General features: G+C 47.6%; 45 protein-coding genes (2 of these 45 cut by a window edge). 32 read left to right on the top strand and 13 right to left on the bottom strand.

Translation table 11 applies throughout. The annotated features are described in order from the left end of the window. The 3 genes in view from L3C95_RS26750 to L3C95_RS26740 are tightly spaced (at most 19 nt apart) and all read left to right on the top strand, a layout consistent with a single transcriptional unit that may run on beyond the window. On the top strand, positions 1–1,295 hold the 3' end of the coding sequence (locus L3C95_RS26750) for a SusC/RagA family TonB-linked outer membrane protein (RefSeq protein WP_236392583.1). It extends 2,062 nt beyond the left edge of the window; 1,295 of the gene's 3,357 nt are visible here — the last part of the coding sequence; its start codon lies off the left edge, out of view; its stop codon occupies positions 1,293–1,295. 19 nt (positions 1,296–1,314) lie between these two features. After that, on the top strand, positions 1,315–2,931 hold the full coding sequence (locus L3C95_RS26745; RefSeq protein WP_236392581.1) for a RagB/SusD family nutrient uptake outer membrane protein: 1,617 nt from the start codon (positions 1,315–1,317) through the stop codon (positions 2,929–2,931). A 14-nt stretch (positions 2,932–2,945) separates the two neighbouring features. Next, positions 2,946–4,946, top strand: a complete 2,001-nt coding sequence (locus tag L3C95_RS26740; RefSeq protein ID WP_236392579.1) for a glycoside hydrolase family 127 protein — start codon at positions 2,946–2,948, stop codon at positions 4,944–4,946. 114 nt (positions 4,947–5,060) lie between these two features. Here L3C95_RS26740 and L3C95_RS26735 read toward each other — a convergent pair whose 3' ends face one another. After that, positions 5,061–6,083 carry a quinone-dependent dihydroorotate dehydrogenase gene (locus L3C95_RS26735; RefSeq protein ID WP_236392577.1) on the bottom strand — a complete coding sequence of 341 codons (1,023 nt, stop codon included), beginning with the start codon at positions 6,081–6,083 and terminating at the stop codon, positions 5,061–5,063. Between the two features lie 181 nt (positions 6,084–6,264). Here L3C95_RS26735 and L3C95_RS26730 point away from each other — a divergent pair, with 181 nt between their 5' ends. From L3C95_RS26730 to L3C95_RS26715, 4 genes are all read left to right on the top strand, one after another. After that, positions 6,265–6,774: an RNA polymerase sigma-70 factor gene (locus tag L3C95_RS26730; RefSeq protein WP_236392574.1), complete on the top strand. Its 510-nt coding sequence runs from the start codon at positions 6,265–6,267 to the stop codon at positions 6,772–6,774. A 177-nt stretch (positions 6,775–6,951) separates the two neighbouring features. Beyond that, positions 6,952–7,902 carry a FecR domain-containing protein gene (locus L3C95_RS26725; protein WP_236392572.1) on the top strand — a complete coding sequence of 317 codons (951 nt, stop codon included), beginning with the start codon at positions 6,952–6,954 and terminating at the stop codon, positions 7,900–7,902. A gap of 20 nt (positions 7,903–7,922) precedes the next feature. Further along, complete coding sequence (locus tag L3C95_RS26720) at positions 7,923–10,574, top strand: TonB-dependent receptor (RefSeq protein WP_236392570.1); 2,652 nt, start codon at positions 7,923–7,925, stop codon at positions 10,572–10,574. 9 nt (positions 10,575–10,583) lie between these two features. Continuing rightward, positions 10,584–11,453: a DUF4249 domain-containing protein gene (locus tag L3C95_RS26715; protein ID WP_236392569.1), complete on the top strand. Its 870-nt coding sequence runs from the start codon at positions 10,584–10,586 to the stop codon at positions 11,451–11,453. A gap of 8 nt (positions 11,454–11,461) precedes the next feature. On the opposite strand, the gene L3C95_RS26710 is transcribed toward L3C95_RS26715, so the two are convergent. After that, positions 11,462–11,713 carry a hypothetical protein gene (locus L3C95_RS26710; protein WP_089828543.1) on the bottom strand — a complete coding sequence of 84 codons (252 nt, stop codon included), beginning with the start codon at positions 11,711–11,713 and terminating at the stop codon, positions 11,462–11,464. A gap of 501 nt (positions 11,714–12,214) precedes the next feature. Between L3C95_RS26710 and L3C95_RS26705 the strand changes: the two genes are divergently transcribed. From L3C95_RS26705 to L3C95_RS26645, 13 genes are all read left to right on the top strand, one after another. After that, positions 12,215–13,060 (top strand): hemin ABC transporter substrate-binding protein, encoded by an 846-nt coding sequence (locus L3C95_RS26705; RefSeq protein WP_236392566.1) that lies wholly within the window; start codon positions 12,215–12,217, stop codon positions 13,058–13,060. A gap of 65 nt (positions 13,061–13,125) precedes the next feature. Next, a complete protein-coding gene (locus L3C95_RS26700; RefSeq protein WP_236392564.1) occupies positions 13,126–14,184 on the top strand; it encodes a FecCD family ABC transporter permease in 1,059 nt (352 codons plus the stop codon). After that, positions 14,181–15,029, top strand: coding sequence for a heme ABC transporter ATP-binding protein (locus L3C95_RS26695; RefSeq protein ID WP_236392562.1), 849 nt, complete (start codon positions 14,181–14,183; stop codon positions 15,027–15,029). The genes L3C95_RS26700 and L3C95_RS26695 overlap by 4 nt, the downstream gene beginning before the upstream one ends. Before the next feature lie 2 nt (positions 15,030–15,031). Then, positions 15,032–16,063, top strand: a complete 1,032-nt coding sequence (locus tag L3C95_RS26690; protein WP_236392560.1) for a hemin-degrading factor — start codon at positions 15,032–15,034, stop codon at positions 16,061–16,063. A gap of 529 nt (positions 16,064–16,592) precedes the next feature. Beyond that, positions 16,593–16,910, top strand: coding sequence for a DUF6686 family protein (locus L3C95_RS26685; protein ID WP_236392558.1), 318 nt, complete (start codon positions 16,593–16,595; stop codon positions 16,908–16,910). A 255-nt stretch (positions 16,911–17,165) separates the two neighbouring features. After that, entirely contained in the window at positions 17,166–19,241 is a 2,076-nt protein-coding gene (locus L3C95_RS26680) for a TonB-dependent receptor plug domain-containing protein (RefSeq protein ID WP_236392556.1), read from the top strand. Positions 19,242–19,282: 41 nt separating this feature from the next. Continuing rightward, positions 19,283–20,305 (top strand): HmuY family protein, encoded by a 1,023-nt coding sequence (locus L3C95_RS26675; RefSeq protein WP_236392555.1) that lies wholly within the window; start codon positions 19,283–19,285, stop codon positions 20,303–20,305. 33 nt (positions 20,306–20,338) lie between these two features. Then, positions 20,339–22,465: a TonB-dependent receptor plug domain-containing protein gene (locus tag L3C95_RS26670; protein ID WP_236392554.1), complete on the top strand. Its 2,127-nt coding sequence runs from the start codon at positions 20,339–20,341 to the stop codon at positions 22,463–22,465. 11 nt (positions 22,466–22,476) lie between these two features. Further along, on the top strand, positions 22,477–23,175 hold the full coding sequence (locus L3C95_RS26665) for an HmuY family protein (protein WP_236392553.1): 699 nt from the start codon (positions 22,477–22,479) through the stop codon (positions 23,173–23,175). Positions 23,176–23,208: 33 nt separating this feature from the next. Next, positions 23,209–23,994: an HmuY family protein gene (locus L3C95_RS26660; protein WP_236392551.1), complete on the top strand. Its 786-nt coding sequence runs from the start codon at positions 23,209–23,211 to the stop codon at positions 23,992–23,994. A gap of 22 nt (positions 23,995–24,016) precedes the next feature. Beyond that, on the top strand, positions 24,017–24,736 hold the full coding sequence (locus L3C95_RS26655) for a DUF5018 domain-containing protein (RefSeq protein WP_236392548.1): 720 nt from the start codon (positions 24,017–24,019) through the stop codon (positions 24,734–24,736). Positions 24,737–24,769: 33 nt separating this feature from the next. Further along, positions 24,770–25,729, top strand: a complete 960-nt coding sequence (locus L3C95_RS26650) for a hypothetical protein (protein ID WP_236392546.1) — start codon at positions 24,770–24,772, stop codon at positions 25,727–25,729. A gap of 120 nt (positions 25,730–25,849) precedes the next feature. Beyond that, complete coding sequence (locus L3C95_RS26645; RefSeq protein ID WP_236392544.1) at positions 25,850–26,611, top strand: hypothetical protein; 762 nt, start codon at positions 25,850–25,852, stop codon at positions 26,609–26,611. Between the two features lie 92 nt (positions 26,612–26,703). Here L3C95_RS26645 and L3C95_RS26640 read toward each other — a convergent pair whose 3' ends face one another. Continuing rightward, complete coding sequence (locus tag L3C95_RS26640; RefSeq protein ID WP_236392542.1) at positions 26,704–27,711, bottom strand: glutamine synthetase beta-grasp domain-containing protein; 1,008 nt, start codon at positions 27,709–27,711, stop codon at positions 26,704–26,706. A gap of 411 nt (positions 27,712–28,122) precedes the next feature. On the opposite strand from L3C95_RS26640, the gene L3C95_RS26635 reads away from it, so the two are divergent. From L3C95_RS26635 to L3C95_RS26615, 5 genes are all read left to right on the top strand, one after another. Beyond that, the gene (locus L3C95_RS26635) at positions 28,123–29,577 is read left to right on the top strand and encodes a S41 family peptidase (protein WP_236392540.1); all 1,455 of its coding nucleotides are present in this window, start codon (positions 28,123–28,125) and stop codon (positions 29,575–29,577) included. A gap of 263 nt (positions 29,578–29,840) precedes the next feature. Next, positions 29,841–30,290 carry a response regulator gene (locus L3C95_RS26630; protein ID WP_236392538.1) on the top strand — a complete coding sequence of 150 codons (450 nt, stop codon included), beginning with the start codon at positions 29,841–29,843 and terminating at the stop codon, positions 30,288–30,290. A 76-nt stretch (positions 30,291–30,366) separates the two neighbouring features. After that, on the top strand, positions 30,367–30,945 hold the full coding sequence (locus L3C95_RS26625) for a biliverdin-producing heme oxygenase (RefSeq protein WP_236392535.1): 579 nt from the start codon (positions 30,367–30,369) through the stop codon (positions 30,943–30,945). Positions 30,946–31,177: 232 nt separating this feature from the next. Beyond that, positions 31,178–35,320 carry a chemotaxis protein CheB gene (locus tag L3C95_RS26620; RefSeq protein WP_236392534.1) on the top strand — a complete coding sequence of 1,381 codons (4,143 nt, stop codon included), beginning with the start codon at positions 31,178–31,180 and terminating at the stop codon, positions 35,318–35,320. Between the two features lie 78 nt (positions 35,321–35,398). Then, on the top strand, positions 35,399–36,214 hold the full coding sequence (locus tag L3C95_RS26615) for a CsgG/HfaB family protein (RefSeq protein WP_236392532.1): 816 nt from the start codon (positions 35,399–35,401) through the stop codon (positions 36,212–36,214). Positions 36,215–36,313: 99 nt separating this feature from the next. Here the strand turns inward: L3C95_RS26615 and L3C95_RS26610 are convergent, their stop codons facing one another. The 8 genes from L3C95_RS26610 to L3C95_RS26575 all read right to left on the bottom strand — a co-directional run bounded on the left by L3C95_RS26610 (position 36,314) and on the right by L3C95_RS26575 (position 47,257). Further along, the gene (locus tag L3C95_RS26610; protein WP_236392530.1) at positions 36,314–39,460 is read right to left on the bottom strand and encodes an efflux RND transporter permease subunit; all 3,147 of its coding nucleotides are present in this window, start codon (positions 39,458–39,460) and stop codon (positions 36,314–36,316) included. Positions 39,461–39,491: 31 nt separating this feature from the next. Further along, a complete protein-coding gene (locus L3C95_RS26605) occupies positions 39,492–39,797 on the bottom strand; it encodes a DUF190 domain-containing protein (RefSeq protein WP_236392528.1) in 306 nt (101 codons plus the stop codon). Positions 39,798–39,835: 38 nt separating this feature from the next. Next, the gene (locus tag L3C95_RS26600) at positions 39,836–40,846 is read right to left on the bottom strand and encodes an efflux RND transporter periplasmic adaptor subunit (protein ID WP_236392526.1); all 1,011 of its coding nucleotides are present in this window, start codon (positions 40,844–40,846) and stop codon (positions 39,836–39,838) included. A gap of 2 nt (positions 40,847–40,848) precedes the next feature. After that, positions 40,849–42,105: a TolC family protein gene (locus L3C95_RS26595; RefSeq protein WP_236392524.1), complete on the bottom strand. Its 1,257-nt coding sequence runs from the start codon at positions 42,103–42,105 to the stop codon at positions 40,849–40,851. Between the two features lie 213 nt (positions 42,106–42,318). Further along, a complete protein-coding gene (gene xseB, locus L3C95_RS26590) occupies positions 42,319–42,525 on the bottom strand; it encodes an exodeoxyribonuclease VII small subunit (protein WP_199653500.1) in 207 nt (68 codons plus the stop codon). Next, entirely contained in the window at positions 42,503–43,942 is a 1,440-nt protein-coding gene (gene xseA, locus L3C95_RS26585) for an exodeoxyribonuclease VII large subunit (RefSeq protein WP_236392522.1), read from the bottom strand. Before xseA ends, xseB begins: the two co-directional genes overlap by 23 nt. 65 nt (positions 43,943–44,007) lie before the next feature. Further along, positions 44,008–45,351, bottom strand: coding sequence for an NAD(P)/FAD-dependent oxidoreductase (locus tag L3C95_RS26580; RefSeq protein WP_236392520.1), 1,344 nt, complete (start codon positions 45,349–45,351; stop codon positions 44,008–44,010). Between the two features lie 64 nt (positions 45,352–45,415). Next, positions 45,416–47,257 carry an ABC transporter ATP-binding protein gene (locus L3C95_RS26575; RefSeq protein WP_236392518.1) on the bottom strand — a complete coding sequence of 614 codons (1,842 nt, stop codon included), beginning with the start codon at positions 47,255–47,257 and terminating at the stop codon, positions 45,416–45,418. A 109-nt stretch (positions 47,258–47,366) separates the two neighbouring features. Here L3C95_RS26575 and L3C95_RS26570 point away from each other — a divergent pair, with 109 nt between their 5' ends. Beyond that, complete coding sequence (locus L3C95_RS26570) at positions 47,367–47,561, top strand: hypothetical protein (RefSeq protein ID WP_236392516.1); 195 nt, start codon at positions 47,367–47,369, stop codon at positions 47,559–47,561. Positions 47,562–48,386: 825 nt separating this feature from the next. On the opposite strand, the gene L3C95_RS26565 is transcribed toward L3C95_RS26570, so the two are convergent. Then, positions 48,387–49,322: a helix-turn-helix transcriptional regulator gene (locus tag L3C95_RS26565; RefSeq protein ID WP_236392514.1), complete on the bottom strand. Its 936-nt coding sequence runs from the start codon at positions 49,320–49,322 to the stop codon at positions 48,387–48,389. A gap of 100 nt (positions 49,323–49,422) precedes the next feature. Here L3C95_RS26565 and L3C95_RS26560 point away from each other — a divergent pair, with 100 nt between their 5' ends. The 5 genes from L3C95_RS26560 (at position 49,423) to L3C95_RS26540 (ending at position 56,504) form a co-directional block, all read left to right on the top strand. Next, on the top strand, positions 49,423–49,704 hold the full coding sequence (locus L3C95_RS26560) for a hypothetical protein (protein ID WP_236392512.1): 282 nt from the start codon (positions 49,423–49,425) through the stop codon (positions 49,702–49,704). Positions 49,705–49,972: 268 nt separating this feature from the next. After that, positions 49,973–51,622: a GH39 family glycosyl hydrolase gene (locus L3C95_RS26555; RefSeq protein ID WP_236392510.1), complete on the top strand. Its 1,650-nt coding sequence runs from the start codon at positions 49,973–49,975 to the stop codon at positions 51,620–51,622. 205 nt (positions 51,623–51,827) lie between these two features. Next, entirely contained in the window at positions 51,828–54,266 is a 2,439-nt protein-coding gene (locus L3C95_RS26550) for a glycosyl hydrolase family 95 catalytic domain-containing protein (RefSeq protein ID WP_236392508.1), read from the top strand. 358 nt (positions 54,267–54,624) lie between these two features. Next, on the top strand, positions 54,625–55,470 hold the full coding sequence (locus L3C95_RS26545) for an aldo/keto reductase (protein WP_236392507.1): 846 nt from the start codon (positions 54,625–54,627) through the stop codon (positions 55,468–55,470). A gap of 176 nt (positions 55,471–55,646) precedes the next feature. Continuing rightward, positions 55,647–56,504: an AraC family transcriptional regulator gene (locus tag L3C95_RS26540; protein WP_236392505.1), complete on the top strand. Its 858-nt coding sequence runs from the start codon at positions 55,647–55,649 to the stop codon at positions 56,502–56,504. A 51-nt stretch (positions 56,505–56,555) separates the two neighbouring features. Here the strand turns inward: L3C95_RS26540 and L3C95_RS26535 are convergent, their stop codons facing one another. Next, a complete protein-coding gene (locus L3C95_RS26535) occupies positions 56,556–57,329 on the bottom strand; it encodes an alpha/beta hydrolase (RefSeq protein ID WP_236392503.1) in 774 nt (257 codons plus the stop codon). A gap of 201 nt (positions 57,330–57,530) precedes the next feature. On the opposite strand from L3C95_RS26535, the gene L3C95_RS26530 reads away from it, so the two are divergent. After that, positions 57,531–57,671, top strand: the beginning of a protein-coding gene (locus tag L3C95_RS26530) for a sugar porter family MFS transporter (RefSeq protein ID WP_236392501.1). Its footprint extends 1,176 nt past the window's final position; the window shows 141 of its 1,317 coding nt (coding positions 1–141); its start codon is at positions 57,531–57,533; its stop codon lies off the right edge, out of view.

Below are 57,671 nucleotides of genomic sequence, written 5' to 3'. Positions count from 1 at the left end.
ATGATGACCGTTACCTGCTGTTGGCCAGCTTACGTCACGAAGCGGCCAGTCAGCTGTATGGCACCAGGAAGCCCTGGGGTACCTTCCCCGCTATCTCTGCCGGATGGCGTATCAGCAATGAGGCGTTTATGAAAGGCCAGACATTGTTTGATGACCTGAAATTACGTGCAGGATATGGCGTTACAGGTACGCAACCTACTGACCTTTTCCTGGGTGTGGCCATCCTGAGCTACAGCAACTATGTATATGTAAATGGCGTGTGGATACAGACACTGGGACCCTCACAGAACCCTAATGCTGACCTGCGCTGGGAAGAAAAACATGAGACGAATGCTGGTTTAGATTTCTCCATGTTCAGCGGCAGGATCAGCGGTAGCGTGGATTATTACATCCGCCGCATTAACGGATTGCTGTATGACTATCCGGTGCCCAGTCCTCCAAACCTGTATACGTCCACACGTGCGAACGTAGGCAAGATGGAAAATAAAGGACTGGAAGTGTTGGTGAACTTCATCCCGGTAAAGACAAGGAACTTCGAATGGAACAGTAGCGTGAATTTCTCTACCAACACCAATAAACTTGTAAGCCTGTCTAACAACCTTTACAAGACTACCAACAACTACTTTACCACAGGTGGTACAGGCGAACCGATCCAGACGTTTACACACATTGTCAACATCGGAGATAATATCGGCGATTTCTATGGCTTCAAAGTAGTAGACATTTCTGAAGATGGTAAATGGATCTATGAAGGCCGCGATGGAAAGCCTGTTCCTTACGACAGCTATCAGCATGCTTTTGAAGATAAACGTGTACTCGGCAACGGTCTTCCGAAGTATTACGCCGGATGGAATAACAGCTTCCGTTATAAACAGTTTGATCTGAATATTACGATGCGTGGTGCTTTTGACTATCAGATCCTGAACTATCAGCGCATGTATTATGAGAACACTGGTCTGCAGCAGTACAACCGCTTGAAATCTGCTTACGACAAGGTATTCGGCAAGGCCGTACTGAGTAAGGATATGCCGCTGGAGTTTAACAGTTATTATGTAGAGAACGGTGATTTCTGGAAGGTGGATAATATCACACTGGGGTACAATTTCCGGAACCTGAAACTAAAATACATGCACTCGGCGCGTGTATATGTCTCTACGCTGAACACTTTGATCATTACTGGTTATAAGGGAATTGATCCGGAAGTGAACAGGCTGGGACTCGCGCCAGGCAATGATGACAGGGATAAGTATCCTTCTGCCAGGACATTTACTGTTGGTGTTAATATGAATTTCTGATCCGTTAAATTCTGCTGTTATGAAACAATCTATCAAGACAATATTACTGGCAACGCTGTTACTGGTGTCTGCCTGCACCAAATTAAAAGATACAAGTTATAACGAGATCATCGCCGGTCAGTTTGATCCTTCCACAGAGGATCTGGCCTCGCTGGTAGGCGCTGCTTATGTGAACTGGCGCTTTGTGCTGAACGACTGGAATGGTCTTGCCCGTATACAGGAAGCCACTTCCGATGAGGTGGTGATCCCTGCACGCCCGAATGGCTGGGTGGACGGTGGTATTTATCGCCGTTTGCATGAGCATAAATGGACGGCTGATGATGATGTTACTATCAACACCTGGAACCGTACTTACGCCGGTATTACGAATTGTAACCGTATCATCTATCAGTTGGAATCCGGTAGTATTCCTGTCAGCAACGGTAAGGAAGAAACACTGGCAGAGCTGAAAGTGTTGCGAGCTTCCTACTATTATGTGCTGTGTGATGTATATGGTAATGTACCTGTTGTAACACAGTTTGACGTGCCGGCTGGATTCCTGCCAGAACAGAGTACCCGTAAAGAGGTATATGATTTCATCGTTAAGGAAATCAAAGATAACCTGCCATTATTGAGCGATAAAAACGACAAGACCACCTATGGCAAGTTCAATCAGTGGGCCGCTTATGCCCTGCTGGCAAAGATGTACCTGAATGCCGAGGTGTACACAGGTACTCCTGCATGGGATGAATGTATTACTGCATGTGATGCTATCATCAATTCGGGTAAAGGCTTCATATTGGAACCTGTACAACGCAGCGTATTTGTAACGGACAATGAGAATTCAAAAGAGATCATTTTCGCCCTGCCATTTGATGAAACATATGTAACGAACTGGAATGCCTTCGATATTCACATGCAGACATTACAACCTGCATGCCAGGCTACCTACAATCTGAAATCTACTCCATGGGGCGGTATCTGCGCTATTCCTCAGTTCATCAATACATTTGATACGGACGACGCCCGTTATCGCGACAACTGGATAAAGGGACAGCAGTACAGCGCTGCCGGTGCTGAACTGAATTGTACTATGGGCGCTTACACCGGTAAGCCACTGGCCTTTATCAACGAAGTACCGGGCATTGATCAGTCAGAAGAGATACATGGTTTCCGTCTTGGCAAGTTTGAGTTCAAGCAGAAGGCCAATGTACAGCTGAGTAATGACTGGCCTTTATTCCGCTATGCAGACATCCTTATGATGAAAGCGGAAAGCCTGTTAAGAAAGGGCGACGCTGCAGGAGCAGCTACACTCGTAACACAGGTAAGGCAGCGGAATTTCACAGAGCATCCGGAGAAAGCACTCGTTACGGGCGCCGACCTGTTGAAGGGAAGTGTTTATAATTACGGTTTGCGTAATCATCTGAACCAGACAGTAGAAGGAGGTGACGATGTGCAGTATGGCCGCTTCCTGGATGAACTGGGCTGGGAGTTTGCACAGGAAGACCGGCGCAGGCAGGACCTGATCCGCTTTAAAGTGTTTACAAAGAAATCATGGTTTTCGCATACACCTAATGGCGACTACCGCATACTCTTTCCTATACCCCGTGTTGAGATCAATAAGAACGGCAATCTTAAACAAAATGATGGTTATTAATTTATAAAGGGTTTATGAAAAAACAATTGTTATCACTCGCATTGTTGTATGCTATTCCTCTCTGCGCGCAGCAGGCGGACTATCCTTTGAGAGCGGTGAATTTTACTGCCGTACAGCTGACTGACAGTTTCTGGCTGCCGCGTGTACGTACGAATCATAACGTGACGATCCCGGCGTCCTTTGCGCGGTGTGAGAGTACTGGCCGCGTGAAGAACTTTGAGATGGCGGCAGCGAAAGAAGGTAAGTTCTGTACGAAGTTCCCCTTCGATGATACGGATATTTACAAGACCATCGAAGGCGCTTCTTATTCTATGGCGGTTACGCCCGATAAGAAGATGGACGCTTATGTGGATTCGCTGATCACTGTTGTTGGCAAAGCGCAGGAACCTGATGGATACCTGTATACAGCCAGGACCATCGATCCATTGCATCCGCATGACTGGTCGGGGTCAGAGCGATGGGTGAAGGAGCACGACGGAAGCCATGAACTTTATAACTCCGGACATATGTTTGAAGCAGCCAGTGCACATTACCTGGCTACCGGCAAGCGTAATTTCCTGGACATAGCGTTGAAAAATGCCGATCTGCTGGTACAGACCTTTGGGCCAGGCAAACGTGGTGTAGCACCGGGACATGAAATAGTGGAGATGGGACTGGTACGTTTGTACCGCGTTACCGGGAAGAAAGAATACCTGCAGCTGGCAAAATTCTTCATCGATGAAAGAGGCAAGCGGCAGTATAATACCAAAAGCCGGAATCCGTGGGAGAACGGTAAATACTGGCAGGACCAGGAGCCGGTAATAAAGCAATCCGAAGCAGTGGGACATGCCGTAAGAGCCATGTACCTGTATGCGGCAATGGCTGATGTAGCGGCACTGGAAAATGATACCGCTTATCTGCATGCCATTGACAGGATCTGGAATAATATGGCTACCAAAAAGATCTATGTACAGGGTGGTATTGGCGCCGTACCTGACGGAGAGCGCTTCGGAGAGAATTATGATCTGCCCAATGCTACCGCTTACAACGAAACCTGCGCAGCTATTGGTAATGTCTACTGGAACCAGCGTATGTTCCAGTTGCATGGCGATGCGAAGTATGTGGATATGCTGGAAAAGGTGCTGTACAATGGGCTGATATCGGGCGTAGGCCTGGATGGCAAGTCTTTCTTCTACACCAACGCTATGCAGGTACGCAGAGGAATGCATCATCACAGCCTGGAGGCAACGCGTTCCGGATGGTTTGAATGTTCCTGCTGTCCCACAAATATGGCGCGCTTCCTGCCTTCCCTGCCCGGCTACATTTATGCACAGAAAGGACGTGAGGTATATGTGAACCTGTTTGTCAACAGTACTGCTTCATTGGAAGTGGAGAAACAGAAGGTAAAGATTGTACAGTCTAACAACTATCCATGGCAGGGAGACCTGCGTTTCAATATCGAACCGGCGGCTGCAACAGAATTCACTTTAAAGGTCCGCATACCCGGCTGGGCAAGGCAGGAAGCTATTCCCGGAGGGATCTATTATTTCAAGGCAGGCAAAGCAGACAGTGTGTTGATCAAAGTAAATGGTCAGCCGGTAAGCTATCAGCTGGAGCAGGGCTATGCCGTGATCAAAAAGAAGTGGAACAAAAAAGATGTGGTGGAAGTGCAGTTACCGATGGAAACGCATGAGGTACTGGCCATCCAGCAGGTAAAAGACGATAACGGGAAGGTAGCCATTCAGCGCGGACCATTGATGTATTGTGCAGAATGGAAGGATAACGATGGCCGCACCAGCAATCTCCTGCTGCCTGAAACATTCCAGCCTGAAGTCAGGAAAGATATGCTGAATGGTATCGTGGTACTGAAAGGCGAAGGTAAAAGTATCAATGTAAATGAACAGCAACAGCAGGTAAATACAGCACCAAAGCAGGTAACGCTGATTCCATATTATGCATGGGCAAACAGGGGCGAAGGGGAAATGAATGTATGGTTCCCCGAAAAAATAGTGGACGTGGAAATACTGGCTAAGTAATCCATCGGGAAAGCTCCATGGAGCTATGCGCGTTGTGTAGCTCCAGTTTTTAATACTACAGGCGTCACGTGTAAGAGTTGTTACATATGACGCCTGTAGTGTTATGAGATTTAATTATTTTAATCCTTCGCAGATCTTCTTCACGATTGTCGGCCCTTCATACACGAATCCCGTATACACCTGCACCAGTGATGCGCCTGCATCCAGTTTCTCCTGTGCATCTGCAGCTGTGAAGATACCTCCTACAGCAATAATAGGCACAGCGCCATTGGTGTGTTTATGGATATAGCGGATCACTTCTGTCGCTTTCTGTTTCACCGGCAGGCCGCTCAGTCCACCAGAGCCGATAGCGGCTACTTCTTCTGCAGGCGTCTGTAAGTTATCCCTGTCGATGGTTGTGTTGGTGGCGACAATACCGGCCAGTTTGGTTTCCTGTACGATCTCGATAATATCGTCCAGCTGACTGAGGGTCAGGTCTGGCGCTATTTTCAGCAGGATAGGTTTTTGTTTCGGCTTCTGTGCATTGAGCATCTGTAAGTGATGCAGCAATTGTTTCAACGGCTCTTTCTCCTGTAATGCACGCAGGTTCGGAGTATTGGGAGAGCTGACGTTCACAACGAAATAATCCACCACATCAAACAGGGCATGGAAACATTTCTCATAATCGTTGATGGCCTGTTCATTCGGTGTTATCTTGTTCTTACCGATATTACCACCGATAATGATGTCTGATTTCCTTTTCTGCAGGCGTTTGGCAGCGGCGATAGCGCCTCCGTTGTTGAAGCCCATACGGTTGATAAGGGCCTGATCGGCGGGAAGGCGGAACAGGCGTGGCTGATCATTGCCGGGTTGCGCTACAGGTGTTACGGTGCCGATCTCCACAAATCCGAATCCAAGGCTGGCCAGTTCGTCTGTATAGCGGGCATCTTTATCGAAGCCGGCTGCCAGTCCTACGGGATTCTTAAAGGTCAGTCCCCATAATTGTCTTTCCAGACCTTTGCGTTTCGGCAAACAGAAAGAACGTACAACATTTTTCCCCAGCGGGATACCATGCATTACCTGCAGGCCTTTCATCACCTGGTAGTGAATGCTTTCCGGCGGGAAGCGGAAGAGTATTTTTTTGATAAGATTATACATGCGGGCACAAAGTTAATCAATGTACCTTCCCAAATAACAGTGTAGCTTCACAAAATTAATGACCGGGACCTTTCTGCTTAACGGTCATTCTTTCCTGTTTGCATACACGGAAGGAGTGATAGTCAGCAGTTAACACAACAAAACCGGGTATATATTATATCTTTACAGGGTTTAAATACCAATGCTGGACCGTCGTACATTTGAAAATACCTTTAGAGAACATCATGCCGCATGTCTGGCATTTGCGGTGCATTACACCGGCAACCTCCATGAGGCGGAGGAAGTGGTGCAACAGGTGTTCCTGCGGTTGTGGGAGAAACGGGAAACCATTGATGTTGCCGGCGCTATGAGGTCTTACCTGTTTGCCGCCATCCGGAATACGGCTATCAGTAACTGGCGGAAGGAAACGGTAAGGCAGGAAAAAGAGCAGGTAGCAGGCGATCTGCATGCTGCGGGTGGCCAGGTACAGTCGCCCGCCTGGGAGCTGGAGCGGATGTATCAGCAGGCCCTGGAAGTGCTACCCGAGCGTTGCCGTGAAGTATTTGTACTCAGCCGGCAGCAACAATTAAAGTACGCCGAGATTGCCGAGGTAATGAACATTTCTGTGAAAACAGTGGAGAATCAAATGGGGAAGGCATTGAAAATCATGCATAAAGAGCTGAAGGAATACCTGCACGTGCTGTTGTTGTGATTTACCCGGTATGATTTTGCCCCTTCGGGGAAGATCTGAGCCGTGGTACCCCTGTTGGCGCATGAATATTTGCATCCCCGATAGGGGAAACCTGCCACAACCTGCGTCTGTTACCATGAGAAAGCCTCATTGTGCTTTTGCCTGCTTTCATCTGTTATAAATACTACAAACTGTTCGATGACTAAACTGTATGCTGATGAGGCGTTATATGCCTTGCTATGTAAATATTTGCTGGGGGAGGCCGATGTGGCTGAGCGCCAGTGGGTGGACGACTGGCTGAATAGTGATCCTGATCACCCGGGGTTGCTGTCGGCACTTGAAAAGTTGCTGCAGGAACAGCCTCATATAATTGTGACGCCTGCCGATACCGAACGTGCCTGGCAGTCGCTTAACGCCAGGATGGGAGGAAGGACGGTCAAATGGCGTAAGTGGTGGATGGCTGCCGCTGTCATACTGTTTGCTGCCGGAACGGGTTTGTTGTGGCTAACTACCCGCAGTGGCCGTACACAGCGCTTTACAGGGCCTGTGGTGGCACAACTGAAAGATGGTACTACTGTTCAGCTGGAAGATAAGGCGCAACTGCTGGTACTGGCAGGGTTTGGCCGCAGGCAGCGGGAAGTGTCGCTGGAAGGAAAAGCCATATTCAATGTAACGCCGGATGCCGCTCGCCCGTTTATAATAAAGCTGGGGGAGAGGACGATAAAAGTATTAGGCACCCGTTTTATGGTAGATGTGGCTGCGGGGAAAAAAGGTGCGCTGCGCATACATGTGGATACGGGACAGATCATGGTGACAGACAGGCGCAGCAACGATAGCGTGGTACTGTCGGCCGGTATGCTGCTGGAACAGCAGGGAGAACAGGTCCCCTTCAGGATCGCAGCACACGTGGCGGATGCCTCGGGGCAGCAACTGGTATTCTCCGATACACCGCTATCGGAAGTACTGCAGACCATTGAAGTTGTTTATCATGTACATGTTACTGCCGACGCAGCCTTGCTGCAATTGCCGGTAACAGCTACTTTTACCGGAGAAACCGCAGAGAATGTACTCGCGTCTATTGCGTTCATGACCAATGCAGATATAGAGAAAAAAGACACCGTCATAATATTGAAGAAGCATGAAGAATAAATTTTACAACCTTAAAAAGAATGATGTCGCTGTTTGGTAGGATGTTATTAGGAACATTGCTGATCTGTATTCCTGTACATGCATCCTCCCAGTGGGATTGGCGTACCAGGGTCAGTGTGGCAGTGAAGGACCAGCCGCTTGAAACAATATGTATTATACTGGAGAAACAATATGGCATCCATTTCTCTTACAGCAAAAACGTTGTTGACTTGTCCCCACGGGTAACAGTGAACATACATAACAAGCCCCTGAAAAAAGCGCTGGAAGATATTTTCAGACCCTTCGATATTCAGTTCGCCCGTATCGGTGATCAGATCGTGCTGACATTCAAAAAACATCCCACGCAGACTATCAGTGGATATGTGCAGGATTACACCACCGGCGAAAAGCTGATCGGAGCCACCGTTTATTCCCCTGTACAACATGTTGGAACCACCACTAACCAGTTTGGCTTTTTTAGTCTCACGCTACCCCGCGACACGGTTAGTTTACAGGTCTCCTACATTGGTTATAAACCCGGAATGTTACCAGTCAGAAAATCACAGTCTGAACCCGTCATCGTGCCCCTGCAATCACAAAACAGCCTGCCTGAAGTGGTCATCGTGACAGATACATTCCGTCAGCAGCAGGAACAGGGGCCACTGAGTAAATTAAATTTATCGCCCGCCGATATGAAAGCCATGCCACGCCTGCTGGGCGAGGCGGATATGATGCGTGCTATCGGCGCATTGCCAGGTGTATCGGGCGGTATAGAAGGCGGTGGCGGACTAAATGTAAGGGGTGGAAGTCCGGACCAGAACCTGGTGCTGCTGGATGGTACGCCGATCTTCAGTGTGTCACATCTGTTCGGGATCTTCTCGGTATTTAATCCTGATATTGTAAAGAGTGCAGAATTCTATAAAGGGGCATTTCCTGCCCGTTACGGAGGACGCTTGTCGTCTATTGTAGATATTTCGCTGAAAGACGGCGATATGCAGCAGTTTCATGGAGAAGCAGCCATCGGGTTGATCGCTGCGAAGGCGATGGTAGAGGGACCGATCAAAAAAGGGAAAACCTCCTTTCTTGTGTCTGCCCGCCGATCGCATACCGATATGCTGTTGAACGACCTGATACAGACTGCCGACAATGGAGATGACGGAAGTCCTGATAGTAAAGGATACGTGTTTTTTTACGACGCTAATCTGAAGGTGAATCATATCTTCTCTGAAAAGGACCGTTTGTATCTGAGTGCTTATATCGGACAGGACCAGCTGAATATAAAATGGAAAGAAAAGCCGCAGGATCCTGCCAATCCGAGTGCTTACTTTGGCGATAGCCGTTCTAAGTTTTTATGGGGGAATTATACGAGTACGCTTCGCTGGAACCATGTATTCAGTCCGAAATTGTTTGCTAACATCACCAGCAATTACTCACAATACTATTTTTCTACTGAGTACAAATATGATTATAAGCCCATAAATACGGTAGATACAAACAGATTGTACGGTAAATATTCTTCCAGCATTCAGGATATTGTTGCAAAGGCAGATTTTGAATACAGGCCCCAACCCAAACATACAATTAAGTTCGGCGCAGGTGCTATTACTCACATCTTTAACCCGGGCGTATCATTGTTTCAGGATGACGGAGATGCAGCGCCATCCGTGGATACAACGTATGATAATGGCCATTCCACCGGACAGGAGATATTGTTGTATGCAGAAGATGAATGGAGTGCATCACAGGCGCTACGGATCAATGCCGGCATTCATGCTTCGGGTTTCCTGGTGGACGGGCGTTTCTATCATTCGGTACAGCCAAGATTGGGACTCAGATACCAGTTACCGCGCAGGTGGACTCTAAGAGGTACGTACACACATATGACCCAGTACCTGCACCTGCTCTCCAACAGTGGAGCCAGCCTGCCTACAGATCTCTGGGTGCCATCCACAGGGAAAGTGCAACCTATGTTTTCCCGCCAGGGATCCATTGGTGTTTCGAAGACCAGTCGCCACCGCATGTATACCATGTCCGCAGAAGTTTATTATAAAACCATGGACCATGTTATAGAATACAGTGAGTATGTATCTCCATTTGATGGCGCAGGTGAAAACTGGGATGATCTGGTAGCTGTCGGCAAGGGACGCAGTTATGGCGGAGAGATCTTACTGGAAAAGAAGAAAGGAACTACCCGCGGATGGATCGGTTATACACTGGCCTGGTCAGACAGGACATTCCCAACGGTGAATGGGGGCAAGTCCTTCCCTTATAAATATGACCGCCGGCATGATCTTGAAGTAGTGCTGACACAGCGTTTGGGCAAACGCTGGGAACTGTCGGCCACCTGGGAATATACATCCGGATTGCCACTGACCTTGCCAACAGCGAGCTTTGAAGGTATAGGAGATCCATCTCCTTTTGATCCGCCACAGAAAGATCCTATCATCGATCATATCGGCAACAGGAATCAATATCGAACTTCATCTATGCACCGGCTGGATATCAGTGCTACCTACAGCAAGAAGAAAAAGCTGTGGACAAAGAGCTGGACATTCAGTCTGTACAATGCATATAATCAGCGAAATCCATTCTCCTATTATATAGTCACAGATACGGAGAAACAAGAACGGTACCTGGCAGAGATCAGCATTTTGCCTATTCTGCCCAGCGTGACTTATGCAATTAAATTTTAAATGAAACGTATGCGTCCATTTTCTCTTTATGCAATATTGTTGATCATTGTGATAGCAGCCTGTCAGAAAGAATCACGGATGCCGATTCCTTATGACGGGGACAAAGTTGTGCTGAACAGCCTGATACAACCGGACAGTCTCATATATATACGCGTCACCAAAAGCAAGCCGGTGAAGGAATATGGTAACCTGCGGTTTCCGGAGTTGCAGGGCGCTGCAGTGGTCATACAGGAAAACGGGATGACCTTGCCTGCGCCGGAGTGGCGGGTGATCAATGGGAGAGGATATTATGTATCACAGGGAGTGGCAGGGACCGGAAAACAATATACGGTGAGCGTGAGTTATACCGGTCTGACGAGTGTTGAGGCAACCGATAGTACGCCGTCTGCACCTGATATCAGGGATGCATCCGCACAAATAGCCTCCAACAGGATAAAGTTCTCCCTGAAAGATAATATCGCAGAAAAGAATTATTACAGGATCCGTGTATATAATGCAGATACCGTAAATGGACAGATCGTACCCCTGAAGCGGGATACGGTAAAATTCCGCCTGGACCCATTGTTCAACAATAGCTTCATTGATGTTATCGGTAATGCGTATTACAGTGAAGTACTGCTGACTGATGACCGGATCAATGGAAAAGATGTCCTCTTCGTGTTGCAGACAAGCAAAGAAGTGACAGCTTCTCACATGATCGTGGAAGTCAGCGGGTTGACCAGAGGAGCCTACAAATACCTTGATGGAACATATTCGCAACGATTGGAGGAGCGGCTGGATTTTTCAATGGATCCGGTGAACGTCTATTCCAATGTGGAGAACGGATATGGCATCTTGGGAGGGGTGAACGCCAAAAGGCTTTCATTCTCAGTAGAGTAGTACAGCGGCTATTTTTCTATCTGGTACTTCAGTATGATATCGTTCAGTTTACACGACAGTTTCACACATTCTGAAATAATGGTGTTTTCAAGTTCTGTGTATCCGGCCGATTCAAGGTGATATATCTGCGGGTAAACGGATGACATCAGTTCTCTGGCAGCTGATATTAGTCCATCCTGCAGATTCACAAGTTGTTGTTGTTCCTGCATCGCACTCTGATAGTATGGCGATAGTGGATTCAGTATTTCATCCCAATCCATGGGTTTAAAGTTTTTCCGGTGATAGGTAATGTATATTTAACAATGGCAGAAACCATTTAGTTTAACCCCCTCACGAACTTCCCACATGAAACATTGAAAGGCGTAAATATTTCCTTTTGCGTAAAGATTGTCATAAAATTTTCCCGATCCGATTAGTTTGTTACATTTCTATGACATAGATTTGCATCACTCAATTACTCCGCCGCACCTGTCAGTCTATTGCTGATATATCCCTATATATCATTCTCGGCTGACTACACTTTTAATTTTAGTTACTGGTAAAACTGTACCGGACAGCTGTGAAGTTCCGTAATGGCCTCATTGTGCCAATACCTGACTTCCCGGTATCCTGTATGCGATAACTTATTCAAAGTTCTTGCCTGAGCATGGCGGAGTAAAAATGCTTATGGTAAGCGATGGTTGGCCCAAACCCCGGGTAGGGTCAACCATTCATTTCTTCTTTTCAACACTATTTATTGTCATTCTTACTTTAATCAGATTATGATGAATCATATAAGGATACGGTCATTGATCGTGTCATTGGCTGTCTGCCTGTTGGCAGCGATGAATGTTAGCGCGCAACAGGGATCTAAACGCATTGTATCCCTGAACGGGGCTGTTACCGAGATTGTATGTGCGTTAGGATTTGAGAGTGCCCTGGTGGGGGTGGATGTAACGAGTACTTATCCTGCCAGCATGAAGCAGGTAGCAAAAGTGGGCCATAACAGGAACATTTCTGCGGAGCCTGTACTGGCATTACAGCCAGACCTGATCCTGGCTACTGACAATTTTATTCAACCGGCAGTGATCGAACAATTCAAAAGTGTGGGTGTCAAGACGGTGTTGATGAAACAGGATTTCTCTGTGGCCGGAACAAAAAAACTGATCACAGAAGTAGCTGCTGCGCTGAAAGTGCCGGAGAAAGGCGCTGCCCTGGTAAAACAACTGGATAAAGAGCAGCAGGCATTACATATAAAGGCACAACCTAAAAAAGTATTGTTCATCTACGCCCGTGGTGCGGGTACAATGATGGTAGCAGGTAAAGAAACGCCGCTCGATAAAATTATCGCGCTTGCTGGTGCACAGAACGCAGCTACCGGGTTCAATGATTTCAAACCATTGACACCTGAAGCGTTGGTGACTGCCAATCCGGATGTGATCCTCATGTTTGACGACGGATTAAAAAGCATGGGCGGTGTGGATGGCCTGCTGAAAGTACAGGGCATTGCACAGACAACAGCAGGCAAACAAAAGAAGGTGATCGTAATGGATGGTCAGCTGCTGACGGGTTTCGGACCGCGCGTAATACAGGCTGTGCAGGAACTGGCAGGAAAGTTGAATTCCTGAGAACTGCATCTGACTCCATAAGAGAGAGTGTGTTTAGGATATGTCCGATGAATGAATAAATGCCAATGAATATAGCAAACATAAAACGCGTCAGCAGTATCACCATATTGAGTGTGTTGCTCATCATAGTGATACTGCTGGCAACCGGTACAGGCGCCATGCATATATCTGCGATGCAGGTACTTGCGATCCTGCTGGATAAGGCAGGCATCCACCTGCCTGTAGCCTATGAAGAGAATATGCCCGGCGTACTGTGGATGATCCGCCTGCCGAGGGTGATGCTGGGTGCATTAATAGGCGCGGGACTTGGTGTGGCAGGGGCATCACTGCAGGGTTTGTTCCGGAATCCGCTGGCAGATCCGGGCCTGATCGGTATCAGTTCCGGTGCTTCGATGGCAGCGGTGGTGATGATCATCGTACAAAGTGCATTGCCTGTATTTGAGCAGGCGCCGGTATTGAATTTTTATGCATTGAACCTGGCGGCATTTGCAGGAGCGGTCATTACTACTTTGTTTATTTTCCGCATTGCCCGTACGGGCGGACAGGCTGCTATTTCCACAATGCTGCTGGCGGGTATTGCCGTAAGAGCATTGTGTGAATCTGTTACTGGCCTGATGACTTACCTGGCCAACAATGAACAATTACGCAGTATCACTTTCTGGTCGCTCGGCAGCCTGGGAGGTGCCAGCTGGCAGACAGTATCAGGGGTAGCGCCTTTCGTTATCATTCCGCTGATCATGCTGCCCCGCCTGGCGCCAGCACTGAACCTGCTGGCCCTGGGTGAAAGGGAAGCCATGCATAGTGGTGTGCGGGTACCGAGGCTGAAATCGCTGCTGATCATCTTTGCAACGATGGCAGTCGCGGCAGGCGTGGCGGTAGCAGGCATCATCGGATTTATAGGTCTGATCGTACCACATATCGTACGTCAATTTACCGGACCTGATTACAGCATATTAATACCGGGTGCTGCACTGTCTGGCGCAGTACTGCTGACTGTTGCAGACCTCTTGTGCCGTACCATTGTAGCACCTGCGGAATTGCCGGTAGGAATTATCACCGCTGTAATAGGCGCACCATTTTTCCTCTGGCTTATTATCAAAGAAAAAAGGACCATACCTGCATGATGTTGTGCGTAAAAGATATTTCGCTTTCACTCGGTAAAATGAAGATCCTGGAAGGCGTTAACCTGGAAGCAGAAGCCGGAGAACTGTGCGTGATCATGGGCGCCAATGGCGCAGGAAAATCGACATTGCTGAAAGTAATAGCGGGGGAATACATGCAATACCGGGGTAGTGTAATGATCGGAGGAGAGGAACTAAAGACATTGCCGGTAACAGCGCAGGCCCGCACAAGGGCAGTGTTGTCACAACAATTGACTTTAAATCAGCCATTCACTGTGGCAGAGGTCGTAAGTATGGGCCGTTATGTCTATAATGCCCATCTTTCTGCTGCAGACAAAGAGATCATTAGTTACACCTTAAAGGTGATGCAGGTACATAACCTGCGCGACAGAACATACCCGACATTATCGGGAGGACAAAAGCAGCGTGTACAAATGGCGCGTGTGCTCGCACAATTGCTGGAGGCACCCGATCTGCAGGCTACCAACTATGCCGGCAGGAAAATGTTGCTGCTGGATGAACCGGTAACGGGAATGGATATCCTGCATCAGCAGTTGTCATTACAACTGGCCTCCGCGCTGGCCGCCAGTGGTGTACTGGTCGTAGCCGTGCTGCACGACTTTCAGCTGGCTGCCGCTTATGCCACTAAGCTGCTGATGTTGAAGGATGGCAGGGTATATGCGCAGGGAACTGTGGAAGAGATCTTCACGTCAGCTCATATTAAAAACTGTTTCGGTGTGGATGCAGCTGTGTTGGCACATCCTCACTGTCATTATCCGCTGGTGGTTACCGCCGCTGCCGGTGGCTTATTTCAATCACCTGCCGCAAAGGCATTAAAAGTATTGTAAAAATGAACGCAACTCTGACAACTTTAAAAGAACAATGGCTGGCCTTTCGTGAACAACATCCGAAAACAAGGATCCGTGATGCTGCCAGGCAGTTACAGGTCAGTGAAGGACAGCTGGTGGCTGCGTGCACCGGTGGTACTGTAAAACATCTGAAGAATGAGTTTCCTGCCCTGATACAGGCTATGCCTGCCCTTGGAAAGGTGATGGTGCTGACGCGCAATGAAAACTGTGTAATAGAACGTAAAGGTGTCTTTGAAACAGTGGATACCGGAAATAAACATGTAGGCACTGTGCTGGGAAAAGATATTGACCTGCGTATGTTTTTCTCCCGCTGGAAATATGGCTTTGCCGTGGAAACAGACGATAGCATTGGCTTCAAAAAATCTCTCCAGATATTTGATGCACAAGGAACTGCCATCATAAAGATCTATGCGGTAGAACAAACCAACCTTGCTGCCTGGGATGCAGTGGTTGCCAGCTTTACTGCGGCAGAACAGCCTGCTGTTATTAAAGTAACGCCCGATCTCCCTGCTCCGGTGTACGTTGAGAAAGAGGCTGATAAGGAAGCTTTTCTTCAGGGCTGGGCTGCATTACAGGATACGCATGATTTCTTCCCCCTGCTTATGAAACATAAGCTGTCCAGGGTGCGGGCGCTGGAACTGGCAGAAGGTAAGTATACTCGCCGCATCAGCAATGATTGTGTAAAAACATTGTTGGAAAAGGCTGCTGCTACCGGGTTGGAGATGATGGTGTTCGTAGGTAATCCGGGTAATATTGAAATCCATACAGGGCCTGTGCAGAAGATCGTGGCCATTCCTAACTGGATCAATGTAATGGATGAGGACTTCAATCTTCATCTTAAAACCGATGTTATTACACAATGTTGGGTAGTGGAGAAGCCTTCTGTGGATGGCATTGTAACGTCAGTAGAAGTGTTTGACGATGCAGAAGAGATGATTGCTCAATTTTTCGGTAAGCGTAAGCCGGGTAATCCGGAGCTGGTGGAATGGCGCGCGCTGGCGGCGGAGTTGTAGTGAAAGATGAATGTTGTACAACGCTTCCTCGGGAGTGCCTTGTGTGTAACCTGGTGCCATCATCATTCAATATTGAACGGATTAAATGCATTTGTATTTAATCCGTTTTTGTTTGTGGTATAGTCATGATATGACGATGAAAACTCTATCAGCCATGGGCTTCATCCACCGCCGTCACTGCTAAGATTGAACGTTCCAGTGCAAGGCCTGAATTGGCGCATTGTGCTACCCCGTTATCTATCCCGATATTTTCCCTAATAGACAAATCGTTTTCCTCATTTGAGCATTCTTCCTTGTCACTACTTCCTATTTTTGAATTGCGTAAAGAGTGATTGATATATCATGCTGCAGGCATCCATTGTTTGTCAGCTCCCAAAAATATTTTTACTATCCTCAGAAACTTTCTGCGAAGTCATTCTCAATGCCGGTCAGCATTACAGACAGGCCGCTGACCAGGCAGGCCGGATATTTCCAGCACAGCGCTCCGGATGGAGTGCTGTGATTCTACCGAACCCATAAACAAAAAAGTATGTGCGATATCAGAACACTGTGCAGGAAGGACCAAGCCCACATCAGCCATTGTGTGAATTGCCAGACAGTTTATATCTGGCATAATAACCTGGTCCTGAACTTCACACCACAGGATTTTCAACTATTCTACGAAACATTGGAGCATCAGAATTTCTACGATTGCTGTATGCTATTTCCGGATGGAGAAGAGCGTGTAGTTGTACACTCTCCCTGCCGGGATATCAGTTTTACTTTCAACCGGCAGGAATGGCTGAATATGAAAGAAGCGATGAGCGAAGCCATATTACTGCAACAGGTATATGAACTGATCAGGTAGATTTTCCTTTTCGCGTAAATCATTTTCCTGAATCGATAAACTTATTTGTCCGCTACATGCTTTCTTTGCATGTATTATTACTCCGCCAATATTATACAATAGCTACATTCTCCGCTGTAGTTCGTGTAATACCATAACATATTTTATTTAACACAGGTAATGCATCCGCATAGGTCGCCGTATTGTCTTATTCAAATATTGCGACAGGGGATCTTTTGTTCTAACAACTCTGAGGGGTTAACGCTACTATACTTTATGAGGTCACATCTTACAGTGCTGGGACTTTCTATTGCATTGTGCAACGGCGCATGGGCGCAGTCAGTCGCACCGGCTACCGTTATAGCTGATTCAGTACGTTTGCGTGACGTAGTGGTAACAGGGCAATATACCCCGCAGTCATTGAAACAATCGGTTTACCAGGTACGGACCATTTCCGGTGAGTATATGAAATTGCGCGGCGCTACTAATGTATTGGGAGTGCTGGATAATGAACTGGGCGTGCGTTTCTCCAATGATGCCACACTGGGAGAAACAGATGTAGAAATAATGGGCATGTCCGGCACAAATGTAAAGATACTGCTGGATGGCGTGCCATTGGTTGACAGGGGCAGCACCCGGCAGAGTCTTACACAGATAGATATTAATACAATAGAAAGAATTGAAATAGTTGAGGGCCCCATGTCGGTGGTATATGGTACCGACGCATTAGCTGGCGTTATCAATATTATCACGAAGAAGTATCATGGTGGTAGTCAGTTGTCGGTTACAGCAAGAGTACAGGAAGAGACAGTTGGAAAAGAATACGCAGCATTTAGCGGTAAAGGTGTACATAATGAGAACCTGGGCTTTCAGTGGGGACATAATGGCTTCTTTGCCGGCGGTGGTATTACCCGCAATGATTTCGGTGGATGGAGTGATACACTGACAGGCAGAAAGAAAGCCTGGAAACCGAAAGATCAGCTGATGGCCAATGGTTCATTCGGGTATAGTAATGATCATCTCAAAGTATGGTACCGGCTCGATTATCTCGATGAAGATATCATCAGCAGAGGCGATATCAATTTTGACAATGGCAAGGCAACAGACCAGCATTACCTGACAGATCGCTATACGCATCAGGCGCAGGCAGTATGGCAGGTGAATAAAGCCCTGAGTGTGAATGGTACGGCTTCGTATCAGCAGTACCAAAGGGTGATACGTACTACTATCAAAGATTTTACAAACAATACGGAAGTGCTTTCTTCCGATGCAGGAGCGCAGGATGTTTCCAAATTCAATACGATCTTCTTCAGGGGAACTGCACAGTATACATTATCGCCGGTATGGTCATTTCAACCCGGTATTGAATACCGCAGGGACGGCTCCTCCGGTGAGCGGATACTGGGTACACCGGATATCAGTGATTATTCCCTGTTCTTTTCCACAGAGATTAAACCAATACGCTGGCTGAATGTGCGCCCGGGTGTAAGACTGAGTAAGAACTCCGTTTATGACGCACCACCAGTGATCCCTTCCATTAATACAAAGTTTGCGCTACGGAGTAATCTGGACCTGCGTTTATCTTATGCCCGTGGCTTCAGGGCGCCGGCACTGAGAGAACTGTACTTCTATTTCTTTGACGCCAGCCATTCTATAAAAGGGAACAGTGATCTGAAGGCAGAATATTCAAACAGTTTCACAGGATCAGTAAGCTGGCAGGCAATACAGAAAGGGCCTGTACGTGTGAATGTAACGGCAACCGGATTTTACAATGATTTCAATGACAGGATAGATGTCGCAACCATCAATGGTTCGGATACGTCTACCTATGTGAACATCAGTAAGTTTAAAACTACAGGTGGCACACTGAGTGGAGTGCTGAACTGGAAAGAGCTGCAGGTGAATGCAGGCTTCTCTTACATAGGTAGGTATAACCAGTTTGCGGACGATGAGGCGTACAATAAAACCTATCCCAGTCCGGAGTTCACCTGGACGCCGGAAGTGAATGCGAACATTACCTATCGTTTCAGGAAGATAGGGGCGGCATTGAACCTCTCTTACAAATTCAGTGGTGAACGGCCGGATTATGAAGAAGTGACCACCACGAATGCACCGGCGTTCATACATGAGGTGAGAACGGAAGCCTTTCACCAGGCAGATCTTACAGCTACGAAGAATATCACGAAGTATGTGGCTGTCAATGCAGGCGTCAGGAACCTTTTTGATAATACCAATATCCGCAATTCAACATTGACCAGCGGACAGGCACACGCGACGGGAGGCATTTTGCCGATGTGGTATGGCCGCTCTTACTTCGCAGGAATAAGCTTTAACTGGAACAGCAGAAAATAATTATTGATTAAATAAATACAATACAAAAACAAAAGATGGCTATGAAATTAAGCAGACTTTTTCTCGTACTTGCTATAGGAACAGGATTATTCAGTGCATGTAGTAAAGACGAGGATAACACCGTGGTAATACCTCCTTCAGACGGTTCGCAACTGACCCTGAATGGCGGCGGTGGTACAGGCTCCCCTAATACCGTTTATGTAGACTTCAGTTCAGACTCTGCCTCCGCAAGAGCACGTGCCAGCTGGTCGCTCGGCTTTTATAGCGGGTCATCATACCGTGTTATACTCAATAGCTTTACTGCCATGAGCGCTGTAGCCCTGAGTAAAACAGATATCAATACTGTAAACATTGACGATACTGCAGGTGTGAGCCTCGCTATCGGCCAGGGCGCAGGTACACTGAGCATGATCGACGATGTATTTGGCGACCTGACTAAAACTGCGATCGCTGAAGTATCTGCTACTGCATCGGCCAATCATGTCTACCTGGTGAAACCAGAGAACGCCTCAGCCGCAGATCCTGCTACCTGGTATAAGATCCTTGTTACGCGCAATGGAGACGGTTATACTTTGCAGTATGCAAAGCTGAAAGAGACGACTATCAAATCTGTGAATATCAGCAAGGACAATAAGTACAACTTTATCTTCTTCTCACTGGACAATAGCGCTACTGTAAATGTAGAGCCTAAGAAAACTGAGTGGGACATTGCCTGGTCTTATGCAGCTTACTATACAGCTACCATTCCTTACTTCTTCTCTGACTTTGTAGTGATCAACCAGTATGCTGGTGTGACAGCTGCAAAGGTAGACAGCACTATAGTAAGCTATAACAATTTCACAGCAGACAATATCGCTGCACAGACCTTTGTTACTACACGCGATGCTATCGGCAGCAGCTGGAGAGCTACGACAGGTAATGGTATCTACAAAAACTTCTATTACATCGTAAAGGATGCCAATGGCAATTACTATAAACTGAAATTCGTCAGCATGGGTCTGAATGACGGAGGTACCAGAGGATACCCTGTTATTGAGTACAAACTGGTGAAATCGGCCAGCTAAAAGCAACTTTTATTCGTACCAGCATTTCAACCAATGTATACCGGAAAGGAACTGTGCATTACTATCATACTATTGTGTACCGGCGCCTATAAGGCCACGGCACAGACTGATACTGCCACTAAGGCGAAAGCCCTGCGCGGAGTGGAAGTAAAGGCTGTACGCCTGGAAACGCTCACCAGTAAAGCGGCCATGCCGGTAACGGTCATCACCAGGAAAACGCTGGACATGATGGGTAGTCGCCGGCTGGATGAAGTAATGCGGGAACAGACCGGTGTCAACATCGTCAATGACATTGCTGCTGGTTCACGCGCTATAGGGATGCAGATGCAGGGATTCAGTTCCGACTATATCCTGATCCTGATAGACGGACAACCGATGATCGGAAGAAATGCGGGGAACTTTGATCTGTCACGTATCACCGTGTCAGACATTGAACGGATAGAGATTGTGAAGGGCGCTTCTTCCAGCTTATTTGGAAGTGAAGCCCTGGGAGGAGTGGTGAACATCATTACGCGGCAGAAGATCACATCGCCGCAGGCACAGGCGATAGTGCGCTACGGTTCACAAAATACGCAGGATGCCACAGTGGAAGGAGAGATGCCTTTTGCGAAAGAGAAGGCCTCCCTTTCATTGTCCGGCAACTATTATCATACGGATGGATATAATGTAAACAGCTATCTGCGCAGAGGGGCTACTGCACCACCATACGACAGCTATAGTATGCAGGGACGTTTGCGCTATCGCATCAGTAACAGTCAGCAGTTGTTTCTCTCCGGCAGATGGGCTTTACGTAATTCACTGAATGAATCAGTGTATGGCACTGGTCAGATGGAAAACAGTACAAAGGATGTGTTGAGTGAAAGTGATGTGAATGCATCTGCAGTGCTGCAGTCAGCTTTTACGGGCAAGTTCCGGCTCAATAGCCAATACTATCTTACCCGCTACAGTTCCAGCCAGGATGTAAGCACAGGCAAACAGGCAACGCTGAAGGAGAATGAATTTACACAATACTTCCACCGCTTTGAAGAACAGGTGTTGTATACGCCTGCCGATAAGCTGTCCTTTACCGGCGGAGCGGGCATCAACCTGGAGCGGATGGATGATACAGAATTTCACAACGGCAATGATATGCGTAGTGAATATGCATATCTGCAGGGGGACTGGAAGATATGCAGCAAACTGACCACACGTGCCGGCCTGCGTTATGATCATCACAATTACTATGGCGGCAGGTTAAATCCAAGTGTAGGTATCAGCTATAGCATCACTGACAGGATCATATTAAAAGCGGCTGTCGGTACAGGATATAAAACGCCTGATTTTAAGAAACGCTATCAGGTCTTTACCAATCCACAGGCGGGTTACACTGTACTGGGAGTAGAAGAGGTGGCAACCACATTAGCAGAAATGCAGGCCGCAGGCCTGATCAGTGAAGTGAGGCCCGTGGCAAAAAATATCAATGCTGCGCTACAACCGGAAACATCGGTGTCTTACAATGCCGGTATCAGCGTGCAGCCACATACTGCCGTAAAGCTGGATGTGAATGTTTTCTACAATAACCTGCACAACTTCATCAATACAGTGCAGGTGGCAACAAGAACTAATTATCAGCCTGTTTATTCCTATATCAATCTTGACAGGTCTTATACTGCGGGTATAGAAGCCGGTGTGTCTGTAAGTCCTTTAACAGGACTGGACATCTCTGGAGGATACCAGCTGCTGTATGCAAAAGACAGGGGGATTATGGATTCCATTCGTGCAGGAGGCCATCCTTACAATAAAGTGAGGAACAGTAATACCGGTGAAACAACTACATCGAAAGTGAGTGACTACATCGGTCTTGAAAACAGGTCCAGGCATATGGCCAATATGCGGATATTCTATGAGTATGCGCCATGGGGCATCAACGCTACCTTCCGCGTTACCTACAGGAGTAAGGCCGGGTATGATGATGCGAACAACAACCGCTTCCTGGACCGGTACGATACATTCATAGCGGGGTATGCTATGCTATATGCATCACTCGAAAAGAAATTTTGTAAAGATCATTTATCCGTGCAGTTAACAGCGGATAACCTGATGAATTATACTGATATGCTGATGCCAGGACAACCGGGACGGATACTCATGGCCGGACTGAAATGGCGGATGTTTAAATAATAAATAGTACCATGCGACATTCAATCCATATTTGTCTGTTAACAACGATACTGTTAACCATGGCGTCCTGTAAGAAGGACGAGAATAAAGACACCAGGACGAACTATGAAGATGGCGTCAGCACAGTGATATACGACCTGGCTGGCGATACGGAAGCCTCTGTTGCGGATGGCGTGGAAGGGAAGGAGCGGCGTCCGTTCAAGCCTTTTTATTTTAAACTGAAAAGCAAGCTGCAATCGTGGGACAGCTCGGCTGCCAACAGGCAAAGCGCCAGCTGGGACATTGCATTTACGGATGTGTACAATGCACTGGTCTATGTAAATGACGGCAGCAACCCAAATGGGCCCGGATACGGCGGCCCGGGAAAAGGGCTGATCGTTGCGGTGGATTCTCCTTATTCAAAGGTTACCGTAGCACCCTCGCCCGAGGACATGAAAGAGCATAATCTGAAGTTCGCAGGATGGGATGGTTATCCGCAGGTGTATAATACAGGTTGGTACTTTTATTCACTGACCACACATCTGGCGATACCCATCAGGAACCGGACCTTCGTCATCATGACGGCAGATGGGAAATACGCCAAGCTGGAACTGATCAATGTATACCAGGGAAATCCGCCGGCAGTGACAGACCTGTACTGGCCTGCGCCTTACTTCACCTTCCGCTATTACCTGCAGGAAGATGGAAGCCGTAACCTGAGAACGCCCTGAAAGTAATTACCTGATTAAGCACATTAAACTTCTATGCAAAAGACCAATCTCTTATGCGTGGCCCTGGCCATGTTTGCCATCGCCTGCTCTAAAAGTGATACTGATACACCGGATGTAAATCCTCCGGAAGACACAGCCACCGTGGATGTAAAGACAGGCGTATACACCATGGTGAACCTTGCTGCTGATACCAACGCTACTTCCGGCGCTGCTGCAAAAGCATTCTACTATAGCCTGGAAGATCAGAAGACCATTCCGGCATCGCAGGTACAGACGGCCAACTGGGATATTGCCTTCACGGGTACATACAACAGTACTATCCTTATCAATAACGGAAAGGCAAAGTATTCGCCTGGTTACGGCGGGCCTGGAGTGGGAGGGATCTACCTGGTGAAAGATGCTGCCATCGATGCGGAGTATTATGTTGGTCCGCAGAAGCCGTTCAAGGCTATTCCTGCCCGCCGGCTGTTCGACAGTGCATTTGCGCATGTGAAAACGGTACCGGTCAGCGACGATCAGTTGCTTACTAACGATGGTATCGGGCTGGATTACTTTGGTCCGAGTACAGACGGATGGGCTTTTTACGACTTTTACGGTTTACAGTTCCCGGATGCGAATCCGGACAGTGTAGCGCATATCTGCTATAGTATGCCGCGTACGCTGATTATAAAAACGGCGAAGGGACATTACGCCAAGATGGTGATCTATAGTATTTACAAGGGAGCACCAGACCTACCTACACGCTCGAACAAGCCAGGCTTTGTGACGTTTAAGTACGCCATTCAGAAAGATGGCAGCAAACAGCTGGACCTGAAATAATCATTCTCAATATATACCCGCAATGAAGATCAAACACCTGCTACTGCAGGCGCTACCGGCAATAATGCTGGCGGCCGCCTGTAAAGAAACGGAAACAATTGAAGTGCCGGCCCAGGCTTCCAACAGGATACTTTCCTACAAGATCACCAATGTGCCGGAAGAGCTTGTATATGGGGCTGTAAATGACGATAAAGGTACGATCACCGTCATTCTTCCATACTATTACTATCTGACCACTATACAGCCTGAAATCACCGTTTCTGAGGGCGCAACTGTAAGTCCTGCCAGCGGCGTGCTGATAGACAGCATTACGAAGAAGCTGACCGAAGGAGTGAATATTGAATATATAGTGACCGGAAAAGATGGGAGCAAGGCAACCTATAAATTACTGCTCACCACCCAGCAGCCAGACATTACGCTGGATGAGCTGTCGCCCGACCCGGCTAATCCAACGGTATTATACCACAGCAAGCCTGCTACTTTTGAATTCAACTTCTTTGATATTACCGGTAAGAATTTTATTCCGCAGCAGGAGCTGCTGGGTATCTTCTCTACCATCAGTTATCTGAATGAGCAGGGCAATGTTGTGTACACGGCGGTGAACGGCGACAACTACACAACGAGGATAGGAGCTACCGTACCTTCTGCAGAGCAGGTGCCGGCAGGTTTATACCGGATTAAGGTAACCTCATACACCCGTTCTGCCACGATGAAGAACCCGGTAAAGATACAATCGCTCTAAGCGCTCCTTTAACAGCTAAAACAAAACGCGTACATGAAACTTTTCAATATACCTACCATGCAACTAACGGCCGCAGCTTTACTGCTATGGCTGACCATAGGCGCCTGTAGTAAGGAAACCGTGCAGGCGCCTTCTCCTTACAATGAGCTCAGGACCTTCCAGGTGGTAGCAGGTGTTGGAGACACGATCCCTGCTGCTATCAGCAATGGCAGTATTATACTGTACTGGCCTTTCGACCATCCGCTGCCCGATTCCATTGCACCATTGATCTCTATCTCTGAACGTGCAGCGGTATCGCCGGCATCGGGAGTAGGGGTAGCTTTAAAAGACAGCGTGTCTTACGTAGTTACAGCAGAAACAGGCGCTAAGGCTACCTATAAGCTACGTGTGGTGGTCAATCAGCCGGACCTGCTGATCAATGACGAAACAGATGTAGTGGGAAGGCTGGATGCTACCACAGACATTGGCGGCATTACTTATGTGATACCGGATACCACATTCACGGCCGCTTACCTCGTAACGGCATCAGGGGCAGAGACCAGGTGTGTGATCAACAGTTTTACGGAACTGGGCGCCAATGAATATTCACTCAATATCGCTACGCCTGCGGTGGATACGGGAAGTTATAAGCTGAAGATAGTGAGTGGTGCGCAGACGCTTACCAGTGAAAGGGATTATGTGAAGATCATTTATCCTTTCCCCACTGTTGAGGGAGTAACAACGGCCATCACATTAAAAAGGGGAGGAACCTTTACACTCAGCGGCGCGAATATGAGAGGAATGGTGGCCGGAAGGGCCAGGCTGACCGGCGGTCAGACGTATTATAACCTGGAGCTGGTGGAGTTTGATCTGACGAGTGTTACTTATCGTATACCGGCCGATTTTCCGCCGGGAAACTATAATCTTTTACATGCGGCGTTCCGGAACTATCTGGGAGCGACGGTATACCTGCGTGCAGGAACAATAAACCCGGTTCTGATCATTACAGAATAAATAAGCATTGTTCACGGCGGCTGCCGTCCTGGAAATGAAGAGAGCCGGACACTGGAACTGTCCGGCTCCCGGAAGATCCGGGAACAAATATCTTATCCTTAACATTTTAAAACTCTAAAAATGAAAATCTTAGACACTGCCCCCAAATCAGCAGTCAAAACTACAAAAAATATTTCTCGTTCGCTGGTTGCAATGGCGCTGGTATCAGTAGCCATTTTCTCTTCCTGCCAGAAGGAAGGCGACCAGGCAGTACCTTCACTGACAGGTGCTGACCAGACTATTGCTGCAACTAATCCCGGCACCGGCCAGACAGTTTCTTTCAACTGCGATAGTACTTATGGTACTGTAACACTGGATGCCAGCGGTGTGTATAATGTGGCGAACTTCTTCCAGGGCGTACAGGGTACAACCGGCAATCCTCCGCATGTTGCTCATTCTACTTATTATTACAGCCTTGCTGACAATGATGGCGGCTGCGATGGTTATGATCTGATCTTCAACGGTACTGCCAATGCTGATATCAGAGTGCCATCCGGTTATACTTTACAATATACCGCTTCAACCTCCTTTGCTAATGTGACTGCCAGCACTGTAGGTACTACTGTATCCGTATTCGGTTACAACCGTATCCTGATGGCTCCTCCTTCCGGCAATACAACTATCAACACTGCTCATCCGGGATGGTATAACTATGATGTGGTAAATCACATTGTATATCCTATCGCTGAATGGGGTGTGGAAGTAACCCTGATCGTAACTACCGATGCAGGTGTGAAATACAAAGTACAGTTACAGGACCTGTATTCAAACGGTACGCCAAACAGTACTGTACAGGCTAATAACTATCCTTTCTTCAAATTCCGTTACAAGAGACTTAACTAGTCCTGTACCAGGGTAGCCGCCTGAAAAAAGGAAAGGGTGCATCATAGAAATGACGCACCCTTTTTCAATTATTTACATGCATAAAGTAGCGCTTACACAGCTACTGATTTTACTGTTTTGATGATCCGCGCAGCCACTTTATATGGGTCTGCTGCAGAATTCGGGCGTCTGTCTTCCAGATAACCTTTCCAGCCTCTTTCTACAGTAGCTACAGGTATGCGGATAGAAGCGCCACGGTCAGACACGCCATAGCTGAAGTCATGGATAGACGCAGTTTCGTGCAGACCAGTCAGACGTAAATGGTTGTCAGCACCGTATACGTCGATATGTTCTTTTACAACAGGGCGGAAGGCTTCACACACTTTATCGTAGATAACTTTGTTACCAGCTGTTCTCAGCAAGGTGTTAGAGAAGTTAGCGTGCATACCGGAACCGTTCCAGTCCAGTGTACCTAATGGTTTACAATGCCAGTTGATGGAAACACCATATTTCTCACCAATTCTTTCCAGTAAATAACGGGCAATCCAGATCTGGTCACCAGCTTCTTTCGCACCTTTAGCGAAGATCTGGAATTCCCACTGGCCGGCAGCTACTTCAGCATTGATACCTTCCACGTTCAGACCTGCTTCAATGCACACGTCCAGGTGTTCTTCCACGATCTCACGTCCGAAAGCGTTGTTGGTACCTACAGAGCAGTAGTACTGACCCTGTGGGTTAGGATATCCGCCATCAGGGAAGCCGAGAGGCTTGTTGCTGGCAGGATTCCATAAGAAATACTCCTGCTCGAAACCGAACCAGAAGTCATTATCGTCATCTTCAATGGTAGCGCGGCCATTGGAAGGGTGTGGTTTACCGGAAGCATCCAGTACTTCACACATTACCAGGTACGCGTCTTTTCTCTGCGGATCTTTAACGAAGAAAACAGGTTTTAAAAGGCAGTCAGATGAACCGCCCGGAGCCTGCCTGGTTGATGAACCATCAAAACTCCACATTGGAAGGTCTTCCAGTTTGCCGCTGAAGCTCTTTTCGATTTTGGTCTTACTTCTCAGGCTTTGGGTGGGCTGATAGCCATCCAGCCAGATGTACTCAAATTTGATCATTGATTAGTCGATATTTAAGGATTATGTTCACTAATTACAAATGGTTGTCAGGAGATTGTAGACGACAATCCCTCGTGTATTTTTGTATCCCGTTTCCCCTAATGTGGTGTATAAAAGCTGGCAAATATTCGAAGTGCAAAGAAAGTTATAAATGTTGTGTTTGTCAATCCCCGGAATAAGAATTAGAAGTCCCCGAAAGTGGGGATATTAAAAATCTGGTAAACAATGCTTTAGTTATTTGTTTGAGGTGGATTAATGGTTTTTTGTCTACAATGTGATTGTATTTTGATTATATATGATCCGGCTCATATGCCACTTCTCTGCGTTTTTTCGTAATTTCATGGGATTGTACTATTCTACGGTCAACTTAAAACCTTCGCGGTGAAAAAGAATTATTCCCTAGTCCAACTTTTGTTTTTATCCTTGTTATGGTTTGCCTGTAAAAAAGATAAGCAGACAGACACACCTACCCCGCCTGCTGAAGGTTCCCGGGAGCAGTTAACAACGGACTCACTGTATCTTTATGCCAAACAGATCTACCTCTGGTATGATGCATTACCTGCAGTAGATGTTTTTAAACCCCGGCAATATGCGACTGGCGGGAATGTACTGTCCAATTATCAGCGGGAACTGTACGCTATTACACAATTCAAGACCAATCCTCTTACCGGTGAAGCCTATGAGTATTCAGGTGTTCCCGGTCATCCGAAATATTCCTTTATAACAGAAGAAAGCCTTAGTGGCGGCAGGAAGGGTGCAATTGATCTCAATGACAAAGGAGACGATCTGGGACTGGGGCTTTCCGCCTCGGGAAATGAGGTCCGTATCCGTATCGTATATCCGGCGTCTCCTGCGGCTAAAGCTGGTCTTACCCGGGGAATGAAAGTGCTGTCTATCAATGGCACCCCGGTGAATGCTTCATCTGGTGCATTCATCGAGGCGGCCCTGGACAACCCTACCGTAACAATGGCGGTTGAAAAGACGCCTGGCGTACCTGAAGTGGTCAACCTGACGAAGAGCCAGTATACATCCTCTGCGGTATTGAAAACGGCCACACTCACTGCAGGAACGCAGAAAGTCGGATACATTGCATATGGCCGTTTCTCTGCAAAGACTGTAACTAAAGCAGCTATAGACCAGGCTTTTGCCAAATTTGTGACAGATGGGGTAACCTCGCTGATAGTGGATCTGCGTTATAACGGAGGAGGTTATACAGAATCTGCTGAATATCTGGCAAATCAGATAGCACCAAATTCGCTGGATGGTAAGGTGATGTACATCGAGTACTTCAACGACTTGCTGCAGAAAGGGCAGGCGCCTATCCTGAAAGAGCAGCTGTACCGCAACAGTGCTGGCGAACCTGTGATGTGGAATGGGCACTGGGCTACTTATGCTGATCTGGATTATACCGTTGCCGGTAATACATTTAAGTTCACCAGTGATGGTTCGCTTAACTCTGTGAAACAGGTGGTATTTATTGTGAGTGGTAATACCGCCTCTGCCAGTGAACTGGTTATTAACAGCCTGAAGCCTTATATGCCGGTAAAACTGGTAGGGTCGAAGACTTACGGAAAGCCTGTAGGTTTCTTTGGTATCAAGATCGATAAGTACACCGTGTACTTGTCCAATTTTTATATGCAGAATGCCAACGGAGATGGCGATTATTTCCATGGCATGGACGTGGATATACCTGCTGAAGATGATGTCAGAAACGATTTTGGAGATCCGGGAGAAACGTGTGTAATGTCCGCGCTGAATTATATAGAAGGTCATCCATCCGGAAGGGTTGCACCGGTAGAACCAGTATTACACATGGGACCGGTATCCTTTAATGGTATGATTGAAACGAGGTTAAAACTGCGCTAATATTTCCTTATATCGTAATGTTTTTTCCCGATTTGATCTGCCTTTAGGTATACTGCTGCATACCTTTGCAACAGCTTCCTAATTAAAAGTGCTGTTTGTTAAGCCCAAATCCGACTTTCAGTCACAATAATAAAGTTTCTTTAAGTTTATAAGTCCTTAGAGGTCCCATCATCGCAGATGATGGGACCTAAGGCACAATTCCCATGCTATTGACATTTTTGCAAGTTTATTTAAGTAATTTTAGCCGTTAAATCGAAAACTGGATGATCAAAAAGGTGCTACGTAACAGGAAGTGTATACTTGTGGCAGATGATGACGCAGACGACAGGGAGCTTATAAAGGTGGCATTTGAAGAAAGTGGCGCTGATGCTGAATTGCTTTTTGTGGAGAATGGAGAAGAACTAATGTTTTATCTGAACAGGCAGGGAAAATATGCAGATGATGAAAAATACCCTTTTCCCAGTATTATATTACTTGACCTGAATATGCCCCGAAAAGACGGGCGTGAAGCTTTACGGGAAATAAAAGAACATGCCAACCTGAAATGGTTACCCATCATTATCCTGACCACCTCCACCGAAGCGAAGGATATCGCAAAATGTTATGAGCTTGGCGTAAACAGTTATACCATTAAACCGGCCAATTTCTCTGATCTTGTGGCATTTGCCCGCATGCTGCATACTTACTGGTTTACCGTCGTACAACTACCGTAGAAATCTTTCCACACGGTCCTGACGTTTATTCAGCGTAATTTTAATGACTCTTAACAACTTATAACTGTATTGTACAATGATCGAATTGTTAAGGGAACGTACGAATAAACAGCATCAGGAGCTGGAAAGTGTACTAATCCCCATTATAAAGAAGGTGAGTACGCCTGAGGAATATGTCAGGCTGCTAGAACTGTTTTACGGATATTATTATCCGCTGGAACAGCATATTGCTGCGCATATGGATATTTCCTTTCCGGGAGGATTCGAACGGAGAAGGAAGGCGCCTCTCCTGCTGGATGATATTGCCGCCATCACCGGAGGGCCTGCAGCCGAACCCTCCCTCAGTACAGACCTGCCTGAGATCACTGACAACGCCCAGGCCTTAGGTGTGATGTATGTACTGGAATACCTTACATTGGAAGGACACCTGATCTACCATCTGCTGCTGCGGAACGTACAGTCGCCGGAGTTGCCCAGGGCCATGACTTTTTTCAATGGATATGGCACTGATACGGAGTCTTACTGGGAAACATTTGCCCACTATCTTAATGGCTACCATGGTACTGAAGAACAGCGGCAAAGAATGCTGGATGCTGCCACCGACACATTCCTGAAATTTAAGGCGTGGGCCATCGCGGCACAGGCGCAACAATAAATATTCATTAAGGCTATTTACTGTTTTAAGTAAAAATTAAATCCTGACCCCACACTTTACGGGAATGCCCGGATCACACCTAAAGCCAGGCTGGTATAGCTGCAGACCTGAACATTGAATAGTTTTCACACCCCCCGGACTTCATCCCCAAACACATCGTAACAGGACCAGTGTACGTCATAACTGTACAAATTGGTACGAAAATGGTTATTCGTTAGTCATTAATCATCGGATGAAGAAAGCGAATTACATAGTAGCAATAGGAGCCTCTGCCGGTGGATTGGAAGCCATTCATGAATTCTTCGACAATATGCCGGAATACGGCAATCTATCGTTTGTAATCATACAACATCTGTCCCCCGATTATAAGAGCCTGCTGGTGGAGCTTGTATCCAAGCATACCAACATGCAGGTCCGGGAAGTAGAGGAGGATATGTTGGTTGAGAGCGATTGTATATATGTTATTCCCAATAATAAAGAGATCATTATAGAACAGGGGCGTCTCCGGTTGTTGCAAAAGCCAACCGAAAAAGCGCCTAATACCGCGATTGATACCTTCCTTTTTTCGCTTGCAAAAGATAAGGGCCGTTCTGCCATTTGTATCATCCTTTCTGGCACCGGTACCGATGGTACCAAAGGGGCTGCTGCCATTAAAAAGGCCGGGGGCATGGTTATGGCCCAGGAGCCGGGCACCGCGAAATTTGACGGTATGCCACTTAGTGTGATCAGTTCTGAAAATGTAGATTATGTACTGGCGCCGGAATTTATGCCCTCCGAAATATATAATTACATACAGGACATGCCGGTCGAGATCTTTAACGGCAAGATAGAGGAACACGTGCTAACGGAAGTTTTCCAGCTGGTCAAAGAGCACAGCGGACAGGATTTTAGTCACTATAAACCGCCTACCATTACACGCCGTATTGCCAAAAGGATGGCGCAGTTAAGTGTAAGGAGCCTGGATGAATATTTGCAGCTGCTGCGGCAAAGCGGGGAAGAAAGTAAGGCCCTGGGCAGGGAATTTCTGATCGGGGTTACCTGTTTCTTCCGTGATAAGTCGGCATTTCAGTATTTGAAGGAACATGTACTCAGTAAGCTGGTGGAGGAGAAAGAAGAAGGAGATATACTGAAAATATGGGTTACCGCCTGCAGCACCGGTGAGGAAGCCTATACGCTGGCTATGTTGCTTGATCAATGCCTGCAGGAAAAGAACAAGTGGCTGGAGGTAAAGATCTTTGCTACAGATATAGACAGCAATGCCATCGAGCTGGCAGCGAAAGGCAGCTATCCTGCTGCCATTGGAAAAGATATGGACCCGGCACTACTGAAGAAATATTTCATAAAAGAAGATAAGCAATACCTGATCGCTCCACGCCTGCGGAAGCAGATCGTATTTGCACGCCATAATATTTTAAAAGATCCTCCCTTTATAAAGAACGACCTCGTTACCTGCCGCAACATGCTCATATATATGGAGAATTTGCTCCAAAGGCAGGTGCTGTCTTCTCTCCATTTCGGATTGAACGCAGGAGGATATCTGTTTCTCGGGCCCAGTGAATCTGCCTCACTGATACGGGGAGGATTGGAAGAGGTACACCAGAAATGGAAGATCTACCGGAAGACGGACAATACACGTGGCACGTTGCCTGATAATCTTTACAGCCCGCTGGAATACATCCGCCAGACTCGCGAGATACGTAATAATGCCAGCGGCCGCCTGGCAACGGCAGAAAAGAAAATGAACAGTGTGCTGGAGGAATTCCGTGATGTGATGGCCGAAGAATTTGGTTTTGCCGCTGTATATATCGATAAGACCTATGAGATCCGGGAGGCAATAGGGAATTATAAAAAGTACCTCTCCCTGCCGGAAAAAAAGCTGAACCTGAACCTGCTGAAGATGGTGCCGAACGAATTGTCCATGGCACTGAATATTGCATTGAGGCAGGCCTGGGGAGCAGAGCAGAAAGCAGTGATGAAGGGAGTGAAAATGAATACACCGGAAGGCCTGAGGTTTGTGAACCTGCTGATCAAACCTGTCAATGGAAATGGCAGTGATCAGCAAACGATGATAGTATTCAACGAAGATCATGACAGGGCAAACGCATTGGGAGAAATACCCGACACCGACCAGCAGCCGGGGGATATAAAAGAACATATCATGTCGCTGGAGGCTGAGCTGAGTGAAACACGTACCAATCTGCAGATGGCTATTGAAGGACTGGAGACTTCCAATGAGGAACTACAGTCCACTAATGAGGAGCTGCTTTCCGCCAACGAAGAACTGCAATCCAGCAATGAGGAACTACAGTCGTTGAATGAAGAGCTGCACACCCTGAACACAGAGCATCAACTGAAGATCAAGGAACTGCAGTCGCTGAATGACGACATGAATAACTATTTCCGCAGTACCGACATCGCGCAGGTATTTGTCGATGCGCAACTGCGGATCCGTAAGTTCAATCCGGCTGCTGTAAAAATGATCAACCTGATACCTTCGGATATAGGGCGTCCTATCCATCATATATCCACCAATATCCGGCAGGATAGCATGATAGAGGATATCCATACTGTGATCAGGCAGAGGAATACTCTGGAGAAAGAAATGACGCTGAGCAACGGGAATATCTACCTGATGAAGATCCTGCCTTACATCCGCCAGGACAAACAAACGGATGGCGTAGTGATCACCTTTGTGGATATTACCGTTATCAAAGAAGCAGAAAACCGGCTGCGGGGAAGTTATGAAGAACTGGTACGCGTGAGAGAGAGCCTGCGCAACCTCAATGCTGATCTGGAATATAAAGTGCTGGAAAGAACCCGTGAGCTGACGGTGAGTGAAGAACGTTTCCGCCTGGTGTCAAAAGCTACCAACGATACTATATGGGACTGGAACCTCATCTCCAACAATGTATGGTGGAGTGATAACTTCTATGCTGTTTACGGTTTTGCCAAAGGCGGTACGAATAGCCGTGCCTTCTGGCTGGAAAATATTCATCCGGATGACAGAGAGCGTGTTGGTAATAGTATCGCCGGGGCTGTCAGCAGCAAACAAAGCCAGTGGTCGGAAGGTTACAGGTTGCGCCGTGCCGATGGCAGTTATGCGTATGTACTGGACCGTGGGTACCTGATGATGGATGAAAATGACAAGCCTTACCGGATGCTGGGATCCATGATGGATGTAACAACCCTGCGTCATGCGGAGGAACTGGCAGAAGTGAACCGGGAGGAAAAACGTTTCCTGGCAGAATCAATACCACTTATACTCTGGACAGCTGATCATCTGGGAGCGGTAAACTTTGTGAATGAGCAGTTTATCAGTTATACCGGCAAGTCGCTGCAGCAACTACAGAAAGGAGGATGGAAAAGTGTGATCCACCGGGATGATGTTGCCGCCTGGGAAGAAAAATGGGGGCAGGCAGTTAAGACCAAAGCCGATTTTTCCATGGAACTGCGCATCAGACACCGCGAGGGACGATATGACTGGTTTCTGCACAGAACACGGGTACAAAAAGACATAGATGGCTGGTCCACGGTCCTGGTAGGTACCAGCACCGACATCAACGAACAGAAGATGGCTGCCGAGATCATGGAGCAGCGTATACAGGAACGTACCATTGCGTTGCAAAAAGCCAACCAGGAACTGGAAAGCAGCAACGCTGAGTTACAGCAATACGCCTTTGTTGCATCGCACGATCTGAAAGAACCCCTCCGTAAGATCCACATGTTCGGGAACATGCTGAAGGAACGCTATCAGGATAATATGGAAGATAAGGCGGTAGATTACCTGAACCGTATTATCAGCTCTTCTTCGCGTATGACAAACCTGATCAATGACCTGCTGCGGTTCTCCCGCTTGTCGCAGGCAAGTTTCTTTGAACAGGTGAACCTGGAAGTAATTATCAGGGAGATACTCTCTGATCTTGAGGTACTTATTCAGGAAAAGAACGCAACCGTCACTGTAGGCCCTATGCCGGTCATAGAAGCAGTACCGGCACAGTTAAGACAGGTGTTCCAGAACCTGTTGAGTAATGCGTTCAAGTTCTCCGCTGACGGCGTACAACCTGTTATCACTATTACCGCCAACCGCATTAAGGAAAAAAGATTTGAAAGTGAGGCCGATCCTGAAGGCCCGTTTGTATGTATCTCTATATCCGACAATGGGATAGGGTTTGATGAAAAATACCTCGATAAAATATTTGTGCTCTTTCAGCGTTTGCATACCAAAGATCAGTACGAAGGTACCGGTATCGGTCTGGCAGTTGCACGCAAGATCATTGATAAGCATCATGGTCTGATCACAGCGCACAGCCGTGAAAAACACGGGGCAACGTTTACGATTATCCTGCCTGTGAAACAGGACCAGCCAGCCGGTTAAGGTCATTTATCAAGAAAAAGTATATATATAAGGGAATAGTCGTTAATTTTGAGCGCTATTTCAAATTAATACCTAGCCATGACAAAAAGAGTATTATCCGTTTTATGCGGCATTGTTGCTTTCTCATCTGCTTTCGCTCAAAACAAAAATCTGATCGGTGTAGCACCTTTTAAAAGTGCTGACAGGACTGAATATGTAACAGCCATACAGGATGCTGTATATGATGCTACCCTGAGACTGAGAGGATTTTCTATGATAGAGAAAAATAAGCTGGAGCAGATCAAGACAGGAATAGGACAGGCTAATCCCGATGCGGGAGCCCTGGCACAGGCAAAATCTTTAGGCGCACAATATATCATTACCGGTAACATATTGAAAGCCAGTGTAGAAACCAAACCATCCAATCTGCCTTTAGGGATCACTAATACCAATGTATCTGAACTGTTGTTCGACCTTGCGGTGGTGGATGTGAACAGTGGAGAAGAAGTGGCATCCAGCAGGTTCACCGGCGCTGGCAGGGGGAAAGCTGCTTTTGAAGATGCCCTGAAAGGACTGACGCCTGAAATTGACAAATTCGTTCGCGATAACATGAAAACAGCCGTTTCTATTGCCCAGATAGAACAGAAAAGCAGTAACGGGGATGCCATCAGGGTCCTGATCGTTGCAGGTAGTTTAGCCGGGCTGAAAGAGCAGGATGAGTTCAGGGTATACGAATTGACCGATCTGACTGTAGATGGCAAAAAAATGCACAGGAAGAAGACCTTAGGTAAGATCGCAGTAGCGAAAGTGGAAGATGAGAATTTCTCCGTATGCCTGGTGAAGGAAGGTGGAGCCGACATCGCGAAGAAGGTAGAAGCGGGTGCAAAGCTCAAATGTGAGATCATTACTGAATAAGGGTATCATCACGGATAGCCGTTTTTAAAGATAAATGAAAGGGCCGCACGATCAAACAGATCGGCAGCCCTTTTTTTAATCACCCTGTCCTTATGATTCCTATTCCAGTTCTTCGTCTTTTACTACTTGTTTAACAGCCCTGTTCCTTTCGATCCACCAATACAGGGGAGGTATCAATAAAGGGGCGAAGAGCAGTGTGCTGGTCAATCCGCCTATGATAACCGTTGCCAGCGGGCGTTGCACGTCAGAGCCGATACCGGAAGATGTAGCTGCGGGTATCAGGCCGGCTATTGCAACGATGAGGATGGACAACAAGGCACTCAGTTGCTCCCTGGACCCTGTCAGGACACTTTGCTGTAAGGTCTGGCCGGGCCTTGTACGTAAACGGTTGAATGCTGATACCAGCAGTACGCCGGCCATTACCGAGATACCGAAGATGCTCACAAACCCTACACCTGCTGATACGTTGAAGTGGTAGCCACGGATGAACAGCGCCACGATACCACCTGCCATTGCAAAGAAGATACAGCTGACGGTCACGAACGTCTGCGGCATGTTACGGAACAGGATGAACAGCACCAGGAACACCATGATAATGGTGAGCGGAATGGTCATCGACAGCTGTTTGCCTGCGCGCTGCAGGTTCTCATACTGTCCGCCGTATATAATACTGTAACCTTTGGGAACATGTAACTGCCTGTTGATCTTCTGATTGATCTCGCTCACAAAACCTCCCTGGTCACGGCCGCGAATGTTGGTACGGACAGTCACCATACGTTTGCTGTTGTACCTGTAGATGTTCGTCTGGCCCTGTACGTAGGAAATATCTGCCAGTTGACTCATGGGGATGAGTTCTCCTGTTGCGGAAGGCACCTGCAGGTTCTTTACAGACTCAATCGTGCTGCGTTCTCCAGGCAGGTAACGAATGACGAGGTCATAACGTTTGGTACCGTCGTACAGCGTAGAGATGGCCTTACCGCCGATGGCCGCTTCTATCATGCTCTGAATATCGGCTACATTGATACCAAAGCGGGCTGCATTTTCGCGGTTGATGTTGATGGCGATCTGCTCTGAAGGGCCTTCCTGCTCAATATTCACTGATTCAGATCCGCTCGTCTGTTTTACAAGATTGGCAATGGTATCTGCCTTAGCACGCATCATAGTGAGGTCGTCTCCTACAATGGAAATGGCCAGATCTGCCGCACTACCGGTTACGATCTCCATCACCTGGTCAATAATTGGCTGACCAGAAGAGAACTTCACTGCCGGCATAGCTTTTTCGAGGTCGTGCCGTATGTTGGTCACCAGTTCCTTTTTAGAAATAGTATCGCTCCACAGTTTATAGTCTTTCAATCCGACCAGTATCTCATTACGGTTGGAGGGGAATGGATCTGTACCATCGTCGTTACGGCCCGCCTGTGTGATCACAAATGAGATCTGCGGGTATTTGGCAATCACTTCCCTGATCTTTGGAGAATATTTTGCATTCTCCTGGATGGTAATACCTGCCGGGAAGTTTCCCCTAAGGAAGATGGAACCTTCATCCAGTTCTGGCAGGAACTCAGAACCCAGGCTGCCGCCAAGTAGTATCAGCAGTATTACGATGGAGAAACCGCTTATAACAGCTGCTTTAGGCCATTTCATGACACGGGCCAGCACCCGGGAGTATTGCTTTGAAAGGAAGTCCAGCACAACATTCCTATGCTCTTTCATTGGTTTATCAGTGTCACTGAATGCCTTCTTAAAGGCGAAAGAGATCAGTACGGGTATGAGCGTAAGCGCCGCCAGCATGGAGCCAATTACGGCAAATGCCAGTGTTAGTGCCATGGGTGAGAACAGTTTTCCTTCCACGCGTGTCATGAGCAGGATAGGCATATACGCCAGGATGATGATGGTCACAGAGAAGAAGATCTCGCGGCCTACTTCCTGTGAAGAACGTAGTGTGAGTGCTATAATACCTTTCTTTTTCTCTTCCGGTGATGCCGTTCGATAGGTACGTATCAGATGTTCCGCCATCACACAGGCGCCATCTACAATGATACCGAAGTCAATGGCTCCCAGCGATAACAGGTTGGCCGGTATGCCCGTGAGACGCATGAGTATAAACGCAAACAAGAGCGAGAAAGGGATGGTGAGGGCTACTACCAGTGCACTACGCAGACTACCCAGAAAAAAGATCAGAATGATCACAACGATAGATACGCCTTCCAGCAAGGTATGACCTACTGTTTCCAGTGAGTGATCTATCAGGAAACTACGGTCGTAGAGGGTGTGCAGATGTACGCCTTTAGGCAGTTCATTCTGCTCCAGGTCCTGAATGCGGTCTTTCAGTAGTTTCAGTACTTCACTGGGATTCTCATATCTGCGCAACAGCACAATACCTTCCACACCATTGCTGACATTTGTTTTAGTGGCATTGATAGTATAGCCCATCACACCGCTGGGGGGTGGCGGCGCTACTTCCACAGTAGCAACGTCTCCCAGGTAAACAGGCATACCATTGGCCGCTTTCAGCACGATGTTACGAATGTCCTGTTCTGTTTTTACAGCACCCAGTCCGCGTACGGCAAAGCCCTGTTCACCGCGGTTAATGATGTTACCGCCGGTGTTCTGGTTATTCTTCTGTACAGCGTCAATAACATCCTGTAGTGTCAGATCATATTTACGCAGTTTATCGGGCGCTGTGAGGATATGAAACTGTTTGAGCGGTCCGCCGAAAGTGGTGATATCTGCAATGCCGGGCACCTGTAAAAGAGCAGGCTTAATGACCCAGTCCTGGAGATCCCGGATCTCAGTTGGCGTAAAGGTAGGCGGAGCTTCTACCACATACCGGAGTATCTCGCCGACAGCCGTGGTAAGCGGCGCCAGTTCCGGCGATACGCCATCCGGGAGCTCTGCGCCGGCCAGCCGTTCATTGACCTGCTGCCGTGCAAAATAGTCGTCCGTGCCATCGGTAAACGTCAGCTGTACTACACTTAGTCCGAAGATGGTACGGCTTCTGCGGTCCAGTACATTGGGTGTATTCTGCAGGGCTCTTTCTATCGGAATAGTAACCTGCTGTTCTACCTCTTCTGCGGCGCGGCCGGGGTATTGCGCTACAATGATCACATTGGTATCGGCAATATCCGGGTAGGCTTCTATTTTCAGCTGAGTGAAGCACCAGTAACCGATGCCCATCAGGCCGAGGCCCATCAGGATGATCACCCATCTGTTTTTAAGAGAGAATATTAAAAGATTACGAATCATTACAAGTGAATTTCAATCAAGTCCTGAAATGTTATACCTCAAACCTTTCTACCTTGCTGGTGATGATGAAACCACTGTTTACCTGTCTGCGTAAAGCGGTCAGTGCGTTCAGTACTTTTTCATCCTGATCGATGAAGATGATCAGCATAGGCGGTTCATCAAAACTGAAAAGACTATCGGGCCTTTTCAACTGGTGATGTTCTCCAAAGCCGGTCACACCACGAAAGGCAGTAGCGCCGGCAATACCCTGTTTTAATAAGAACTGTATAATAAATTCATATAGCGGCTTTGAACCGAATACTTCGTCTTTATCTATGAATATCTGTGCCTGTAACATGGGGCAGTATTGTTAGTTTGAATGATAGGTTGTGATGATCAATATCCGAAGCTCAGTCCTTTCAGCTGCATCACACCTTTCACAACTACATACTCTCCGTTCTTCAAACCACTGTACACAGCAAGACGGTCGCCTATCTGCTGACCTGTGCGTATCTCTCTTCTTGTAAAAGTGTTGGGTGCTGTTCTGACAAATACATAGCTCTGTCCATCCGCAGTTACCAGTGCATCCCTGCTGATGTTGATACCGTTGCTGTCGCCATGTACGGGGAAGGTAACGCTGGCAAACATACCGGCACGGATGTCATTATCGGGAGTGTTCAATCGTATACGCAGTTTGATCATGCGGGTAACATCGTCTATCACATCAGCAATATCTTCTACCTTACCGTTGTAAGTATTGTCGGGGAATGAAGACAGGACGATGGTGCAGGGAGAACCTTTTTTTACGTTGTTCAGCTGATTTTCCGGAATATCACAGATGAGATAAGCCGTTCCGGGAGCGGCGCTGTGCAGGGCTTCGGGATTGAAACCTGCGGCCTTGAGTCCCGATACATGTTCTATCAGCTGCGTTTTCTCATTGGCGAGGTTGGTTTGTTCGATTGACAATTCTGACTTTGCCTCCAGGATGTCTTTTCCGCTGGCAGCACCATGATCGAAGAGGTCCTGTGTACGGTCAAGTTCTATTTTCTTCTGTTTGATGTTCACCTCCTGGATATGATTGATGTTGATCTGATGCTGGATGAGTTGTGAATAGTCGCTCGTCAGCTGGGGATCGTCGAACAGTACGATGTTTTGTCCGCCGACGTCTGAACGTAGTACAGTTGCTGCCACCTTACCGGGAGCATGTAGTGTACCGCTGAGTGTAGAATCGCCTACAGGCTCGACAGCAAAGAAGTTAGAGGATGCTGTATCGGGAAAAGAGATCTGTTGCCCGTTGCCGTTTATAACGGGAGATGGATCTGCGGCAGCAACTGTGTCCTGTGTTTTATGCCTGCATCCTGCCAGGAGGAGGGAGGCTGCTAAAAAATATCCGGTAATGCGTTGCATAGTTACAATTGGTTTATAAGGCCGGTAGCGAATAGTAATTGTATATAGCTCTGATAGTATGCCTGCAGCGAATCGTAATACAGCAGGCGGGTATCGTACCAGTTGCGTTGCGCATCGAGGAAGTCGATGATGGTAGTGCCGCCGCGCAGGTAGGCATACTTGACGTTGTCGAGGATCTGTTGTGACTGATGCAGGATACCACTGTATTTCTCCATATTTTTTTTCTGCAGCTGATACGTATTGTATGCAGTCACTACTTCCGTCTGTACCTGCCGTTGTGTGGCAGATAGTTCCTGTTGCGCCTGTTGCTGAAGTATATGTGCCTTTTTGATCTCACCCTGGTTCCTGTTGAAGAAAGGCAGGTCTATAGTGCCATAAAAGCCGATGTAGGGCACCGAGTTCTGTGGGTTGTATATAAAGCCCACTTCAGGTTGCGGTACTGCTAACGACTGTTGATATTTTGCGTTGCTGTTACGTTCATCGATAGTGCTTTTAGCGAGTACTACATCCGAACGGTTCTCCATGGTTTGTGTGATCAGGCTGTCCAGCGTTTGCGAAGGAGTAATGGTGAGGATTTCGCTGGAAGTGTCAATGTCCATGGGAGTGGTATTGCCCGTCAGCAGTTGCAGCGTTTGCAGTTCATTCTGATAGTCCTGGTAGAATTTACTCAGTTGTAGATTGTACTGGTCGAGCAATACTTTTGTACGGATCAGATCAGTTTGTGTGATGACCTGGTTCTTGTAGCGCAGTTCGTTGATCTGTACCAGTGTGTCCAGGTTCTTTTTGCTGTCGTTGAGCAGGGTCAGTCTTTTCTTCAGTACCCAGCAATTGATCCAGCTGTTGCCTACGTCGAGGGAAAGGTTGCGTACTTCTTCCTGGTAGGTGTTGCCGGCAACTGCCACATCCTTGTCGGCCGTTTCGATCTTGTATTTGCGCTGATTATGCCATTGGATGGGCTTTGTGACCTGGTACCACACCTGCCTGTTTTGATTGGAAGACCACCTGGTATCTGGTGCGAAATGGTCTGAACGCACCAGTTGAAGTGTCTGATTATTCAGTGTAGGATTGGGGCGCAGTTTTGCCGTGGTCACATCGGCCTGTGCGGCGCCTATGTTCATGTACCTTGCTTTCAGCACAGGACTGTTATTTCTGGCGGTGTCAAGTGCCGCCGGTAATGAGTAGCTGGTTTGGGCAGTAGCAAGGTTCCCGATAGAGGATATTGCCATCATTGCTACAGCCAGGACGATCGCTCGTTTCATGAGATACTGTTTGTCCGCTAATGAATTCAGGACAAAGGTCAAGAATGGCAACGGGTCATGAAACGGCTGGCATTGATTTTAACCCGTTTTTAATCAAAATATTAAAACCTTTAAGGCGGCTTAAAATGGGGTGAGATGGGCTGTAATAAAGGAGGGAAAGGAGATTGGCTGCGGCGTTGTATTGACATGATACGCCGCCGCAGCTTAAAAAGCTTAAAGCGGTTTGTCTTCCATTTGCTGGATAATGTTCTCTACTTCTGCTTCTGTTGCCCTTAAACGGGTCTGACAGAAGCTGATTAATTCCGAAGCGCGTTTCACTCTTGCAGCCAGTACATCGACAGAAACAGACTCTGTTTCGATCTCCCTGGCTATCTGTTGCAGTTCCTTATAGGCTGCTTCATATGTTAGATTCGTGTCCATCATTTGTTGTTTTTGAAGTGACAGTGGCGTGTACACCTGCATCCGCCATCTGAACGGTGATCTCATCTCCCGGCGATAGCTGTGCGGCGCTGGTAATGATCATCCCTTTATGTTGTACCATGGCAAAGCCTTTCTGTAATAAGGAGGCAGGGCTCATGATGCGGACGACTGTCTCGTGATGCTGTAATTTTTGCTGCTGTTGTTGCAGCAATTTACGGGCATATACCTGTATATCCTTGCGGATGTGGGACAGTTCCTGTAAGCGGCTGGCGGTGACCTGTCCGGGTTTGGCCAGCAATTGTCCTGAGAGCTGCGCCATAGCAGAGCGGTGTTTCAGTAACAGGTGCCGGGCGCTTTGCGGAATGCTTTGCCGGTTGCGGGCCAGTCCTTCTTTGTAATCCGCCAGCAGGTCGCGCGACCTGTTGATGATACTTGTGTGCAGGGACGCTAATTGCTGTTGTTTATCTTTCATCATCTGTTGCATACGGATGATGATATATTGTTGCTGTGTGAGCAGGGCTTCTTCAAAGCTGCGGTTATGTGCAATGATCAGTTCTGCGGCGCGTGTAGGTGTTTTGGTAGCCGTATGCGCCAGCATGTCTGTGATGGTTTCGTTCTTATGATGCCCGATACCGGTAATGACCGGCACGGGAAAGCCGGCCACCGCTTTCCCCAGTGGGAACTGATCGAATAACAGCAGGTCTGTCTGTGCACCACCGCCACGGATGATCACCACTGTATCAAATTGTTTTCCTGATGCGATGATCGCCTCCAGCTGCATACACACCTGTGTTGCATTCGCTTCTCCCTGTACTGCGGTGAAGTAATTTTCTATGTGGAAGATATAGCCATATGCGTTTGATTGCAGGGTATGCATGAAGTCCTGGTAACCTGCAGATGATGCAGAAGATACGACTGCAATGCGTTGTATGACGGCATTTAGCGTAAGCGCCTTATTGCGCGTCATATATCCGTCAGGTGTTTTCCGCACAATGTCACTACACTCGGTCAACAAGCGCTGTAAGGTAGCCTGTTTTTGTTGTTCGAGTAGCCCGATGGTGAAGCTGGTATCAATATCGAGCAGAGAGAGTTTTAATCCGTATACGGGATGATATTCCACCGCGACCCTTACCAGCACGTGCATGTCGTTACTGAAGCGCTGACCAGTTACACTCTCGAATTCTTTGATGCGGTTACTGCCATTCCCCCAGGCACTGGCGGAGATTTTTGCGGTAAGCTGGTGGCTGCGGGCATCTTTTTCAACGAGGTCGAAGTAGTGGTATCCTTTAGCGGGATAGAAGGAATGGCTGGTGATATCTGCCACCACCCAGTAGCTCTGACCCGAAAAAGTATTCCTGATAGTGCCTTGTATGCTGGCCGCCAGCTGCGATAATGTTATGTAGTTTCTTGTATCCAAAGCAGGCACAAAGGTACGTAAAAAGGGCCGGCCGGAAAGGCCGCCGGTATAGTTGGCTTATTATGCTAACTGCCCACCTGGTTTTCGGCAAAGACGGTTTTGGTCTTTTCATCACCTTTCCGGATATAGGGCCGGATGATCAGGCGGTTGCCCTTATCGAAGGTAAACAGGTTCCAGATCCAGTTGGTCATCACCAGCAGTTTGTTGCGGAAACTCACCAGGAAGTTCACGTGTACAAACAACCAGATGTACCAGGCCAGCCGTCCACCCAGGTGGATATCGCCGGGAAGATCAGCTACTGCTTTTCCTCTTCCTACGGTGGCCAGTGAGCCTTTATCGAAATATTTAAAGGGTTTCACCGTTTCATTACGGTGTAGTGCAAAAAGGTTTTTTGCAACATATTTTCCCATCTGGATGGCCGGTTGCGCCACGCCGGGATGCCCTCTGGGGTAATCTTCCAGCTTCATCAGGGCAATGTCGCCAATGGCGAAGATGTTAGTGCTGCCAATGGCGCGGCAAAAAGGATCTGTAAGTATACGGCCTCTCTCTGTCCATTCTTTTGGAATGCCAGCCAATACTTCTCCCATTACGCCGGCGCTCCATACCACGAAGAAAGATTTGATCTGTTCTCCACTTTTCAGTGTGATGGTTTCGCCGTCATAGTCCTGTACCATCGCGTTCAGTTTAATGATGACGCCCATCTTTTCCAGGTATCGCTGAGCGCGGGCGCTCGACTTAGGATGCATGGGCGGCAGTACCCTGTCCACGCCTTCCAGCAGATAGATCTTCATCTTACTGAAATCGAGTATGGGGTAATCTTTCGGTAGTACATATTTCCGCAGTTCTGAAAATGCACCTGCCATTTCAACGCCGGTAGGACCAGCGCCCACCAGTACTATATTAAGCATATGCTCTTTCAGTGCAGGATTGGCGTTAAGACTGGCCCATTCGAAGATCTGCATCAGGTGGCTGCGCATATTCAGCGCATCCGGGATGGTCTTCAAGGGTAGTGCAAAACGCTGCATGTTCTCATTACCGAAATAGTTTGTTCTGGCGCCGCTGGAAATGATGAGATAGTCATATTGTAGTGATCCGGCGGAGGTGTTGATGGTATTGGTGAGTGGATCAACAGACAGGACGCGTAACATCCTGAAATGAAAGTCCTTCGTATCATGGAACAGGTTGCGCAAAGGTCCGGCGATGGCGTCGGGCTGCAATGCAGCAGAGGCGACCTGGTAAAGCAGTGGCTGGAAGGTGTGGTAGTTGTGCTTGTCGAACAGGACTACCTGGAACTTATCGTCAGGAAGGTTCTTTGCGGCGTTTAATCCGCCAAAGCCGGCGCCCACGATCACTACACGAGGTTTGGTAGTGGGGGGGATATTCAGGGTGATCTGCCTCATTGGTTCCATAAAACAATGATTTATATGTACAACAGGCGACCCAAAAACCATGCCCCCGCAGTGTGCGCCAGTCTTATTCTACCTCGGGAACAGGCTTGGCATCAGGCAGTGAAGCAGGACCCGATATGGATGTGCCGATCTGGGTAATGTCTTCAGATACAGCTGGCGATGTGCTGCGGCGTTCGCCTATCTGCTGACGCCACATCGCGTAATACAGCCCCTTCTGCTCCAGCAGTTCCAGGTGTGTCCCTGTTTCCACGATCCTGCCTTTTTCCAGCACATAAATGGTATCGGCGTGCATTATGGTGGACAACCTGTGTGCGATGAGTATATTGAGTTGTTCCCTTCTTGCGGAAATATTGCGAACGGTATCGGTGATAGCCTCTTCAGTCAGCGAGTCCAGTGCAGACGTAGCTTCATCGAAGATCAGCAGTCTTGGATCGCGTATCAGTGCCCGGGCAATGGAGACACGCTGTTTCTCTCCACCGGAAAGCTTCAAACCGCCTTCACCCAGCTTAGTATCCAGTCCGTGGGGCGAACGGGCCAGCAATTGCGCACAGGATGCTTTATGCAGGGCCGCCAGCATCTCTTCGTCCGTGGCATCGGGTTTTACAAACAGGAGATTGTCTTTGATAGTACCGGCAAACAGTTGTGTATCCTGCGATACAAACCCTATCTGCCGGCGCATCTGATTATACCGGATGTCGCCCGATGGGATATCATTGAACAGGATCTCGCCGGAAACAGGTTGATACAGTCCCAGCAGCAGTTTTACCAGGGTGGATTTGCCCGAGCCTGAAGGGCCTACAAAGGCGATAGTATCGCCTTTAGTTGCGCTGAAACTGATGCCATCAAGGGCATTTATGGTAGCTGTCTGATGGCGGAAGACGATATCTGCAAAACGGATCGTTTCCAGTGGGCCGAGTTCTACCGGACTGGCGGGACGCTCTTCCACGGGTTTATGCATCAGCTGGTCAAACAGCAGTAATGAGCTTTCTGCTTCCCGGTACGCCAGGATGATGCTGCCCAGTTCCTGTAAAGGCCCAAAGATGGCCGTTACAATGAACTGCATAGCGATCAGTTCTCCCGGACTGAGCACTTTACGGAAGATGAGCCAGAGCAGGATAAAAAGTATGGATTGCCGTAAGAGGTTGAGGGTAGTGCCCTGTACGAAAGACAGCATTCTGACCTGCTTTACCTTTTTCATTTCCAGGTCATAGATATTCTTTGTGAAGCTACGCAGACGGCGGATTTCAGGAAAAGTGAGCCCCAGGCTTTTCACCAGTTCAATATTGCGGAGGGATTCTGTAATGGAGCCCGACATTTTCAGTGTTTCCTTGTTGATGGCCCGCTGGATCTTCTTGATCTTTCTGCTCAGCAAGCCGGTAAGCGTTCCCAGCACCAGCACGCCAATAAAGAAGATAGGTACCAGCGCCCAGTGTTTCGTAATAGCGTACCATATGAGGAACCCTATTCCGACAAGGGAAGAAAAGAGGATATTGATGAAGGCATTGAAGAAACGCTCGGTATCGTTACGGACTTTCTGCAGCAGCGCCACTGTTTCCCCACTGCGCTGCTCTTCGAATTCCTGGAAGGAGAGGCGGAGCGTTTGCTTCAATCCGTCGTTGAACACCTGCATGCCAAAGCGTTGTATAATAAGCCGCATGACGAAGTCCTGGAGCGCTCTGGAAAGCCGGGCCACCATTGCGACTGAAATAGCGAGCAGTAGCCAGAACAGCACACCTCTCAGCAGCTCGCTTTCAGTTCTGTTGCCGGGATGCAGTGCGTATTTGTCTATGATCTTTCCGAAGATCATGGGGTCCACCATCATGGCTACCTGGCCAATGCCGGCCAGTAAAAGGGACAGGGCAATCATCCAGCGGTGGGGGCGCATATAATTCCAGAAGATCTTCATGCCGGGGTGAGCACAAAAATTACACCATCAGGGGGTAAAACGTCTATTTGGCAGGAAGCAGGTGTGCCGGGAAGGCATGCAATTTGTATCAGCTATTGTAAAACTTGCTATGGAAAAGCGGATTATCGGCATCATACTGACATTCCTGGGCATTGCCGGCCTGATACTGGGAGCATTGAACTTTATGAACACTTCGGGCGCAACCAGAAGCGTTAAGGCAATTCTCATTTATTCCATATTGGGAGCCATTTTCTTTTTTGCGGGTATTGGGTTGATCAGGAGTACAAAGGACAGGCCGTCGTGATGGTTTTTTATGCAATATTGACGTCAGTGCTTGTTCTGACCATCTTCTCTGCTAGTTCTCTGCTAGTTCTCTGCTTGTTCTCTTCCGGCTTTTGAGTTAAAATAATATTAGTATTGAGTTGCTCTGGTAGTTTTTTATACCGGATTAACCCCGGTATTAGTTCGATGGAGATTCGTTGCTAATTCGTTGCTAGTTCGAACAGTGTTCGAATAGGGGGTTGGGTTAAAATAATATCAGGGATGGGGGTTGGGATCGGGATCGGTTGCCGGGGGACAAATACACGGGGCTCCGTGGCGGGGCGAATTAGCGAATGAATCCGTTATGCGTTCCCGGTTCCCCGGGGTTGAAACCCCGCGCTACAAACACTGGACTCCTAGCGGAGTCCTATTGTGTTTTGTTCAATGAGGTTTGTTGTAAATGCCGGCGTTTTACGGGGGATATCCTGAGGTTATAAACACCTCGTGCTACAAACACACTGTCCACCGTGTCGGGCCGAATTAGCGAATGAATCCGTTATGCGTTCCCGGGGTTGAAACCCCGCGCTACAAACACCGCGGCTCCTAGCGGAGCCGATTGACGTTTTGTTGCCCGGTTTGTTGCCGGAATCTCTTCACTAGTAGTTTTGTGTCTCTGCTTGTTCTCTCGGATCATATACCAGGCTGTTCCTTTGTTGGAAATACGCTTTAAACCCGACGTATACCCGACGTATACACGACGCATCCCCAACGCATCTATGCCTTTAAGTTGGACCTGTAATAATGCATGCGCAGTCTGAACCACCTCCATTGGAGAGCATTCTTGTAAGCAAGAAATGAAAGAGGACTTTTAATTTTTAAGACTGCCTGGTAGAATATTGTACTTCTTTTTAAATGCTGCAGCAAAATGCTGCGGATGTTGATAACCGACAAGTTCTGACACTTCTCCCACTGTCTTCTTTTCATCGAGCAGCAGTTGCCTGGCTTTTTCCATCCTTATATGACTGAGGTAGCCGAAAACGGTATATCCAAACAGTGCTTTGAAGCCCTGTTTCAGCTTCTTCTGGTTGATACCCACCTGGCTGGCCAGCGATATGATCGAACAATCATCCATAAAGTGCTGTTCCAGGTAATGCCTGGCTGCATGCAGGCGCTCTATGTCGGCAGGCCGGAGGTCGGCAGTTTGCGGCGTATATTGGTCAAACCCACTGGCTTGTAGCAGGAACAGTTCTATAAGTTTGGCTTCCAGGAACAGGCGTTTCATTTGTCCTGTGTAAGTTGTATTGCCCATCTCCGTGATGATCATATGCATCTGTGGAGTGATGGACATAGTGTGTCCCGGCCACAGGTGATGGCGGGCCGTTTGCAATTGTTGCGAGAATTGTTGCAGAAAAGGGCAATCCTCTGTTACCAGCGATTCAAATACAGGGCGCGAGAACTCTACTTCAAAAAAGGAGCTTTTTTCGCCGGGAAACAGCGTGTATTCACCTTCGAGGTCATGCTGATAAAAAAGGCTTTGTTCATTGCTGTGCATCACGAAGTGTTCTCCTTCGTATGACACACCTGATCTGCCACGCAGTTTAAAATGCATCTCCACTCTTTCTCCCTGCAGCTGCATAGGCATATGATACTCTTTGTCAGCCATATACGAATACCACAACATACGGGTATTTCCCATGCTGATCTCCCTGTAGCTGATTTCCGGCCCCGCTGTTTGTTCCCTGGTATACAGGCGGCTGGTTTCTTCTATCTGAGGGGCAGGATATAATGGCTGTATGATGTTCATAAGAAAAGCAGGTTTGGCACTGTTTGCGGCTATAAAAGTCCCGTTTGCGTTAACAGGGTGAATATACCGATGCAGAACTTTGCGCAAAAATAAAGTATTTATGAACTACGGACAGCCACATGGAGTATTGCTTTTCTTCGCTAAGGGAAGAAACTGGCCGCGGGAGGACAGAAAGGCATGTCTGGCGGCGCAAAAGGAATTTTACCATCAGCTGCAACAGCAGGGAAAAGTGTTGCAAACCGGCCAGCAGATACACGAAGAATGCTTATTTGTCTCATTATCAATATCATCAGACGCAGAGTTGTGTGCTATACTGGCGAATGACCCTGCAATAAGGGCTGAAATAAGCCAAGTTATTCATGCTGTTCCATTTACGTCCTGAAAATAATCCCTCCCCCTTTATTTGCATTTATCGGAAACATAGAGTAATTTGTACATATGTGTATTGTAGTCAATGGATTGCGCAAACGTTTGCGTATTTCATAAAATACCGTACATTGTAAATCAATAGTTGTCTGATAGTAGAGCAAATTTTATCAATCAAAAAAGGCTTGTATCCCCGGAAAATTAAAGTGAGCAGTGGCACGATATGAAAAACAAGTGGCCGGTTTCAGGGGAATAGCCAGATATTTTTAAATAACCCTTACCTCATGGAAAGACGTAATTTTTTGAAGCAGGCAATTGTTACAGCTGCCGGCAGTGCATTGTTACCAGGCCTTGTTTCGGGCCGCTCCTTCTGGGAAGAGCAACAGCCGTTGTTAATTGACACTAAAATTCAGGGACGTACTTTTTCTCACTTCTGGAGTAAATGCATAGGCGCTGGCAGGGCCGGTGAAGCATTCCGCCCCGGGTCTCCCTGGCTGGAGCAACTGCAATTCACAAAAAAACACTGTGGCTTTGAATATTGTCGCTTTCATGGGATCTTTCACGATGATATGTCTGTATACCAGGGTGGTGTGTACAACTGGTTGAGAGTGGATGACCTTATTAACCGCATCCTGAAAACAGGCATGAAACCTTTTGTGGAACTGAGCTTCTTTCCGCGGGAAATAGCTGGTGGAACAAGTACAGCTTTCTGGTGGAAAGCTAATGTATCGCCCCCGGCTGATTTTTCTAAATGGGCGCAACTGGTTACCAATTTCACAAAACATTGTATAGAGAAGTTTGGTCAGCGGGAAGTCAGCACCTGGTATTTTGAAGTGTGGAATGAGCCTAATCAGAAAGCCATGTGGGATGGCAGCAAAAGCCAGTATTTCGCTATGTACAAAGCCACTGCACAGGCCATTAAGGCAGTATCGCCAGAGCTGAAAGTGGGAGGGCCTGCAACCAGCAATTTCGTGGGGGATGGCCGCTTTGACGGTGAAACAGAAGATAAATCAAAAATACTGACAGGTGGTACGGAAGATTTGGACAGCCTGCAATGGAAAGGCGTCTGGATCCAGGATTTCCTGGATTACTGCAAACGCGAACAGGCGCCTGTAGACTTTATTTCCACACATCCATATCCTACCGATTTCCCTTACAATAACAGCAAAGGCCGCACGCGCAGTTCAGATGCGACATTGAAAGATCTGCAATGGCTGAGAGCTGTGGTGGATAAAAGCGCCTTTCCAAAGGCCGAGATCCATCTGACAGAATGGGGCACCAGTTCTTCCGGCAGGGATGCTATGCATGACGCATTGCCGCCTGCTGCGTTCATCGTAAAGGCGAATGTTGATAGTATAGGTCTGGCTGACTCACTGTCCTACTGGTCGTTTACAGATTGCGGGGAAGAAGGTATCGGCGGACAGGGATTCTCGGGTGGATTCGGATTGCTAAACCATCAGGGGATTGCCAAACCATCTTTCCATGCTTACAGGATGCTGCATGCCCTGGGAGATGAGCTGCTCTACAACAAAGACGGGATTGTCGTAACTCGCCATAAGAGTACACAAAAGCTGACAACATTGGTGTATAACTATCCGACAGCAGTGAAAACGGCTCCGCCTTTCGGCGCTGCTGATACAGTGGATAGTACCCTTAAACAGGGAGAGCCGCGCAACTTCACGTTTAAGCTCATGAATACAAATAAAGATGCCCGTTTCAATGTGGAAATACTGGACAAGGAAAACGGCAATGCATTGTATGCCTGGAAGCAGGCCGGTAATCCGGATTCGCTGGCAGGAGATCAGCTGAAAACGATGCAGCAGATGGCGATGGCGGTGAAGGAAGAACAGGTGCTGTCCAGCAATGTGGGCGTGCTGCTGATCAGCAAAACGTTACAGCCATGGGATGTAATGCTGATCGATGAAACGGTTTAATTAGTTTACTGATGAGTTGCCAGTACAAGATGAAAGTGCGTAACCCACTGACAGATATGCAGTACCCCATTTTTATGTGTTAATACTACAGTTATTATTACAGACGGTTTGCATTCATAGATCATCATTTGTAATTTGCTTTCCCCAGCTATGGACTGTCTGCAGACATGGCTGATCTATTATAGGTCTAACACATTATCCAGTTATGAAAAAAATAACCCTGCTTGTACTAGGAGGCATCTTACCACTTTTGTCCTATGCTCAGCAATCATTGAAATTGTGGTACCGGCAACCGGCCGGCGATATATGGACGGCTGCGCTTCCCGTAGGGAATGGCCGCCTTGGAGGAATGGTATTCGGGAACCCCGCGGAAGAGGTCATTCAACTGAATGAAGGCACCGTCTGGACAGGTAGTCCTAACCGTAATGACAATCCTGAAGCGCTGGAAGCCCTGCCCAGGATCAGGCAGCTGATCTTCGAAGGTAAACAGAAGGAAGCCCAGGATCTGGCGGCGGAGAAGGTCGAGACCAAAACATCTAATGGACAAATGTTCCAGCCCGTAGGTAGCCTGCATCTGGCCTTTCCTGGCCATGAGCAGTACCAGGATTATTACCGGGAACTGGATATTGAAGAAGCGATCGCAAAAACTACCTATACAGTAAATGGTGTGCAATATACGCGGGAGGTATTTGCTTCAGTGCCGGCACAGACCATCATCGTACGGCTGAGCAGCAGCAAACCAGGTACATTGGGTTTCGCTGCTTATCTGACCACTCCACAAAAGAATGCTGTTGTAAAAGCAACAGGGAACGATCTTACGGTGAACGGTATGACAGGTAGTCACGAGACCGTGGAAGGAAAGGTGAAGTTCAACGGTATTGCAAAGATAATCGCCACAGGCGGCAGCGTGACCACCGGAGATACAGCCATCACGGTAAAGAACGCCAGCAGTGCGTTGATCTTTATTTCCATGGCTACCAATTATGTGAACTATCAGGACCTTAGCGCTGATGAGGTAAAGCGGGCAACTGCTTATCTGAATGCTGCGGTGAAGAAGCCTTATGTTACATTACTGAAGGAGCATACAGCTGCTTATCAACGTTATTTCAACCGTGTAAAGATAGACCTCGGTACTTCTGATGCGGCAAAAGAGCCTACTGACCTGCGACTGGCCAACTTCTCAAAGACATTTGATCCACAGTTCGTGTCGCTCTATTTCCAGTTTGGCCGTTACCTGCTGATATCCTGTTCTCAGCCGGGCGGACAACCCGCTAATTTGCAGGGTATCTGGAACGCAGAAATGAGGCCGCCATGGGATAGCAAATACACTATCAACATCAATACAGAAATGAACTACTGGCCGGCAGAAAAGGACAATCTGCCGGAAATGCATGAACCACTGATACAGATGGTCAAAGAACTGTCTGTAACAGGACAGGGCACTGCACGCACGATGTATGGCGCCAGGGGATGGGTTGCCCATCATAATACGGACCTCTGGCGTATTACAGGCCCTGTGGATAAGATCAACTGGGGGATCTGGAGCATGGGGGGCGCCTGGCTGGCCCAGCACCTCTGGGAGCGTTACCTCTACAATGGTGATAAACGTTATCTCGCCGATGTATACCCCGCTATTAAAGGTGCAGCACTGTTTTTCGTAGATGATCTTGTAGCAGATCCCAAACGGGGATACCTGGTGGTGAATCCTGGTCACTCGCCTGAAAATGCACCGGCTTCCAGACCCGGTGTTCATATGGATGCAGGTTGTACGATGGATAACCAGATCGTTTTTGATGCATTAAGTGCCGCTATCAATGCCGCTGACATCCTGGGGAAGGATAAGGCGCTGGTAGATACTTTCAGAATGGTACGTAAACGCCTGCCGCCAATGCAGATCGGTCAGTACGGACAATTGCAGGAGTGGATCGAAGACCTGGACAATCCTAAGGATGAACACCGGCATATATCACACTTATATGGTCTGTATCCCTCTTCCCAGATCTCTCCCGACCGTACGCCTTTACTGGCCAGTGCAGCCAACACTACCCTGATACAACGCGGTGATATTTCCACAGGGTGGAGTATGGGATGGAAGGTGAACTGGTGGGCCAGACTACGTAACGGAGATCATGCACTGAAACTTATCACCAACCAGTTAAGCCCTGTTGGTAAACGCGGGGGCGGTACTTATACCAATCTCTTTGATGCCCATGCGCCTTTTCAGATAGACGGTAACTTCGGATGTACATCCGGTATTACAGAAATGCTGATGCAAAGTCATGATGGTGCTATCCATGTATTGCCGGCATTGCCGCAGCAATGGAAGACAGGTAGTATAAAAGGCCTGCGTGCAAGAGGTGGATTTGTGGTGGAAGACCTGGTATGGCAGAATGGAAAATTGACTAAACTTGTTATTAAATCCACGCTGGGCGGTAACTGCCGTATCAGAAGTAATCAGCCCCTGAAAGCTGCGCATACATTGACAAAGGCGAGTGGTGAGAATAGTAATCCTTTTTACCAGGTAACGGCCGTGGCGGAGCCGCTGATACATAGTAAGGATGTGAAACCACTGGAGTTTGAGTCGACGAACTTGTATGATGTGCCGACGGAGAAGGGCAAGGTGTATGTGTTTGAGGCGATGTGAGGATAACTTCGACTGAATGATGTTTTTAATAAGGTTGCTCACCTGTTCCTATACCGGTTTATGAGACAGGTGAGCAACTTCCACACCCCATCTTTGAAATTCATAAGAAAACATTTGTTTTTGCTAATCTCCGCTTTTTACAAACAATGCATCTTTGTGTCAGTAAACTGAACAAGCAAAACATCGCTGCACCAAATGGTCGCCCGTAGTTAACTATTTATTAAACTATTCCGCCATGGCCGCGATCGGCAACAGCGGCGGGTACGTTTATTGATGCTCATGTGAGCAGATTGCTGAACAGCATAACGTAACAGATTTATCATACATATTTCAGGATTGATTATTAAAACATAAGAAAATGGCAACAAGCACAAAGAGTCTGACCTTCAGCTTAGGAGGCCAGCTTGAGATCAACCGTCTTGGTTACGGGGCAATGCAATTGACTGGAAAAGGCGTATTTGGAGAGGTAGCTGACCGCGAGAATGCGAAGAAAGTACTGCAGGCTGCTGTAGCCGGCGGTGTAAATTTCATCGATACTGCAGAAGCATATGGGCCTAAGTTGAATGAATCATTGATCGCTGATGCGCTTTACCCCTATAAAGATGACCTGGTAATCGCCACTAAAGGAGGCTTTAACCGCCCAGGCCCCGATCGGTGGACGCCTAATGGCGACCCTGCCTTTATCCGCGAGAACATTGAAGGTAGTCTCAAACGTTTAAAGGTCGACACTATTGATCTCTGGCAACTGCACCGTTTCGATCCTAATGTGCCGGTAGAAGAAACACTGGCGCCAGTGGTGGAGGCTGTGAACGCAGGGAAGATCAGGTATGTAGGTTTATCAGAAGTAGATATTAAACAGATCGAACAGGCTGAAAAAGTATTACCTATTGTATCTGTGCAGAATCTCTACAACCTGGGTAACCGTCAGTGGGAAGAAATTGTGGATTATACAGCTGAACGCGGACTGGCATTTATACCATGGTTCCCACTGGCTTCAGGTCCAGAGGCGCTGGCCGACAAGATCAGCAGAATTGCTGCTAAGCACAACGCGACAACGGCGCAGATAGCACTGGCCTGGTTGCTGAAACGCGCAGATAATATTCTGCTGATACCTGGCACCAGTTCTATAAAACACCTGGAAGAAAACCTGGCTGCTGCCGACATAGAGCTGACCGACGAAGAGTTCGAACAATTGTCAAAATAAGTATTACTTGATTGTGTAACAGGCCGCTTTGCTTCGTTTAGAACGGAGTAGGCGGTCTGTTGTGTATTATGCCGGCTGACGGATAAAAAACGGGAAAAATACCCGAATTGTGAGAATTAGTACAACTGGAAATTTCGGGATGTGGGACATATTTGTAGGGTAAATCTCAGACAGATATGATGACAATACTGGAATCCAAAACGATCGGTTTGTTACGCGATTTTCCTGAGCTGATTGCCGTGACGGGAGAGTGCCGGAAGGAGTTCTTCAAAATAGTAATGATCACCAGAGGCCTGGGCATACTCGCGATAGGAACGAGTACCTATTACATCGATGCACCCATGATCGTCTTCATTCATCCTTCAGATATCATTTCATGGAAGCAGCTATCTGATGATCATGAAGGCTATACCTGCTTTTTCCGGAAAGACCTGCTTGACCGGCATACGGTGCTAAAAACAACGATAGAAAAATATCTGCTGTTCAATGAAAAGGCTAACAATATCATCCGGCTATCGCTTACTGATATCAAAGTGCTGAATGGTATATTCGCCAATATGGAACAGGAAGAAAGACTGGGGCACCGGTTGAATGAAGATGCGATCAGAACCTATCTGCAGCTGCTGATGATACAGAGCGCCCGCATTTCCGGTTTTAAAGAGCCTGAACATATTTCTGATGAATACAGACATGTGCACGAGTTCTTCAATCTGCTGGAAAGAGAAACGGCAAATGTGAATTACACCCATCCTATTGCCAGGAAAACGGCAAAGGAATTTGCGGCCAGTCTGCGTATGCATCCAAATTATCTGAATACATTACTGAAGAAACATACGGGGCAGAACGTCAGTACGCATATCCGCAACCGTTTACTGGAAGAGGCCAAGATCCTGCTGTTACAAACAAACTGGACCTTGCAGGAAGTTGGTTATAGTATAGGCTTTGCAGAACAACCTAATTTTAGTTTGTTCTTTAAGAAGAACACCGGTATCACACCTGCAGAATTTAGAAGAAGGGCGGGGACTACAAACTAACAGCAGAAGAGATTGTCCTGCCGGATCAACCTCTTCTACTGCTATGATAGTTTAACGCTTAGCAGCACTTTCGATAACAGCAGCTACTTCTTTCGGATGAGAGATGAATACAACGTGGCTGGCTTTTATTCTGGTAACCTTAGCGCCGGAACGTTTTACCATGTTCTCCTGTATCACCGGATTAATGCTTTTGTCGTCAGTGGTCAGAACAGCGTAGCTGGGTTTTTCTTTCCACGCAGTATGTGTAGCAGGTGTGGTAAAACACTTCACAGAGATAGCTCCCTGGGATGCATACATAAATGCTGTTTTTTCTTTAGGCAGATCACCTGCAAATCCGTCATGGAACTTTGCTTCATCGTAGTATACAAATCCTTTATCATCCGGAGGGAGGATACCGTTCTCCGGAGCCGCAGGAGCGGTTTGTACCAGGTTTACCAGCGATTCACCGACTTCAGGTTCAAATGCCGCAACATATACCAGTGCCGCTACTTTGGGCGATACCCCTGCTTCGGTGATGATCATACCACCATAGGAATGGCCTACCAGGATAGTTGGACCATCCTGCTTATCGATCGCCCTATTGAGCGCCACCACGTCATCTTCCAGTGAGGTCATAGGATACTGTAACGCAGTTACATGATATCCTTTAGCTGCCAGGATTTTATATACACCTTCCCATCCGGAACCATCGGCGAAAGCGCCATGCACGAGAATAATATTCTTTACTTTAGCAGATTCCTGCGCCTTTATTGCGAAAGGGAATGCCATGATGAGTGCAGCAAACAATGTAGCACTGAGCCATTTTACCGGTCTGATTGAATTCATAAACTTTTTCATTTCGAGTGTTATTTATAGTGCAAAGATGCAGGGCGCATTTTGTGACCATCGTAGCAATATCAAATAAGCGGTATATGAATTTCAAATATTGACAGTTGCTTTTACCGTTTTTTATGTTTACTTTTTTCCTTTATAGTAAAACGTTATGATCACCTATGGCTCCACAAGTAATCACAATAAACTACACTCATGTTTTCTTATCCTGTTAGAATTGCATTAATCGCCGCTTTAGGCGGTTTCCTGTTTGGCTTTGAAACCGCGGTGATATCCGGTGCGGAAAAGACGATTATGGAATTATGGTCACTCAGTCCTTTCTGGCTGGGATTCACC

The sequence above is a fragment of the Chitinophaga filiformis genome, assembly GCF_021646545.1.
In the GTDB taxonomy this organism is placed as follows: Bacteria; Bacteroidota; Bacteroidia; order Chitinophagales; family Chitinophagaceae; genus Chitinophaga; species Chitinophaga filiformis_A.
This window is presented reverse-complemented; position numbering and strand designations above follow the sequence as displayed.

What these genes read in the sequence shown, in the direction of transcription:
- L3C95_RS26550 (WP_236392508.1), top strand. Translation starts at nt 51,828, where the DNA reads ATGAAAAAAATAACCCTGCTTGTACTAGGAGGCATCTTACCACTTTTG.
- L3C95_RS26545 (WP_236392507.1), top strand. Translation starts at nt 54,625, where the DNA reads ATGGCAACAAGCACAAAGAGTCTGACCTTCAGCTTAGGAGGCCAGCTT.
- L3C95_RS26675 (WP_236392555.1), top strand. Translation starts at nt 19,283, where the DNA reads ATGAAATTAAGCAGACTTTTTCTCGTACTTGCTATAGGAACAGGATTA.
- L3C95_RS26650 (WP_236392546.1), top strand. Translation starts at nt 24,770, where the DNA reads ATGAAACTTTTCAATATACCTACCATGCAACTAACGGCCGCAGCTTTA.
- L3C95_RS26600 (WP_236392526.1), bottom strand. Translation starts at nt 40,846, where the DNA reads ATGCAACGCATTACCGGATATTTTTTAGCAGCCTCCCTCCTCCTGGCA.
- L3C95_RS26540 (WP_236392505.1), top strand. Translation starts at nt 55,647, where the DNA reads ATGATGACAATACTGGAATCCAAAACGATCGGTTTGTTACGCGATTTT.
- L3C95_RS26685 (WP_236392558.1), top strand. Translation starts at nt 16,593, where the DNA reads ATGTGCGATATCAGAACACTGTGCAGGAAGGACCAAGCCCACATCAGC.
- L3C95_RS26745 (WP_236392581.1), top strand. Translation starts at nt 1,315, where the DNA reads ATGAAACAATCTATCAAGACAATATTACTGGCAACGCTGTTACTGGTG.
- L3C95_RS26705 (WP_236392566.1), top strand. Translation starts at nt 12,215, where the DNA reads ATGATGAATCATATAAGGATACGGTCATTGATCGTGTCATTGGCTGTC.
- L3C95_RS26615 (WP_236392532.1), top strand. Translation starts at nt 35,399, where the DNA reads ATGACAAAAAGAGTATTATCCGTTTTATGCGGCATTGTTGCTTTCTCA.
- L3C95_RS26670 (WP_236392554.1), top strand. Translation starts at nt 20,339, where the DNA reads ATGTATACCGGAAAGGAACTGTGCATTACTATCATACTATTGTGTACC.
- L3C95_RS26610 (WP_236392530.1), bottom strand. Translation starts at nt 39,460, where the DNA reads ATGATTCGTAATCTTTTAATATTCTCTCTTAAAAACAGATGGGTGATC.
- L3C95_RS26660 (WP_236392551.1), top strand. Translation starts at nt 23,209, where the DNA reads ATGCAAAAGACCAATCTCTTATGCGTGGCCCTGGCCATGTTTGCCATC.
- L3C95_RS26605 (WP_236392528.1), bottom strand. Translation starts at nt 39,797, where the DNA reads ATGTTACAGGCACAGATATTCATAGATAAAGACGAAGTATTCGGTTCA.
- L3C95_RS26620 (WP_236392534.1), top strand. Translation starts at nt 31,178, where the DNA reads ATGAAGAAAGCGAATTACATAGTAGCAATAGGAGCCTCTGCCGGTGGA.
- L3C95_RS26630 (WP_236392538.1), top strand. Translation starts at nt 29,841, where the DNA reads ATGATCAAAAAGGTGCTACGTAACAGGAAGTGTATACTTGTGGCAGAT.
- L3C95_RS26710 (WP_089828543.1), bottom strand. Translation starts at nt 11,713, where the DNA reads ATGGATTGGGATGAAATACTGAATCCACTATCGCCATACTATCAGAGT.
- L3C95_RS26565 (WP_236392514.1), bottom strand. Translation starts at nt 49,322, where the DNA reads ATGAACATCATACAGCCATTATATCCTGCCCCTCAGATAGAAGAAACC.
- L3C95_RS26575 (WP_236392518.1), bottom strand. Translation starts at nt 47,257, where the DNA reads ATGAAGATCTTCTGGAATTATATGCGCCCCCACCGCTGGATGATTGCC.
- L3C95_RS26595 (WP_236392524.1), bottom strand. Translation starts at nt 42,105, where the DNA reads ATGAAACGAGCGATCGTCCTGGCTGTAGCAATGATGGCAATATCCTCT.
- L3C95_RS26725 (WP_236392572.1), top strand. Translation starts at nt 6,952, where the DNA reads ATGACTAAACTGTATGCTGATGAGGCGTTATATGCCTTGCTATGTAAA.
- L3C95_RS26740 (WP_236392579.1), top strand. Translation starts at nt 2,946, where the DNA reads ATGAAAAAACAATTGTTATCACTCGCATTGTTGTATGCTATTCCTCTC.
- L3C95_RS26645 (WP_236392544.1), top strand. Translation starts at nt 25,850, where the DNA reads ATGAAAATCTTAGACACTGCCCCCAAATCAGCAGTCAAAACTACAAAA.
- L3C95_RS26555 (WP_236392510.1), top strand. Translation starts at nt 49,973, where the DNA reads ATGGAAAGACGTAATTTTTTGAAGCAGGCAATTGTTACAGCTGCCGGC.
- L3C95_RS26560 (WP_236392512.1), top strand. Translation starts at nt 49,423, where the DNA reads ATGAACTACGGACAGCCACATGGAGTATTGCTTTTCTTCGCTAAGGGA.
- L3C95_RS26655 (WP_236392548.1), top strand. Translation starts at nt 24,017, where the DNA reads ATGAAGATCAAACACCTGCTACTGCAGGCGCTACCGGCAATAATGCTG.
- L3C95_RS26730 (WP_236392574.1), top strand. Translation starts at nt 6,265, where the DNA reads ATGCTGGACCGTCGTACATTTGAAAATACCTTTAGAGAACATCATGCC.
- L3C95_RS26580 (WP_236392520.1), bottom strand. Translation starts at nt 45,351, where the DNA reads ATGGAACCAATGAGGCAGATCACCCTGAATATCCCCCCCACTACCAAA.
- L3C95_RS26690 (WP_236392560.1), top strand. Translation starts at nt 15,032, where the DNA reads ATGAACGCAACTCTGACAACTTTAAAAGAACAATGGCTGGCCTTTCGT.
- L3C95_RS26665 (WP_236392553.1), top strand. Translation starts at nt 22,477, where the DNA reads ATGCGACATTCAATCCATATTTGTCTGTTAACAACGATACTGTTAACC.
- L3C95_RS26680 (WP_236392556.1), top strand. Translation starts at nt 17,166, where the DNA reads ATGAGGTCACATCTTACAGTGCTGGGACTTTCTATTGCATTGTGCAAC.
- L3C95_RS26735 (WP_236392577.1), bottom strand. Translation starts at nt 6,083, where the DNA reads ATGTATAATCTTATCAAAAAAATACTCTTCCGCTTCCCGCCGGAAAGC.
- L3C95_RS26700 (WP_236392564.1), top strand. Translation starts at nt 13,126, where the DNA reads ATGAATATAGCAAACATAAAACGCGTCAGCAGTATCACCATATTGAGT.
- L3C95_RS26695 (WP_236392562.1), top strand. Translation starts at nt 14,181, where the DNA reads ATGATGTTGTGCGTAAAAGATATTTCGCTTTCACTCGGTAAAATGAAG.
- L3C95_RS26715 (WP_236392569.1), top strand. Translation starts at nt 10,584, where the DNA reads ATGCGTCCATTTTCTCTTTATGCAATATTGTTGATCATTGTGATAGCA.
- xseB (WP_199653500.1), bottom strand. Translation starts at nt 42,525, where the DNA reads ATGGACACGAATCTAACATATGAAGCAGCCTATAAGGAACTGCAACAG.
- L3C95_RS26535 (WP_236392503.1), bottom strand. Translation starts at nt 57,329, where the DNA reads ATGAATTCAATCAGACCGGTAAAATGGCTCAGTGCTACATTGTTTGCT.
- L3C95_RS26625 (WP_236392535.1), top strand. Translation starts at nt 30,367, where the DNA reads ATGATCGAATTGTTAAGGGAACGTACGAATAAACAGCATCAGGAGCTG.
- L3C95_RS26570 (WP_236392516.1), top strand. Translation starts at nt 47,367, where the DNA reads ATGGAAAAGCGGATTATCGGCATCATACTGACATTCCTGGGCATTGCC.
- L3C95_RS26640 (WP_236392542.1), bottom strand. Translation starts at nt 27,711, where the DNA reads ATGATCAAATTTGAGTACATCTGGCTGGATGGCTATCAGCCCACCCAA.
- L3C95_RS26720 (WP_236392570.1), top strand. Translation starts at nt 7,923, where the DNA reads ATGATGTCGCTGTTTGGTAGGATGTTATTAGGAACATTGCTGATCTGT.